The organism is Nitrospira sp., from assembly GCA_016788885.1.
GTDB lineage: Bacteria > Nitrospirota > Nitrospiria > Nitrospirales > Nitrospiraceae > Nitrospira_A.
The window spans coordinates 1-57,671 of the sequence record JAEURX010000017.1 but is presented as its reverse complement, the minus strand read 5'-3'; the positions used below and the strand labels follow the sequence as shown (position 1 = coordinate 57,671).

The following is a 57,671-nucleotide window of genomic DNA, read 5'->3' as shown; positions in this document are numbered from 1 at the left end:
ATGGCGGGATTCACGCAGCAAACCGGGCTAAGCTGGGATCAGGCCATTGCCCAGCGCCCACAAGACGTGCAGCAAATTCTTGCCGCAAACTGGCATTGAGATCGGACTGTGTCGCCCCGCCGTCAGGTGGGGCGACCTCCGGTTGCCTCACAGGAGCTCCTTCCCAGCATCGTTGCCTGTCCAGATCCTCGCATTTCCTGCTAATTGCGAATAAAGCCTTGATGTTTCCGCTGTTTCGCTGAGCGTTGCTCCCCCATACCGAAGAGGTACGGCCTCCGTGGAATGGCTGAATCCAGTCTCGATGGTACAGTCAAAACATTCCGTGCGAGCAAGAGATCAGCATCGACGCACACCACCATCGTCGCACTTGTGAGGAGGCTGAAGATGTCGCAACGAACCATGCTGTACGCCGCATTTTGGATCTTGATGGTTGGGGGGATTGAAGGCTGCACGACGATGCAACCCGGCTCGTCGACGACGCTTCCGAGTAGTGCCTTTTTTCAGGCCGACCCCGTGGAGTTGAAGCCTCTTCAGGCGATCGCACATGCCCAGGATGCACGGATGAAGAACTGCCACAAGGGACCTGCTTGTGAGGAAGCGTACTATACCCGTGCGTTGGTGGCGCTGTTCGAAAATCGGGCCGATGCCATTACGGTGTTTCAGGAACTGCGCACAGCCATGCCGAATAGTCGGTATGAGGGCGCCACGACGGGCTGGCTGAACTTGCTCCAGGACACTGCGGTCTCCACTTCTCAGAACAAGGCTTTGATGGTGCAGTTAAAGCACGAGGTGTTACACCATCTGTTGGATCGAGGGGATCTGACGGCGTCGAGAGCCGTTAAGGATCACGAGCGTCGCGTGGCTGAGCTTGCCCGGTAACCCACCGCCACTGTACCCACCCGCTGACCGGCCGGCAGGGCTCCCCTGCCGGCCGGTGTATGTTCAGGGGCATTCACCCCTCATCACTGCGCCGCATTGACGAGACTTGCGATTGGGCGAACCTTGTTGTGCGTCGCTTCAGCGGTGCTTCGCTCGGTTGCTGTGCTGTTGAGTTTGCTGATAGGCGCGGTTACACTTTGGACAAGCTTGGCGTCTGATTGCTCGCGCGCGTCTCTCGGGTGGGAGGTCTGTATGCGTTTATTCGGCATGACCGTCGTGATGTCCATAACCCTGCTTGCCGGTGCCTGGGTGCGTGCTGCAGAGGAATTGCAGCCTGCCGCCGGTGGCCAACAAGGTGTTCCCGATGCTGTTCAAGGCAAAGATGGCGCACCCATGGTGTTGATTCCGGCCGGGGCGTTTACGATGGGAAGCAATGAGGGGCTTCCTGCTGAGCGGCCGGAGCATGTCGTCACCCTTGATGCCTATGCGATCGATCGATACGAAGTGTCACTTCGGCTCTATCGACGGTTTCTTCAGGAGGTGCAGCGTGATGCCCCGCCGACCTGGGACGATGAAGCGGCGGAAACAGTGGGGGATCGCCCGGCGATCGGAGTCAGTTGGGCTGATGCGTCGGCCTACTGCACCTGGGCGGGGAAAAGGCTTCCGACGGAAGCCGAGTGGGAGAAGGGGGCGCGGGGAACGGATGGGCGAAGATATCCTTGGGGGCCTATGCAGCCGTTTGTGGACATTGCGAATTACAATCGCGGCGTGTGGGTGAGCGAAGCCGTCACTCTGGTGAATGTGACTGGCGGGGTCGAGGGGATGAGCGTTCGCCATGGACTCAAGGAGGGGGGACGAAGCCCCTATGGCCTCCACCACATGGCCGGCAACGCCGCGGAATGGGTGGGGGATTGGTACGATCGTGAATATTATGCGAAGAGCCCAGACAAGAACCCCACTGGTCCAGCAAAAGGGGAGAAGAAAGTGATTCGTGGCGGTTCCTGGTCTGATCTCCCAGTGGCACTGCGATCATCAGCTCGAGTTTCGGCGGAGCCGGATTTTCAGGATCGCGCGATTGGGTTTCGTTGCGCAATGGATGCCGCAAAGTAGGGGCGATTCACCGTTTGACCTGAGATGCCTCTCCTCTGCTTGCTCGGGTAAAATGTCTCGTAGTATGGTGGGGGCTACATCCTCGTAAGGCTCGATGTTTGTGTCTATGCTCGGTCCAGCCTCGTCCTCATCGGTTCCGCCTTCGAATCACAAGAACAAGGCCGTTGCTGCGTTAGTGGCGGGATTTGTCCTGCTGGTGGCCTTGGCCGGGCTTCAAAATTCGCCCACGTCATCGCCGGTCCCCGCTACAGTTCCTCAGATTGACCCGACCATGATGCCGTTGGTGACCGGCGAGGAACCGATTCAGGAACTCTTTGTTCGTGCGGGCTGTACGGTCTGTCATCAGATCCCGGGAATTGCCGGTGCAAACGGGAAGGTGGGGCCACCACTCTGGTTGGGCAAGACGGGGCTTAGCCGACTGGCCGATCCGCAATACCGGGGGCAGGCACAGACGGTGCGGGAGTACATCGTGGAGTCGATCGTGTCGCCGGGAACCTATGTGGTTCCGGGTTTTCCTCCGGATACGATGCCGGTATGGTATGGAAGAAAATTGAGTGCGGGAGCGTTGAACAAGATCGCCGTGTACCTTGAACAGGCCACGGGGGAATAGCCGTCAGAGACCTGTTCGTCGTGGTCCCCTGCACGGTGTGTGGCGACGCGGGAAGGCCTCGCGTCTGGGATCCTGTGCTTCTCAGATCGTAAGGCTCAACGCTTCTTGCCTGCCGCCTGGCCCATCTGTCCCTGGATCTGGAACCCTTTTTCCTCACGATCATTCTTGTCTAGGAGTGCCGCGACCGCATCGTCGCCTTTCAATCCTGCCAGCTTGATCTTCAAACGAAGGTTATTTGCACTGTCGGCGTTGATCAGCGCCTGTTCAATACTGATCTTGCCGGCTTTGTAGAGTTGCAGCAGTACATGGTCGAACGTCTGGCAGCCTTCGTCAATGCCCTGCTCCATCGCTTCTTTCAGCGTGTCGATCTCCGACCGCTTGATTAGGTCTTTGATGCGCGGCGTATCGAGCATGATTTCCAGTGCGGGGACTCGACGGCTGTCAAGCGAAGGGATAAGTCGTTGGGAAATGATGGCCCTGAGGTTCAGCGAGAGTTGCAGATAGATTTGCGCATGTCGCTCCACCGGGAAAAAGTTCATGATGCGTTCGATGGATTGGTTGGCATTATTCGAGTGCAAGGTCCCGAGGCAGAGGTGACCTGTTTCCGCGAACGTAATGGCGGCTTCCATGGTTTCCGTATCCCGGATTTCGCCGATGAGGATCACGTCCGGGGCTTGCCGCAGGGTGTTTTTGAGCGCGTTGCCGAACGAATGGGTGTCGAAACCGACTTCACGCTGAGTCACGATCGACTTTTTGTGATGATGGACGAACTCGATCGGGTCTTCCACACTGATGATGTGCCCCGCGTGCACCGTATTCCGGTGATCGATCATGGCGGCCAAGGTCGTCGACTTTCCTGATCCCGTGGCGCCGACGACGAGGACTAGCCCTCGTTTTGTCATGGCGATATCTTTAACGATGGGCGGCAGATCCAACTGCTCGACCGTCATGATTTCCGCCTTGATGTGCCGGAACACCAGCCCGACATTTCCCTTTTGCCGGAAAATATTGACGCGGAAACGCCCCAGGTCCTTGTAGTACAGGGCCAGGTTCATCTCCATCTTCTCCTCGAACTCACCTCGTTGCTGCCCTCGCATGAGGGCGAGCGCCAACGACTCTAATTGCTCGTTGGTGAAGGGCGGCGCATCGGTTCGATGCGTGGAGCCATGGATGCGATAGATGGGGGGCGCATCGACGGTCAGATAGAGGTCGGAGGACTCTTGCTTGACCATGACTTCGAGGAGTGTGCGAACTTCCATGGAATGCCCCTTCTCGTGTCGGCTGAAGCCGGTGACCGGGCAGGCGCCTGGTTAGGCCGCGCCTGCCGTGTTGAACAGATTGGGATTCATACTGCGCGATTGCGCTTCGGCTTTGGTGACGAGGCCTCGCGTGGCCAAATCGATCAAGGCCATGTCCATGGTCTGCATGCCGTCCTTCTGGCTGGCTTGCATGATGCCGGGAATCTGATGGAGTTTGCCTTCGCGAATGAGATTCCGCACGGCCGTGGTGCCCACCATGATTTCCACGGCAGCAACCCGGCCGCCGCTTTTCTTTTTGAGCAAGGTTTGGGTCAACACCGCTTCCAGGGTTTCCGACAGCTGTGCGCGGACCTGCGCCTGCTGGTTGGGTGGGAACGCATCGATGATGCGGTCGATTGTTTTCGGAGCACTGGAGGTGTGGAGGGTCGCAAACACCAGGTGCCCGGTTTCGGCTGCGGTTAAGGCCAACTGAATCGTATCCAGATCCCGCATTTCTCCGACGAGAATGATATCGGGGTCTTCGCGGAGTGCGGCGCGGAGCGCATTGGCGAACGACAAGGTGTGCACGCCTAATTCCCGCTGATTGACGAGACACTTCTTAGATTTGTGCACAAACTCCACCGGGTCTTCGATCGTGAGAATATGGCCCTCAAAGGTATTGTTCAGATAGTCGATCATGCCGGCGAGGGTAGTGGATTTACCGGAGCCGGTTGGGCCGGTGACTAGGATCAGTCCCTTTTCCCGGTCGCAGAGTTGCCGAAGAATCGGCGGCATTCCCAGCTTTTCAAGCGGCAGAATTTCTGTGGGAATGGTCCGGAAGACGGCGCCGAGCCCCCGGCCTTGGACGAACACATTCACCCGGAAGCGGGCAATGTCGCCGAGGTCGAAAGAGAAGTCACACTCCCGATGCTCTTCGAAATTCTTGCGTTGGGCGTCGCTCATCATGTCGTAGATGAGTGCATGGGTTTCATCCTGCGTGAGGGGCGGGTGGTCGAGTTTCTTCAGGTCGCCATGCAGGCGAATCATCGGCGGCTCGCCGGCGCTGATGTGACAGTCCGAGGCTCCCTGCTGGACGCCAAAGGTCAACAGTTTGGAGATATCAATCATCGGGACGCTCCATATGAGTTAGGAAACGGTGTGGATAAACGAGCGTAGGGATGAATCAATACACATGGCTCGTCGAACTGATTCGATCATGCCATAGGGGGGGGGGAAATCAAGAAAATATCCAGAAGAGACGGGGCTGGATCAGGCGTGGTCCGGCCCATCAACACTGCCTGAAATCCGGTTAGAGCAGGTTGATGGCGTGCCCTGCCTGTTCCAAGATCCGCAGCGCGCGATCGATTTGTTCGTCGGTGTGGTCGGCGGTGATCGTGAGGCGAATTCGACTGGTCGCGGGGGGGACTGTGGGAGGACGGATGGCCGGGGCATAGACACCGTGATCGAGAAGAGATTGAGCCATAGTCATGGCGCGATCGGGATCGCCGACGATGATCGGCAGGATCGGGCTTTCCGATGCGGCCAGGTGGAAGCCTAGCCGAGAGAGTCCTTGTGCGAGGCGTGCGCGGTTGCTCCACAGCCTGGCCCGCCGCTCCGGTTCCCGTTGGATGACCTGGAGTGCTGCCGTGGCGGCCGCGGCGCTCCCAGGAGTGGGCGCAGTGGTGTAAGTGAAACTGCGGCAGGAATTGACCAGATAGGCAATGAACGATGCGGAGCCGGTCAGGTAGCCACCCGCACTCCCGAGGGCTTTGCTCAAGGTCCCCATGTGGTACGGGACGCGCGACTCGACGTTGCAATGCTCCAAGGTGCCTCGTCCCGTGGGGCCCAGGATGCCAGTGCCGTGAGCGTCATCGACATAGATCATGGCGTCGTACCGTTCGGCCAACTGCACGATGTCCTTCATCGGTGCGATGTCTCCGTCCATACTGAAGAGTCCGTCTGTGACAATGAGGGTGGATTTGCCTGCCGGGCGACGGGCAAGCAATCGCTCAAGATGATGCATGTCACGATGGTGGTAGACGCGAAACATGGCTCCGCTGAGGCGGCAGCCGTCTAGTAGGCTGGCGTGACATAGACGGTCGGCCAGGATGAGTCCGTCTTTCCCGATCAGCGAGGGGATGACACCGATGTTGGCTAGATAACCGGCTGCGAAGGTGAGTGCCGACTCGGTGCCTTTAAAACGGGCGAGGGCTGTTTCCAGGTCTTGATGCGGAGGCAGGCTTCCGCAGACGAGGCGTGCCGCACCGGATCCAGCTCCGTATTGCCTTGTGGCTGCGACGGCTGCCTCCACAACGGTCGGGTGTGTGGCCAGGCCGAGGTAGTTATTCGATGACAGCAGGATGACTTCCCGTCCGTCAAGCGTTGCCGTCGGTCCCGTCCCCGATTCCATGGTTCGGAGCCGGCGTAGGAGGTGACGGTCCTGAAGTTGCTGCAACTGGTGTTCGAACATCAACTGATGCGCCTCTGGAAGGGGCTGAATATTTGACAAGCCTGAGTGCTCCCTAGTATAAGGCGGTCGGTTCTCAGAAACGACCGCTTCTTGTGCCTAACCGAGACGACCGATTAGCCATGAGTTATCGCATCAGGGTTCCTGCCAAAGACGATCCGCTCGACGAAGCCCATCTTATCAGTGGCGTCGATCGGTTTTTCCACGTGTTGCAGGAGCAGCGGCGTGCGTTACTGGTCGGGCTGGGGGTTGTCCTGGTTGCAGGAGCAGTGGTCGCTGGTGTGGTTTGGTATGACTATCAATCGACCTTGAAGGCCAGGGAACTCGACCAGGAAGCCACGCTTCACTATCTCAATCGGCCTGCCGACGATCCAAAGAAAAGCCAAGAGCAGCTCGCCCAGGCGATCAATCTCTACACGCAGGTCATTGATCAATATCCGCGGAGTCCTGTGGCTCCGATCGCGCTGTTTCATCTCGGGAATGCGCAGGTCCTGGCGAACCAGGTCGATGCCGGCATCGAAACCTACAAGCGATTCATGTTGCTCTACAGTTCCAACACCTCGCTGATGGGGCTCGTCCAGCAGCGATTGGCCTATGCCTTCTTGGCAAAGGGGGATCGAGACCAGGCCGTGAAGGCCTTCACCGGTATTCTTGACATCCCGGGCGCACTGAACAAGGACCATGTCCTGTTCGAGTTGGCGAAGATTGAAGAGTCCCAGTCGAGGCCGGAAGGTGCCATTGCCCATTACCAGGATTTGATGAAGAATTACCCTAACTCGCCCTTCACCAGTGAAGCGGCGGTTCGGGTCAAGGTGTTGGAGGTGAAGAAAGCCCCCGAGAGTCCGGCGGCCGCGACGCCATCAGCCCCTGCCGCCAGCGCGCCTGCTCCTCAGGCTGAAGCACCTGCCAAGGCAAAGGCCGCGTCGGGCAAGTCTGCCAAGCCAGCTCCGAAGAAGAGCCAGTAGCCTTTCCTTCCGCGGCCCCCTATTCAGTCAGCGACGATCAACCTGAGGCGTTCAGTTAGCAATGACCAGGCGGCTCCCTGCCTTGATGGTGGGGCCAGTCAGGTTGTTGTTGGACTTAAGGGTCTTGACGGAGATGTTGAAGCGTTTGGCGATCTTCTCCAGAGAGTCGCCGACGCGGACACGGTACCAATGTCCGGAATCAGGCTCGTTCTTGAAATGTCGGTTTTTGACCTGAACCGGCATCGGCAGCGGCGGGAACTTATGGGTCGGCGCCCGCTCCAATAACTGTTCCACCTTTTCCCTGGTGCCGACCGGCACCTTCAAGTGATATTCGGGATCATCCGGTGGCGTGGCATCACGTCGTAATTCCGGGTTCAGCACCTTTAATTCCTGGTACGAAATCCCCGTGACATTGGCAATCGCCTTGAAGTGAATCGGGCGACGGACGACCACCTCTTCGAATTGATGGGGGCGGACGTCGTTCTGGGGAAACCCGTACCGATCGGGATTCTTGGCGATGATCGTGGCGGCCATGAAGCGCGGGACGTATTCCTTCGTTTCGCGGCGGATGAGACGCGTCTTGGCGATGTCCGAGAAACTCTCGGCCTGGGCCGTATGCAGGGCTCGCATGACCTTGCCTTCTCCGGCATTGTACGCGGCCATGGCCAGCGGCCACGTACCAAAGAGATCGTACAGGTCTCGCAGGTAGCGTGCGGCTGCCACGGTCGACTTCACGGGATCTCGCCGTTCGTCCACATAGCTATCGACGCGCAAACCGTAGACTTTGGCCGTGCCCTTCATGAATTGCCACGGTCCGGCTGCGCGGGCACGGGAATATGCGTGGGGGTTGAACCCGCTTTCGACCAGCGACAAGTAAATCAGATCACTCGGCAATTGGAATTCCGTGAAAATGCTGTCGACCAACGGACGATAGTGGCTGAGGCGGATGAGCCATTGCTCGAACCGGTTTCGGATCGCCACGTTAAAAAAGCGAATGTGGCCCTGCACCGAGGGGTCCAGGACGATCGGCACGTTGTATTCCGGGGTGGTGTCTGATTCCTGTCCTTGTTCGGCAGCCGCTTCCTGGATGACCTCGGCCGGTGGCGTCAGCAAGTCCGCAAATCGAGCAGTGTTGCCGGTCAGCGGTTTTAGTTGCAGCAGGGCTTCGGCTGGCGGGACTTCAGTGGAAGGCTCGCTGGCGACGGCCGTCGACGATTCGGTTGCTTCGACCTCCGCGGCGGTCGCGCGATCCTCTTCGTCCAGCATGTATTCCGGTTCCTGAATGAGGGGCTGGGGGTCGGCTGCGGGAGTCTCAGTAGTTTCCACCGTGGCGGGAGCATCGCCTTGAGGTGTGCCGGGGAACTCTGCGCCCGCGAGAGGTGTCCAGGATAAGGACAGAAGGCAAAAGGAAAGGAGCGGCAACGAGCGAACGCCAGCGGCAAACGGACGTGCATGCATTGGAATACCCACCAGACTGTTCAGGAAATGTGCGGTCTCTGACTCTCGAAGGGTAGCCTATCGAGGAGGTCTTGGGTTGTCAAGAAATTGAAAGAGTTCGAATATGGGTCGCCCCGCCGCTGCGCTGACAGCGTCCTCCCGCTACCATCTCCCGGCCATCAAGAAACATCACAGGTCCGTGCTCCATTGAGGCCGTGAACATGCTGAAAAGATAAGCTTCTTCGTGGTTCGTTACCTTGACACCCAGGGGGGGCTATGGTAGCGTACGCCCCTTCTAAATCCCTGACATTGTTCGTTCCGTACAGCGAGGAGGATCGTCCCATGCTCAAACGGTATTTGCTGGCTCCCGGACCCACCCCCGTTCCTCCGGAGGTGTTGCTGGCCATGGCCAGGCCGATGATTCATCACCGGGCTCCCGAGTTCGATAAATTGTTCGCGGAGGTTCGCGAGGACCTCAAGTGGCTGTTCCAAACCCGGAACGATGTGTTGATTCTCGCGGCGTCCGGCACCGGCGGCATGGAAGGGTCGGTTTCAAATTTCTTGTCCCCTGGTGACAAGGCCCTCACGATCAACGGAGGGAAATTCGGCGAACGGTGGACGAAACTCTGTAAGACGTTCGGCGCTCAGGTGACTGAGTTGAAGGTTGAATGGGGGCGGGCGATCGATCCGCAGGCTGTTGCCGATGCCTTGAAGAAGGATCCGGCCATCAAGGCCGTCTACGTACAGGCAAGCGAAACGTCCACGGCTGTGGCTCACGATGTCAAAGCTCTGGCCGAAATCGTGAAACAGTACGAGGACACCATTCTCGTCGTAGATGCCATCACAGCTCTTGGCGTGCTCGATTTGAAGACGGATGCCTGGGGCCTCGATGTGGTGATCACAGGATCCCAGAAGGCGTTGATGCTGCCTCCGGGATTGGCCTTTGCCAGCGTCAGCGACAAGGCCTGGCGTCTTGCCGATAAGGCCAAGAATGCCGCGTTTTATTTCAATTTTAAACGGGAGCGAGAGAACCAACAAAAGAGCACGACGGCCTACACGCCGGCGGTGTCGCTCATTCTTGGCCTCAAGGAAGTGATGAACATCCTGAAAGCCGAGGGGTTGGAGGCGGTGTTTGCCCGCCATGCCATGTTGGCCACGGCGATGCGCGAAGGTGTCAAAGCCGCCGGACTGTCCATTTTCCCGCAAGAGCGGCCAAGCGATGCGTTAACGGCTATTTCGGCGCCGGAAGGCGTAGATGGCCAGGCGGTCTATAAGAATTTACGGACTCAATACGGGATGACGGCGGCAGGTGGTCAGGATCACCTGAAGGGCAAGATCTTCCGTATTTCACATATGGGCTATATCGACAGCTTCGACGTCATCACGGCGTTGGCGGCCGTGGAGATGGTCATCAAAGGGTTGGGGTATCCCGTGAAATTGGGCAGCGGAGTCGCCAAAGCCCAAGAGATTATTATGGGGAAGTCGTAAGTCACATAGTCACCTTCAGGTAAGGCGCCACGACAATGAAAATCTTGGTCAGCGACAGTCTGTCGAAGCAGGGTGTAGAGGTATTGGAAAAGGCCGGCTTTACGGTAGTGGTGAAAACCAAGTTGCCGAAAGAAGAGCTGTTCAAGGAAATCAAAGACGCAGACGGCTTGATCGTTCGATCGGGGACGAAAGTCACGGCGGAAGTTATCGCCGCTGCTGAGCGTCTGAAGGTTGTTGGACGAGCTGGTTCCGGACTGGACAATGTCGATACGCCTGCCGCAACCCGTCGCGGGATTGTGGTCATGAATACGCCGGGCGGGAATACTGTGACCACCGCCGAGCATACGATGGCCATGATTTTTTCGATGTCGCGCCGCATCCCGCAAGCCACTGCCTCGACCAAGGGCGGCAAGTGGGAAAAAGAAAAGTTCATGGGCGTGGAGTTATATAACAAGGTGTTGGGTATTGTCGGGGTCGGCCAGATCGGCGGTTACCTCACCAAGCTCGCCCAGGGAGTCGGGATGCAGGTGATGGCCTATGACCCGTATCTGGCCCCCGAGCGGGCCGAGAAGATGGGCGTCAGCATCGTTGAACTGGATGAACTCTTCCGCCGGGCTGATGTGATCTCGGTCCATACCCCGCTGACACCGGAAACCAAGTCGCTGATCAATGCACAGGCGATCGCCAAAATGAAAACGGGTGTGATGATTGCCAATTGCGCGCGTGGCGGCATCGTGCACGAGGGCGATCTGTGCGAGGCATTGAAGTCTAAGAAAGTTGCCGCGGCTGCATTCGACGTGTTTGAGGATGAGCCGGTGAAGGCGGACAATCCACTCTTGGCGTTGGACAATTTTATTTGCTCGCCGCATATCGGTGCATCCACGACCGAAGCGCAGGAGAATGTGGCGGTCGGCATTGCCGAGCAAATCGTCGAGTACTTTACCAAAGGGATTGCCCGTGGCGCGGTCAACATCCCGTCAGTGTCTCCCGAACTGTTGCCGCAGCTGCAGCCGTACCTTTCGCTCGGCGAGCGGGTGGGGTTACTGCAGGCGCAACTGCTTGAGGGCGGATTAGAGCGGCTGACCGTCGAGTATAGCGGCGAGGTGGCCGGATTGAATGTCGCCCCGTTGACGATTGCCGTGTTGAAAGGACTTCTCACGCCCATCCTTGAAGATCCGATCAACTACGTGAACGCGCCCGTGGTCGCCAAGGAACGCGGTATCGAAGTCAAAGAAGTGAAGATCAGCGATGCCGGCGATTTCACCAGCGTGATTCGGGTTCGCGTCGAAGGCGGAAAGACGTCCCATCAAGTCGCGGGGACGCTCTATCACCGCAAGGATCCACGCATCATAGAAATCGATCAGTTTAAAGTTGAAGTGGTGCCCGATAACCATCTTCTCCTGATCCTGAACGAAGATCGCCCTGGTGTGATCGGTACGGTCGGTCATATTCTTGGCGATCACAACATCAATATCGCGCGCATGCAGTGTTCGCGGGAAGAGCGGGGCGGCAAGGCCTTGTTGATTTTCGGCCTCGACGCGCCGCTTCCCAAATCCGTTCTGGATCAGATTACCAACAGCAAGCACATCCTTTCCGTGAAGGTCGCCGACCTGTCGAAAGGATTGTAACGTGCCCAGCAGTCGATCATGGGCTCCCGTTCGTTGAAGGCCTCTTCTTCCTCCACCCCGCTGGTGGCTGGCCGGGAACGGTCGCTCATTCCTGTCGGGATGAGCACCATTCTGCCGGCCGCGGCGCGGCGCATTCGTCGTCTTGAGCAGACCTTGCTTGCTGTGCTGGCCCGCGCTGGCTACGACGAAATCATCCTGCCGATGTTCGAGTATTTCGATGTGCTCGCACCGGGACTCGAGCCGGAACTCATCGAAAAATGCTACCAACTAGTCGATCGGACCACGGGCCGCCTGATGTTGTTGCGGCCGGACGCGACTGCGCAGATCGCAAGAACCGTGGCGATGGGCATGATGGGTGCCCAGCTTCCGTTACGGCTGTGTTATCGCACGTCGGTGTTCCGCTATGAGCGTGAGCATGCGGGGCGTGACCGTGAAATTTTCCAGGTCGGAGCTGAACTCATCGGGGTCGACGGGGTAGCTGGTGATGCTGAAGTGTTGACGCTGTTGCTCGAATGCTTATCCCAGGTGGGGCTGTCATCGTTCAAGGTTGCGGTTGGGCATGTCGGCTTTTTTACCGCGTTGCTGGTCCGGTCTGGCCTTTCGCCGGAGGGCCAGAAGCGTGTGGAACTGGCCGCCGCGCGGAAAGACATGCCGCTGCTTGAGGGATTGTTGGCACGCGACCGCGTCCCGAGACCGACCGCGCAGGTGATTCTCGAGGTGTTGGAGTTGTGTGGTGGTTCCGAGGTCTTGGCGCGCGGGCGCAAACTGGTGGGGCGTGACCGTGCACTGCTCGCGCCGCTTGATCGATTGGCTCAGGTCTATGAACGCCTCAATCCATCGAAGCAGTCGTCGGTGCTGATCGACCTGGGGGAGTTCCGTGGATTTGAATACTACGACGGGATTGTGTTCGATGTGTTTGCCCCGGGCATCGGCGCGGAGCTCGGGGGCGGTGGTCGCTACGATCATTTGATGGGGCGGTTCGGTCGTACCGCTGCCTCTACCGGGTTTGCCCTTGATGTGGATCGAGTCTTTCGAGCCATTGATCAGTCTGGTGAATTGGTGCCGCCCGCGAACACTCAATCCAACGCCGGACGTCCGAAGCGAGCGGCTGCGGCTCGACGGCAGAGGCCGCCAGCATGAAATCCCTTTCCGCCGTGGATCTCACTGCTCCAAGATTACCGCCGCAAAACATCGAGGCCGAACAATCGGTGCTCGGCGCGATCCTGTTGGACAACACGGCGATGGCCAAGGCCATGGAAGTGCTGACGGATCAGGAGTTTTACCGGACCGCGCATCGCAAGATCTACCAGGCCATGTTGGAGTTGTCCGATCGTGGCGAAGTCATCGACCAGATCACGCTGACGGAGTGTCTGAAAGGACGTTCGGAACTCGATGTGGTGGGAGGATCGGCGTATCTGGCGGAACTGGTGCAAGTCGTTCCGACGGCTGCGAATATTCGCTACCACAGCAAAATTGTGCGCGATAAGGCGTTGTTGCGGGGGTTGATCGAAACATCGACGGAAGTCATCACCCGAGGCTATGATGGCACTGCTGCTGTCGATGAGCTGCTCGATTTCGCCGAGCGCTCGGTCTTTGGTCTCGCCCAAGGCAAGCTAGACCGCTCGTTTACGCAGGTGAATCAGATCATCAAGGAAAGCCTTGATGTCGTGGATAAGCTCTCTAAGCGGAAGGAGCGCGTCACCGGGGTTCCGACCGGCTACATCGACTTGGATGATCTGACCGCGGGACTGCAACCATCGGATTTGATCATTGTGGCTGGACGACCGAGTATGGGAAAGACCAGCCTGGCGCTCGGGATGGCGCAACATGCGGCGCTCCATGCCGGAACGGTGGTCGGAATCTTCAGCCTCGAAATGTCGAAGCCACAGCTCGTGCTTCGTATGTTGAGCTCAGAGGCTCGCGTCGATTCGCACTCGCTCCGGACCGGCAGACTCCAGAAGGAAGACTGGTGGCGGTTGGCTGAAGCCGCCGGCAAACTCGAACAGGCGCCGATCTTCATCGATGATTCCGGGGCCGTGACAGTGCAGCAGATGCGAGGAAAAGCCAGACGGCTGAAGGCTGAACGGGGCCTGGATTTGCTGATCGTGGACTATCTCCAACTGATGCAGGGCAAAAGCGATTCCGAGTCGCGACAGCAGGAAATTTCGGACATCTCCCGCTCGTTGAAGAGTCTCGCCAAGGAACTCAATGTGCCCGTCATCGCCTTGTCTCAGTTGAGTCGTGCGGTCGAGGCCAGAAAGCCGCCGGTGCCGATGTTGGCCGACTTGCGCGAGTCCGGCGCGATCGAGCAGGACGCCGACGTGGTGATGTTTATTTACCGCGAAGAGGTCTATGAGCCGGCCACGGAGCGGAAAGGTATTGCCGATATTCTGGTCAGTAAACATCGCAACGGTCCGATCGGTAAACGCGAGTTGTTCTTCCACGATCGATTCGCCAAGTTTGAGAACCTCGAGACTCGCGAGGTCGTTTGACGCCTTCTTTTTAGGGCCGGTATAATCCCCCGTCGTGTGTGGTTCGTCGAACCGTTTCCCTGCAACTCGAGCGGATCTATTGTGCAACCATCGTGTGAAGAACGCCGGCCGTCGCGCATTCAGAGGAGGGCGTTGAGCGTGAGAACGACGGTCGTGTTGTTGGCCTCGCTTGCCTGCGTGACCGCTGCGTGCCAAAGCGCTCCACAGGCACGCCCTGCTCCTCCCGTTACCCCTGTTGCAGCACCAACGATTCCCCGCGTCGCACCTTCCTCATCGGACTCTCGCGCGTCGTATCATTTCCTGCTCGGCTATCAAGCTGAGTTGGAGCAGGAGACGGAGCAGGCGATCAAGGAGTATCAGCTCGCGCTGCAGACAGACCCTACGTCCAGCTATCTCAAGGCCAGGCTGGCCGTCCTAAATTTTACGGCCGGAGATGTGCCGGCTGCGGTGCGCTTTGCCGATGACGTGGCCGAGGCTCCCGGGTTGGATGCGCAGATGCTTGGGCAGTTAGGCGGGATGTACGCCGCGGCAGGGAAGCCCGATAAGGCGTTGCGACTGTTTAATCGTGCCATTGAGCAGGAACCGCAGCGCAGCGAACATTTTTTTGCCAAAGGGTTATTGCTGGCTAATCAAAAGCAATATGTCGAAGCCGAGGACACGATTCGCTCGGGGATCAAGATCAGTCCGGACTCGGCCGTCGGCTACTATTACCTCGGGCGCATCGGCGTCGAAGCGAGAGATTTCGACAAGGCCACGACGCATTTCGAGCAGGCGGTGACGCTGAATCCCGCGTTTGAGCCGGCGTACGTCGCGCTAGGGTCTGTCTACGAAGCCAAGCAGGATCGTGATAAGGCCATTGATATCTATCGTCGCTATCTGCAGGGCGTAAATCCGAAGAATCGCGAAATCCGGCACCATCTCATTCGCCTCCAAGTGTCTGCCAAGCAGTACGACCAGGCGTTGCGAGAGTTGCAGGAGATCCTCGAGGAAGATCCGTCGGACCTTGATGCGCAGCTTAGAATGGGACTGGTCTATGGAGAGCAGAAGAATTATCCCAAGGCGATTCAACAACTGACCCAGATTTTGACCGTGCGTCCGAGTGAGCTCAAAGTTCGTGACTACTTGGGATACCTCTACGAAGAAACCAAAGACTATCCCAATGCGATTGCGGCCTATCGTCACAATCTCACGCTGGAGCCGTCGTATTTCGAAGGACACTTGCACCTGGGGGTGTTGCTGTATCGGACGAAGCAATATTCCGAGGCCATCCAACATTTGCGGGAAGCCAGTCGGTTGAATCCCAAACAGCCGGAAGCTCATATTGTGCTTGGACTGTCGCATTTCCAAGTGGAGGAATATGAGCCGTCCCTTCAAGCCTTCCTGGAAGGGATACGCCATAACCCCGACAACGCGGACCTCCACTTCAATGCCGGCACTGCCTACGACAAATTGAACCGCTTTGACGACGTGGTGAAGTCAATGGAAACCACGCTGGCGTTGGATCCCCACCATGCCGATGCATTGAACTACCTCGGGTACAGTTACGCGGAACGGGGCGTCAAAATCGAAGAAGCCATTGCGTTGACCAAGCAGGCCGTCGCACTCAGGCCCACCAATGGTTATTATGTGGATAGCCTGGCCTGGGCCTTTTTCAAAAAGGGGCTCTTGACCGAAGCCTTGACTGAGATGAAGCGAGCCGTGGCGTTGGTCGGCGATGACCCCGTGATCTACGAGCACTTGGGCGAAATTCATCTCAAACAACAGCATCTCTCCGATGGTCGGGAAGCCCTGCTCCATTCGCTTGAACTGGATCCCTCTAATGACAAGTTGATGCAGCGATTTCGCGATCTTGGTTTGGGCGACCCCGCCAAGGAAGAACGGATTCGCCAGGCCATTCGGCGCGTCACCGAGCGAAAAGCCGTCTCTCCGGCCCCGTAGTTTCTGCCTGTTCCATCCTCAATTCAGACCTGTCTCGCCGTATCGCAGTGAGGCTGTGTCGCGTTTACCCACCAGACCGTCATCTATCCCCTTGATGTGTCACTGATAATGTCTCGATCCTTCGTGTACGGCAGTCGATGGGCGAATCCCGCACCGTGACTGTTCGATTCAGTCAATTTTTGGCACTTTCTCGGATTCCTTCATCGCTTCTCGACACCTCCCGTCTAGACCCGAGCCGCACAGGGTGCAAAAAGGTCAATGATCACAGTGAGTTGGACGCGTACGTTTTGCTGTCATGTTGTGTGGCATGAGGCCTGCTCATGGAAGCCCTAACTTTCAGGCACCATGCCAACAGTGGAGCATGGTGCGGGAGTCAAGATATCGGTGATCAACTACCATGGCGCTGCCGTCACAGGAAAAAGGCTTCACGCTGATCGAACTCATGGTCGTGGTGGTGATTGTGGGCATATTAGCCGCATTTGCCATTCCGAACTTTCTTCGGTACCGGGCCCAGGCCATGCAAGCTGAGGCACGAACCAATCTGGCGGGAATTTTCGTCGCGGAAATGTCTTTCTTCACCGAGCGGAAGGAATTCGGCAACTTCACCGATATCGGCTTCGCAGTGACCGGCCCTGGAACGAATCGCTATACGTATCGAACCGGTTTGAGTCTTGGGGCCGGGCTGGGGCCGAACGGAAGCAATCTGTGCGGGTCTGTCGGCAGCTGCGACACGATTCGGACTGAAAGTCCAGCGGCAACGATGGTGACGTATACCGGTGCTGTGGGGATCGCCACGACTTCCTCGTCAGGATTTACGGCGACTGCTGCGGCCGATCTGGATGCAGACCCGACGCATGATGGCTGGTATGTGAATGATGTCAAGCAAGGTTTGAGCGCCGCGGACTCGAATGACGTGACGAGCTAATGGTGGCAGCAAAACTTGTCACCTGGTGACGGAAAAGGGAACCGGCTAGTGGTAGGCGAGACAGAGCGTCACGCGGTGAACAGCGTAAGTATCAGGAATATTAAACGAAAAGCAAGAATTCAGAGGAAGGAGGTGTTGGGCATAGAACCTGCTCTCCCCAAGATCTGTCAGGCGTGAACACGTGGTTCCGAATGAAGAGACAGGAATGAAGCATGTGTCGAGTGAAGTGGCAACAATAGGAAAGGGAGGCGTTATGTTGAAGCAAGTGAAGGGTCAGAAAGGTTTTACGTTGATTGAGTTGATGATCGTCGTGGCGATTATCGGAATCTTGGCGGCCATCGCCATTCCGAACTTCTTGCGCTATCAAGCCAAGTCGCGTCAGTCGGAAGCCAAGACGAACCTGGGCGCGATCTTCGTGGCTGAGACGGCCTATCTCAGCGAAAACTCGCGCTATGGAAGTTTCGCCGAGATCGGCTATGCGCTTGCCGGCACGACCAACCGGTATACGTACCGGAGCCCAGCCAGTCTTGGAAACGCCGCATCGTCCAATACGGTGAATGTCGACCAGATCCCCTGCGGCGCCCCGGCAGGGTGCACGGTTCAACCTGATGCGGCTCCCTCTCAGCCCTCCCTCGCCAGCTCCGCGGCTGGTTCGGTTGGCTTCACGGCTTCAGCCGTGGCCAGCATCGACAATGACCCCACCATTGATAGCTGGTTTGTTAATGACATTAAAGGTGGGCTGACTGCTGCTTTTGTTGACGACGTGATCAGCTAACGATCACTCGCAGGAGTGTTCCGATGCGGGGGAGGAACGATGTTCCTCCCCCGTGTTCTTTTGGCTGGTCGGATCTTTTCCGTTCTCTGAACAGCCTGTTTTTTCCTGCCCTGTCTCTCTCGCCCAGTATCCAATTTCACTTTCACTTTGCCAAATTGCCGGTCTCTGATAAAGCAGGAGGTATCGGTCGCATCAAGTCTGCGAACACACCTATGCAATTCCTGTCTTCGATGCCAGTCATCGTAATGTGCGCGCTGGTGATCTTTTCGCCGCTTCAGGAGGGCGGAACGACGCATCCGGCGCAAATGATCATACGGCTTCTGATTGTGGCCTGGCTTGGTGGAACGTTCATTCATGCAATCCGGGCGGGTCGTTTAATTGTTCCACGGCTTGGAACCAGATATGTCGTCCTGGCGTTCCTGGGCTTTGCTGTCGCAGCCACGATTTTTTCCCCCTATGTCCATCAGAGCCGGCAGTGGCTGGTGATGATCACGGGATACGCAATCTTGTTTTATCTGTTGGTCTCTGTTGTCGACCGGTGGGAGCGTCTGCATACGTTGACGATGATCATTATCGTGATGGGATTAGGGGAAGCTGCCTGGGCAATCGTGCAGGGCGTTGTTTGGAATATTGTCAGACCCAGCGGAACATTTTTTAACCCGAATTTCCTCGCCAGCTATCTCACCGTCAGCTGGGCAGTTCTTTTGAGCATCGCCGTGTACGGATACCGGAAAGGCGCGATATTGTATCGGTCCTCGCTGTCGCCTGTATTGTGGTGGGCCGGCATGGGATCAGCTTTGGGCATTCTCCTGATCGCAATGACCTTTACTCAGTCACGCGGAGGCCTGGTGGCCTGGCTCGCGGCCACAGTGTGGATCTTGGCGGCCCGATATGGGTGGAAGTTGGCCGGTATGGGCTTTGTCGCGCTCCTGTTCGCGGCGCTTATCATTCCTACTCCGCTCAAAGAACGGGTGCTTGCGGAGCATGAACAGAACCCCGTTTCGTATGCCCGTTGGCAGATGTGGCAGGGCGCAATGGCCCAGATGGCTGATCATCCGTTTGGAATTGGCCTAGGGCTCTACCAATATACGTATCCTTCGTATGCGTTTCCGGTCGAAGGGGAAATTGTCCGATACGGAAAAGTCGCTCACACTCCCCACAACGACTATCTGCAAATAGGTGTGGAGATGGGCGTGGGAGCGCTGCTTGTCTTTCTGGCCGGCATAGGCCTGGTCGTGCGTGACATTCTGCAGGTGCTTCAATCAAGATTATTTCGGTGGCAGAGAAGTCTCATCCTCGGGATAGGAGGCGGAGGGATCGCCCTTCTGGTCCATGCCGCGTTGGACTCCAGTTTGCGTGAGTCGGCTCTCGCGATCCTGCTTGTGCTCTGCGCAGGACTGATAGTGTCGGCTGCTCGGATGACCCATCGCAGCACCGATGCCATACAGATCATCCCGATTCGGGGGCGTCTTGCGTGGGGAATGGGTGCTGCCTGTTTGTTGTTGCTATGTGGGGCGGAAGTCAGTCGGTTGGGGATGGCCTGGCTGACTTTCGATAAGGCATCTCGGCAGGCCGTGGCAGGAGAAACAGAAATCGCAATTCAAGGATTCAAGCGCGCGATTACGTTGGATCCAGGCAAATCGCTCTATCACCATGGTCTCGGGTCTGTCTACGCGAACGCATTTGATGTGTCCCGAGACAAAGAGATGTTTCGATTGGCTCATGCGGAGTTCAAGGAGGCGATAGAGTTAAATCCGTTGGACAGTCGATTGTTGGGACTGTTGGCCCAGTTGTATGTGTCGGCGTCGCAGACGTCATCCGCGTCAGGTCTTCTCGATGAACAGCAGAAATCCTGGTTGCGGGCCGCATTGCGGGTGTACGAACGGGCTGTCCGGCTCGCGCCATTTTCTGCTCCCTACCGGTATGAACAGGCTCGACTTCATTGGATGCTCGGCGAGCGACCGTTAGCCGAGCAGCAGGCGAAAGAGGCTGAGCAACTGGAGCCGAATTTTCTTCCTGCTCGTGCGTTGTTAGCCCGTTTGTGGGTCGATGCGGGCCACATCGATGACGCGAAGCGAGAGCTTCAAGAAATTCAGGTGCGGCAGGCGCGATACGATCAGTGGAGCAAAAACAATATCGAGCGGGCTTTTTTAAATGTCGATGTGGCGCCGTTGCGTGCCGCCGTCGAAGCAAAAGGCCTCGCCGGGTGAAGCCTATGCGATTTAGGACGCCCGCAAAATCGCGCGTAAGTCAGGTGTTGTGTGGCCTGGTGTTATGGGCCGGTGCGTCTAGTCTACTCCTCATTCTCGATCACGAACGGACCGCTGTCGCCCGGGCTGAACAATTGGCCTATCTCCCGAAGGGAGACTATTTAAAATTGGCCGTGCTTGGCTATCGGCAAGTCGTCGCAGATCTGATCTGGCTGCAGGCGGTTCAGCATATCGGCGCAAAGCGTGATACGCAGCTGGGCTATACCTGGACGTATCATGCCGTCGACGTGTTGACGGACCTGGATCCCACCTTCGTTCCCCCATATCAGGCTACTGGTCTCTTTCTCGGTGTGTTAGTCGGTCGACACGATGAAGGCCTAGCCATCCTGAAAAAAGGAAGCCGCCACAATCCGTCGAATTGGCAACTGCCGTTCCTGGCCGGATACATCTCGTACTATGAGCGTTGTGATGCGGCTGGAGCAGGAGAGTTTTTTCGCATGGCCGCGCGGGTGCCTGGCTCTCCTGCCTATCTTCCTCAATTAGCCGCGCGCATGACGGTAGAGAGCGGGGATTCAAGTGCGGCACTGGAGTTTTTGGATCGCTTTTCCCGTAGCGTAACCGATGCGCGGGTTCGCGAAGCCCTGTTTCGACGAATGAAAGAGATCGTTCAAGAGCAGGATCTGCGTTTCTTGGAAGAAGGCACCAGGCGGTATTGGCTCAAGTATGGCCAGTGGCCGGCAAAGCTGGATGATTTGATGTTACGGGGAATCATTCCGCAACTCCCGGTGGATCCTCTAGGCGAGCAATATGAAATCGATGCATTAACCGGGGCTGTCAGTGCGTCTTCAAAACGAGATCGGCTCCGCATCCATGAAAAGGTTGCGTGCCACTTGGGGGTCGGGGCGACGGCTTCGACGCAAGCCGGTGCAATCGAGACGCTGCCGCCGGCTGGGCAGTAAGGACGGAGGAGTGCCGTGGACGATATCGTCACAGACAATCTGACCAAAACCTACGCGTCCGGATGGCCGGGCCGCCCGCCGTTCGTGGCGCTGGATGGACTATCCCTCACTGTGAGAAGGGGAGAAATTTTCGGATTCCTTGGCCCGAACGGGGCGGGAAAAACCACCACGTTGAAGATTCTGATGGGACTGGTGCGTGCGACGAGCGGAACGGCCTTGCTGTTGGGACAACCGGCCGGCGATGTGGAAACGCGCCGTCGAATCGGCTTTCTGCCGGAGTCGCCATACTTTTACGACTATCTCACAGCCGAGGAGTTTCTTGGGTTTTACGGACGGTTGGCCGGTTTGAGTCGCGCGGCAATCACTCAGCGGGTGACGGATCTCCTGGAACTGGTGGGGCTCGTGGATGCACGCACGAGGCAGTTGCGGAAATTTTCCAAGGGGATGCTGCAACGCGTCGGGCTGGCTCAAGCCCTCATTCACGATCCCGAATTGATTATTCTCGATGAGCCCATGACCGGGCTGGATCCGGTCGGCCGTAAACAGGTTCGCGATCTGATCTTGAGTCTACGCGATTGTGGCAAAACGGTCTGTTTCAGCACGCACATTCTGCACGACGTCGAGATGATCTGCGACCGCGTCGGCATTGTGATGAAAGGACGGTTGGTGGCGAGCGGTCGGGTCGATGAATTGGTCCGCCAGGATCACACGCGATCGGTCGAGGTGGTCTGTCAACAACTCAAGGTCGAAGGCAATGTGTTCATCCATTCGCTGGCCACCCGCGTGCTGCAACAGGGACAACAATGTCTGATCGTCTTGCCGAGTCCCGATGCGGTCGATGCACTCGTGGGAGAGATCCGCCGCCAGGGGGGACGGCTATTATCCGTCACGCCGCACAAAGCCTCGCTGGAAGACTTGTTCTTTCAAGAGGCCTCGCATGAAGGCACGAAGGTGTTGCCGCATATGACCAGTGGGAGGGCGTCCTGACATGGGTGCGATCGGTGTCATTGCTGTCAATGCGTTCCGTGAAAGTTTGCGGGACAAGATTTTATACAACCTCGTGCTGTTCGCAGGGTTACTCATCGGATTGTCCGTGCTGCTGGCAGACCTGTCCATCACCGAGCACCACAAGGTGATCGCGGATATGGGGTTGGCGGCGATCAATCTGATCGGGGTCATCATCGCTATTTTTGTCGGCATCAGTCTGGTGAACAAGGAAATCGAACGGCGAACGATTTACACGATCATGGCCAGGCCCATCAGCCGAACGTTTTTCATCCTGGGCAAGTATCTCGGACTGGCACTGACGCTTTTCGTGAATCTGGCCATTATGATGGCGGTGTTTCTGCTCACCCTCTGGCTCTATCATGTGCCGGTCGAACGCTCTCTGTTCCAAGCCGTCGAACTCATCTTTGTAGAGATTTTGGTGGTAACGGCGATCGCGCTCTTCTTCTCGACCTTCACCTCCACGACATTGAGCGCCATTTTCACGCTTGGCCTCTATGTCATCGGCCATCTGACTGAGGATTTGCGCTCGATGGTGGTCAACAGTGAAAACGGAACCGTAAAGACGGTGGTCGATCTGTTCTACTACCTCTGCCCGAATCTGGAAATGCTCAATATCAAAGGGCAGGCGGCGGTAGGAATTGTTGTGGCTCCGGAGTATCTCGTTTTGGCCTCGCTGTATGGCTTGCTGTACGCGGGAGTATTACTGACCGGGGCCTGTTTGGTGTTTCAGCAGCGGGATTTTTGAGTTCGTCTCGTGGCGGCGTGGGTTCTCACAGCCACGAAGCCTGCCGGTAACCAGCTACGAATCACTCCTGCACCGTACCGGGATGTGTTGCAGGCCTTTTAGTCAAAGGCTAGAGAATGATTTCCCAGCGAGACGACCTCTCTCCCTTCATGGTGCTGACCAGTATGTCCGCCCATTGGAATCTGATTTGTCAATTGACCAAACGTGAGATCGCAAGCCGGTATCGAGGATCCCTCCTAGGAATGTTGTGGGCATTTCTGCATCCCATGGTCATGCTGACGGTATATACGCTGGTCTTTCGGGGTGCCTTCGGAATGCGGTGGGGACAGGAAGGGGAAAGCGCGCTCGATTTCGGCCTGCTGCTGTTCTCCGGACTGATCGTCCATTCGTTGTTTGCAGAAAGTATCCACCGCGCGCCCTACTTGATAGTAAATCACAGCAACTACGTCAAAAAAATTGTCTTTCCATTGGAAATCCTGGCGTGGACATCGCTCGGTTCGGCGCTGTTCCATGCGGCGGTCAGCGCGCTGGTGTTGATAGCGTTTTATGGACTTCTCCATCATGCCTTGCACTGGACGATGTTGCTGGCGCCCCTTCTGCTCTTGCCGCTGTCCCTGGTGACCATCGGCATGTCATGGTTCTTAGCATCAGCTGGAGTGTTTGTGCGTGACATCGGGCAAGCGAGCGGGCCCTTGACGACTATCATGCTGTTTCTTTCGCCGGTGTTTTATCCAGCTGAGGCATTTCCGGAGGCCTACCGAGTCTTGCTTTACGCCAATCCGCTGACGTTTCTCATCACACAAGCGCAAGACCTGCTTATTTGGGGCAAGGCTCCGTCCTGGATCGGTATCGGTCTCTATTGCGCAGGCAGTTACCTGATCGCATGGGGCGGGCTCCTCTGGTTTCAGAAGACACGGAAGGTATTTGCCGATGTCCTCTGAGTGGGCGATTCGCGTCCGCCATCTCTCCAAGACCTATCGGTTATACGATCGCCCGCGCGACAGAGGAAAGCAGTGGATATTACCTGTGGTGCAGAAGTGTCTCGGACGCGAACCGGCACAGTATTACCGGGAGGTCCATGCAATAGAGAATGTTTCCTTCGAAGTGAGGAAAGGGGAGACGCTGGGCATCATCGGCCGGAACGGATCGGGGAAGTCCACGCTGTTGCAGTTGATCGTGGGCACCTTGAGTCCGACCAGCGGAACCGTTGAGGTCAATGGCCGTGTTGCCGCGCTGCTTGAACTGGGAGCAGGTTTTCATCCTGATTTTACGGGCCTGGAAAATGTGTTTCTGAACGCGTCGTTGCTTGGTCTGTCGAAAGCAGACATCGACGGACAGTTGGACGATATCCTGGCATTTGCCGATATCGGGGCCTCGATCGACCAACCCGTAAGAACCTACTCGAGTGGTATGTTTGTCCGTCTGGCAGTTGCTGTGGCTGTTCATGCTGCCCCTGATGTGCTGATTGTCGATGAAGCGCTCAGTGTCGGTGATTTTGAATTTCGAAATAAATGCATGGAGCGTATTTTGGCTCTTCGTGCTCAGGGCGTGACTATCTTGTTTGTCTCGCACGACTTGAGCACTCTCCAGATATTCTGTGATCGAGCGATATGGCTGGATAGTGGACGACTTATTTCGATTGGCAACCCGGTTGCCATATGCCAGGAGTATTGTGTCTCAGCCACGAAGGTTAATGGATCTCCTCCGCTTTCTCAGGACATTCAGGGCAACATTGTGGCACAGCAGGAAAGCAGGGCGGCCAAATTTGTCGAAGTTGGTCTGGATGGTTATTGTGTGAACGAGAAGCCGATCTATTATCCAAATCAAGACATTGGGTTTAAATTCACCTTGTTCGCCGTTCAATCGCTTGAGGCAGTTGTATTCGCGGTTAGTATTTATCGCGCGGACGGAGATCTTGTCATTGGGCAGACGAGCTATGAGGAGAACGTTTGGTGGCCGACTATGCCTTCGGGTGGGATTCATACTGGTCGCTTCATCTTGACTCCCAACTGTCTTGCCCCTGGCGATTATCGAGTTGCCTTTGGCGCATATTCTAAGGATCTCTGCGTATGCTATGCACTCACAGAACTGACGGTGTCATTTTCAGTTCGCTCGAAATTCCCGACGTGGGGGAAGGTGGTGCTCCCCTGCAGGTGGTTCCATGGTGAGCTGAGCACCAATAACAATGAGATCTGATCGTCAAGATGCTTTTGGTGGAATTGTGCGGACGAGAGATATGCGTCTTGCCAGCGACAGTCATCATTACATTGTTCTTAGTTATTTACACGCATGGCTAGAGGAGCAAGCATTGTCACAGGCCAAAGGGATTCTGCTTGACTACGGCTGTGGCGGACAACCCTACCGGGCATTGTTTGAGCCAAAAATAACAAAGTACATCGGTGCGGATGTCGCCGCTGCTGCTGGGACAAAAATTGATATTCGAGTTGAGCCAGATCAACCATTGCCCCTATCAAGCGAGAGTGTGGACACGATTCTCTCGACGCAAACTCTTGAGCATGTGCCTGATTTTAATTTCTATCTAGCTGAGTGCCAACGTCTTGCGAGGCCCGGCGGTGTGCTGATTCTCACCGCCCCTATGCAGTGGCGGCATCATGAGGCTCCTCATGACTATTGGCGATTTACTCGGTATGGGATTCGGGAATGTCTTTCTCGCCATGGTTTTGAAGCTGGAAGCATCATGGCCTGCGGAGGGGTATATGCGTTGATCGGGCAAATATTCCTGAATCATCTAGTAGAGCATGGCATCCGACGGAAATTCCTTATTAGGACTGTGAATCGCGTGGCGCTACGGTTGGACCGAATGTGTCAGGACCAGGAAGATACGTTGTTGTGGATGTGTGTGGCGACAAGAAAGAGCGGCCAGCGAGTACAGTCGCAATGGTCGGGGGACAGCAGGAGGTTGCCGTAAATGGGTGTAAGCCGATCCGCTCTGCCTGAAGGTGGTAGTCCTGTTTGTCCAATTTCTAGCTCAACCCAAACTAAGTTTCTCTGTTCCATTGAAGGCTACACGATTTGGCGTTGCCCGTCCTCTGCGACGGATTTTGTATGGCCGATGCCTTCGCAGCATACGCTGAAATCGCTGTATGACCGTGAAGACTGGTTTGAAGGGGGGGAACGAGGGGGATATTGTGACTATGACGCTCAGACAGAGCCCATGTTGGGGATGTTCGCAGAACTGTTGGATGAATTTGAGGGAAGTGCAGTTGGGCGATCTGTATTGGACATCGGCTGCGGGTATGGAAATCACTTGGCAGTGGCGGCTCAGCGGGGGTGGAAATGCTTTGGGGTAGAGGTGTCAGATCATGCGCGCCGAGTCACCAATTTGAGGCATGGGAATGCATTTTTTGTCGTAGATTGCCTGGAAAATCTCATCGCCCATGAGTTCGATCTCATTGTCTTGTTCGACGTAATTGAACATCTTGCCGATCCCTATGGGTTGTTCTATACGCTCTTCAGCAAGGGCGCAATCGGTCCTCAGACAAGAATCATAATTACTACCCCTAATGCTAGATCCTATGATGCCATAGCGGATCCTGCGGGGTGGGCTTACCGTCATCCACCGTCTCATCTTGTCTACTATTCTGCTGAATCGTTGCACGCACTCTTGACGAGTCTGCACTTTGCAAAGGTGGAGATAGCCGGGCTCTTTCCTCTGGAGAGTTTGGGGAAAATTAAGTATGAAGACGAGTATTCGACCTTGAATAGCGGTCTTGCTGGGTCGGCAGGGCTGTTATGTAAGGCAGAGGGTAGTAATTTTAAATCGTTTATGCACGAGCGGTATGTGCCGGGGACGTGGTCTAAAGTGGCAGAATATGAGCACCTTCCCAGATATCAGTTTGCGAAGCATCGAGTTGCAGGGGCAAAAGTTTTAGATTTTGGCTGTGGTACGGGATATGGGGCGGCACTTCTCGCAGAAGTAGCCGATAGTGTTGTTGGTTTGGATATTGACGATACAGCGCTTGACTGGGCCAGGCGTCACCACCATAACCCTAGGCTCTTGTTCGAGAAGCGGTCAGACTTGGGGAGGAGCTTCCCCGATCACTCATTTGATGTCATCACGTGCTTTGAAATGATCGAGCACGTCAACGAGGAGGCCCAAGTTGAGGTGGTCCGCCAGTGCCACAAGTTGCTCGTGCCTGGCGGCCAGCTCATTATTTCTACGCCAAACCCTGACGTTACTCAGAATTACGGTGCGAACCCGTTTCATCTTCGCGAAATGACGGAACGGCAATTCCTCCATTTGCTCAAACTGTCTTTTGGACACGTTCTCCTGTTGAAACAGTGGATACGTCCCAGTGTGAGTATCGGGTCCGATCAAACTCCACACATGCCGCTTACATTCTGTGGCCCAGCCGTGCCTTCAGTGACCGTAAGGGATGCATGCTTCCCTCTGGCATATGTGGCCATTTGCTCGGATCAACCGATCCGTGAAGTCCTCGAGATGTGCTATCTCGATTCATCCGTCGATCATGTTGCCGCTTCGATCATGAATGAGAAACGATTTAGTGCTCTGCAATTTGAGTATTACAAGGCGCATGAGCGAATTTTTTCACTACAGGAGCAGCTCGCGGCCAAAGAACGAGAATTTCTAGCATTGGTCGGGCCGCGACTCTTTCGTCTACAACGAGCACTACGCACGAAGACTGGTTCTCCTCGCACAGTGACAGCTATCGTTGGTCTGGTAATGGAGGTATTTGCATCTGCTCTTGTACGGCGGCTTGCCGGAGCAACTGCGAGAGTTAGGCGGTGGTTCGACCATCGGCACCTTCCTGCTCCTCAATGCAATTCATATGAAGCACGGATCATGCGTCCGATAGAGAGTAGCCGCCCCAAGGTGGTTCATGCCATTGCGAACTTTAATATTGGAGGATCTTCTCGATTGGTCGTTGATCTAATTGAGCGACTGGGCCACCAATATGAACAGGAGATCATTACTAGGTTTCAGCCTGATCCGCCGAGTTACACAGGGGTGGTCATTCATGAGCACGAATTGTCTTGCGTTGACGATTTGGAGAAAGGGATTTTCAGCTACCTGTGCACTTTTAGGCCGAACCTTTTTCACGTCCATTATTGGGGCGAGACAGATAAGGCCTGGTACGAGGCGGCCTTGAATGCAGCGAACAAGTTTGGATGTCGAATTGTTGAGAATGTCAACACGCCGGTGACCCCTTACTGGGGCGAGGCAATTTCCCGCTATGTTTATGTCAGTGACTATGTGTTGGAAACCTTTGGGCGGCGAGATAGGAAGAGCCTCGTCATTTATCCTGGGAGCAATTTTAGTGTTTTTCGAAGGAAGCACAGTGTGGATGCACCACGGGATTGCATCGGGATGGTCTATCGGCTTGAAGAGGATAAGCTATCGCCCCAAGCAATCGATGTGTTTATTAAAGTTGTCATGCGCCGGCCGAGCACGAAGGCGCTAATTGTTGGAGGTGGTGCCTTGCTGCAGACGTACCAAAAAACTGTGCAGCTCCATGGGGTCTCCAACGCGTTTCGATTTACTGGCTATGTATCATATGAAGAGCTTCCTGCACTGTATGAAGAAATGGGTGTCTTTGTGGCGCCTGTCTGGAAGGAGAGCTTCGGCCATGTGAGCGTTCTGGCTATGAACTATGGGATTCCAGTTGTTGGTTATGACGTAGGGGGGCTCGCAGAAATTCTTGGGACGCGTGAGTGGCTAGCTCCACCAGGAAATGGTGACCGCTTGGCCGACATGATCTTAGACTTGTTGCAAGATCACGCCAAATGTTCCTCAATCGGCCTCATAAACAAAAAGCGTGCACAGGAGAAATTTTCGGTTGAAACCATGATTGAATGTTATCGGGAGTTGTATGCGAAGCTCTTGAGGCCGGTGCGATGAAAGTTGCGCTATTCGTTCATTGTTTTTTTCCTAATCATTTCTATGGCACAGAAACCTACACATTGGAGCTCGCAAGAAATTTGTTGGCACTTGGGCATCAGCCGATCGTGGTCACGGCAATCTTTCCTGGTGAACCGACGACCGGGCGCATTCTATCCACCTACAAATATGATGATATTCCAGTGTATTGTATTGATAAAAACTTTTTTGTTCACCGCCGAGTTAAGGATACCTACTATCAGGTTGCCTTGCATAATCTGATCCGGGACGTCCTTTGTGAGATCAGACCCGACATAGTCCACGTCACGCATCTGATCAATCACACCGCAGTATTGTTGGATGTCGTTGCCGAGCTGAATTTGGTAGCGGTAGCAACGCTCACAGACTTTTTTGGGTTTTGTTTCAACAACAAACTCGTGGCTGCTGACGGGTCTCTCTGCGAAGGACCGAACCAGAAACGGTCTAACTGCAGCGCCTGTTATTTGCGGGCTCGGAGTGGGAGTGGGGACGTTTCTCTTCTCGGGCGGTGGGCCGGTTCAGTTCAGTGGGCTAGGCTTGCCGGATCGCTGCTTGTGTCCTTGGCGAATGTGAATGGAGTGTGTTCGAAAGAAATTGCGGAGGCTGTACATGATATTAGGGAACGTCCTGACATCTTAACTGCTCGATATTCGAAATATCGGGCGGTGATAGCTCCTACACAATTTCTCAAGAATGCCTATGTTGCGAACGGGCTACGCGCGCCGATTCATCTGAGTCGATTCGGTGTAGATCTTCCCCGAAGACCAAAATTGCGAAGGGAGGTGGATGGACCCGTTCGGTTTGGATTTATTGGGCAGATTGCCAGTCATAAAGGTGTAGACATTCTAGTCGAAGCATTTTGCCGACTACCGAGGGGAATTGCCGAGTTGCATGTGTTTGGGCCAACAGACCAAGACCCCGGTTATATGAATAGCATGAAAAGGGTCGCGGAGAAGCGTGAGGTGCACTTTCGAGGTGTTTTCCCAAAAGATGCCATGGCGGACGTGCTATCCCAAATGGATTTCATTGTTATCCCATCGCAATGGCATGAGAATAGCCCGCTGATTCTGCTATGCGCCTTGGCAAGTCATACACCGGTTATTGTATCTGACGTAGCAGGCCTAACGGAGTTCGTAGAGGAAGGGGAAAATGGATATTGGTTTCAACGAGGCAATGTTGATGACCTTGAGCGAGTGCTTCGGAGAATCCTCGATGAGCCAAGTCTGTTGCCGAAGATGATAGTGAAGACAGATTATCCAAGGACGACTCGGATGATGACCCAAGATGTTCTGGAAATTTATAAGGGACTAGGTGTGATTTGAGCTGCACTGATTTTAAGCTGGGCTGTCAACTTTCCATTAACGACTGGACGTGGCTCAATAGAACTGGCGTTTTCGAGAATGATGCCTTACGGGAGTATGTCGCCCCTTTCCCACCACGTGATTTGATGTACAACGTGTCGGGGCTTAACAGCGAGCAGGATTTTGCAAGCCATGGGGCCGATTTCTATTGCGCCCTCTCAGAGGCATCCACGAAAGCACTCTCTGAATACAGAAGGATTCTTGACTTCGGCTGTGGCTGTGGGAGATTAGCCCGTATGCTCAAGGGGCATCCGCATAAGGTGTCGGCCTGCGATGTTGATGCGCGCCACGTGAAGTGGGTAAGTCAGAATCTGTCCTATGTTGATGTGATAAGAACATCAGTCAGCCCGCCATTGCCCTACAGAGATAAGGAGTTTGATGCGATTACGTCGATCTCAGTCTTTACTCATCTCACCGAGAAGAGTCAGGACGAGTTCCTTGCCGAGCTTCGACGTATTTGTGCCTCGGAGGGTGTTCTGTTTCTTACGGTCCACGGTGCTCGCGCGTTGGAGCGAGCTATCAATGAAGTTTCTATTCAGGAAATGATTGCGGTGGATAGAGTGCTGTTTGAGAAAGCGAGGCGGTTATTTGCGCGAGGCGAGCATGCATTCATTTTGCAGCATGGACACCTCACAGCTTCCGCCAATACACTTCGGCGATGGTTATCGAGAGCAATGGGGTGGTGTGTAACCAACCTGCCTTTTCAATATGGCATTACATTCATTCCGGAAACATACATTTTCGAGCATTGGACTCAATGGTTTGAGGTGCTGGATTACCGGAGAGGGGCCATACATGACTTTCAGGATATCGTTGTGCTTAGGCCGAGAAGGTGAGACGATTGCTCATTCGGGTTGAGGGAAAAGTCCTGCAACTGCGTGGGGCGTGGCTGTTCTGGACCAGCCAGAAACGTAGGCCAGGTTTCAGGCACCACTAGCGTGTTGAGAGATGTGCTCTAGGCGGGACCATTCGCCAAGGACAGATTGAGCCATGAAGCTTCTGCTCACGGTCCATCAGTTCTACCCTGATTCTACGGGCGGGACTGAGACCCTCACGCTTGATACTGCCAAAGAGCTACGGCGGCAAGGGCATGAGGTGACAATCTTTGCCGGGTTTCACACAAAGAGACCATTGCAGGACGAGGAGAGATTCGATTCCTATGAGTACTGCGGTTTCCGGGTTGAGCGGTTCTATCACCACCGTGTACCCATGGGGCAGCAAGAGAATATCGCGGAAGCAGAGCACAACAATACTTTCTTTGGAGAGCATTTCACAAGCTATCTGAAGCGTGTGCGTCCTGATGTTGTGCACTTCTTTCATATGCTTCGCATGTCCGCCTCAATGGTTGAAGCCTGCTACAGGCTCGATGTTCCCACGGTCATGACCCCAACCGATTTCTGGCTTGTGTGCCCGACGATTCAGTTGCTCCTGCCGAACAATTCCCTATGTGCCGGGCCCGACGTGAACAGTGTGAATTGTCTTCGGCACATCGTGTCGCTTAGTCAGCCCCGGTCGATCGACTCTGTTTTTTCAATTGCCCCGGATTGGCTTGTTGCGCGCGCAGTTCAGGCCGTAAGGCGAATGCCTCGTGTTGCGAAAGGCCCTATCTCCCATATCCAGGCCTTGGTTCACCGGCCTGATTTCCTAAGGAGTTGCTTCAGGAAGATCGATAGAGTCCTCGTTCCTTCTCGGATCTTGGAGCGTACACTCAAACAGAATGGATATGTGTCTGACAACATGGTAGTTAGCCCATATGGAATTGATCTTTCGCACTCGTATTCGGAGAGGGTATTCGGAAGTAATGACAGGCGTCTGCGGCTCGGTTTTATCGGAACTCTTTACAAACACAAAGGGGCACACGTCCTGATTCGAGCCATTCGGTCGTTGCCTCAAAGCGAGGCGGTAGAGTTGAAGGTGTATGGTGATACAGGACAATTTCCAGCTTATGTGCAAGAACTGAAACAGGTTGCCGGTAGTGATAGTCGAATCGAATTTTGCGGCACGTTTCCCAATAGCCAAATCGGAGCGATATTGGCATCACTCGATGTTTTGGTCGTTCCATCAATTTGGTACGAGAATACCCCGCTGGTTATCTATTCAGCTCAGGCCGCAGGGTGCCCGGTAATCGCCTCAAATCTTGGAGGTATGTCAGAGGTAGTACGACATAATGACAATGGATTATTATTTGCTCCAGGAGACGCCTCAGAACTGGCATCGATGATCGCGCAGCTTGCACGCAATAGGGAACGCGTTCGGCAGCTATCCAAGACAAACAAACCAAAGTCGATTTCTGACTACGCAAAGGAACTAACGCAGGTTTATGCGGACATTGTGCGGCAGAAGCGTGAGGTTCGATGCGCTGTCTAATTATCGGAGGTGGCGGTTTCTTAGGGTCTCATCTTGCGATTGGACTCTTGGCTCAAGGCTATGTGGTAAGAGTTTTGGATCGGCCTAATCTGCAACGGTTTGAAGGTATGCAATGTCCTGACTCTGTTGAATGGTACGAAGGAGATTTTGTCAACCACGATGACTTATCGGCCGCGATATCAGGCTGTGACATCCTCTTCCATCTTGCATGGACCACATTGCCAAAATCGTCAAATGGTAATCCCATTTATGACGTGGAAACTAACGTGCTGGGGACGCTGCGCCTTCTTGAGGTGGCATCCCAACAAAAGGTCAGGAAGGTGATATTCGCATCTTCCGGCGGGACCGTATACGGTATTCCAGAGAGGATCCCGATTTCAGAAAGCCATCCTACTCAACCCCTTTGTGCCTATGGTATCAGCAAGCTGATGGCCGAAAAATATTTATATCTTCATCACGCCATGACTGGGCTGGACTATTGTATTCTGCGTTTGGCTAATCCGTTTGGGGAACGTCAGAAGCCGACCGGTTCTCAAGGCGTGGTCAGTGTATTTTTGGATAAAGCTCTGAGGAACGAAAAAATAGAGATTTGGGGCGACGGCTCAGTGGTCCGAGACTATATCTATGTCGGGGATGTTATTGATGCATTCATAAAAATCGCAACCTATACCGGGGAACATCGAGTGTTCAATGTAGGAAGTGGCGAGGGGAAAAGTCTTAGAGATGTGGTTATCGCAATAGAGACTATGCTTGGTCGTAAAATTGCGTGTGCATTTTCTCCTGGACGGAGCTTTGACGTTCCCAGCAATGTATTGGATATTTCGAAGATTCGAACTGAGCTTAGATGGGAACCCCGAACATCTTTCAATAGCGGGCTGTTCCGAATGCTGAGCTGGCTTTCGCTCAAATGCGAGAGAGGGAATAAAGCAATTGCTTAATTCTTGATGTCCTAGGCCCCTGATGTCTCGAGATCACCAGCAAGTTCCATAACGTTTCCCTGTATCATTGCCTCAGAGCGCAGTGACCGTAATATTTCCTCGCTCGTTCCCCCCGTCGAAACATCGAAAAATCTATCCTTGCCGGAGAACTCCGGTACTATTTGACTAGTCGGATTCGCCTGCACAACCGGTGGATATTTCGAGACAACGGGGCGATAGACGCGCCATGACGGTCACGTATTTTTCCAAGAGCTCGCCCATGGGCCCGAGTAGTCGCTATCGCGTCTATCAATTCTTGCCTCATCTCCAACAGGCGGGGATCGACTGCCATGTGGCTCCGCTGTTCGGTGCCACATACTTTTCCATTCTTCGATTGCGCTCTTCCCTGCTGCAAGGCTGTTTGAAAGTTCCTTATGTGCTGGCCCGCTTTCTCAAACGTCTGGGAACACTTCTTACCCTGGGCCGGCAGGACCTGATCGTGATCGAAGGGCAACTCTTTCCCTATGCGCCTCCGCTGATAGAACGGCTGTTGTGCTGGCTGCAGTACCGCTTGGTGTTCGAACTGGACGATGCGATTTATCTGACCCACGGCCATGAACGGAAAATGCCTGTGCTGTTGGCCATGGCGGCGGGAGTCATTGTCGGAAACGATCGGCTGGCCGCCTATGCTACCCGATTCTCATCCTATGTCACGGTGGTCCCCACAGTGGTGGATACAGCGCGGTTTGTACCGAAGCCGATTCCCACGACGGTCGCACGCGATCGAGCGGATGAGACCATTACGATTGTCTGGATCGGCCTCGCGTACAATCTCAAATATCTGGACGTGGTGGCGCCCGCGCTCCGCCGGCTCCAAGAACGGTATCCGGTGAAGCTTCGCGTGGTCTGTTCTCAGCCCCCGGCGCTCCCAGGCGTGGACATCGAGTTTCGCCCATGGACCTGGCAGCGCGAGGTGGACGATCTCCAGGATGCCACAATCGGCGTGATGCCGCTGGAGGATACGGAATGGGCGAGAGGCAAATGTGCGCTCAAGCTGTTGCAATATCTCGCAGTGGGATTGCCGGCGGTGGCCTCGCCTGTGGGCGTCAATAGCGACATCATCGTGGACGGGGAGAACGGATTTCTCGCAACGACCGAAGACGAGTGGTATGAACGCTTGCACGCGCTCTGCCGTCAGCCGGAGCTTCGAGCGCGCATGGGACAAGCCGGCCGCCGAACGGTGGAATCACACTACTCCTTGGCCTTGTGGGGGCCTCGGCTTGCCGACGTGTATCGGTCCTTTGCTGAATGTGCGCCGAATCAAGCGGCGCCGCGGCCTCTGCATCGCTCGGTTTCGAGCCATGGGCACTCGACTGGGGGCCGATGATTCTACTCACCCTCACATTCGTGGTTGCCGTGTTATTGGCGATGTACGGGGTGCCCATGGCACGCCGGGCTGCACTGAAGTTCGGGATTGTCGACAACCCCGATGGCCGGCTCAAGCACCAGCGAGAGCCGGTTCCATATCTGGGTGGGTTGGCGATTTACCTCGCGTTTCTCGTGAGTCTGGCTTTTACCTTCGAGTTTCGGCAGGACGTCCTCGGCATCGTGCTCTCGGGAACCCTGATCGTCATGTTGGGGTTGATCGACGATTTCGGCGTGCTCTCGCCGGGCACGAAACTGGCAGGACAGTGTCTGGCCGTCTTCGTGCTGATCAAGAGCGGGATCCGTATCGAGATCGCCTCCCTTCCCGATTGGGTCGATATCGTGCTGACGGTGTTCTGGATGATCGGCATCATTAACGCGTTCAATCTGTTGGATATCATGGACGGGTTGTCGGCCGGTGTCGGAATCATCAGTGCGGCATTTCTGTGCGTCGTGGCGGTGCTCAATGGTGACCAAACCATTGCGTTCATGCTGGCAGCGCTCATGGGAAGCCTCCTGGGGTTTCTGCGCTACAATTGGCGCCCCGCCTCCATCTATATGGGCGATTCCGGCGCGATGTTCATCGGCCTGATGCTCGGCGCCTTGTCCATGATCGGCAAGTATACGGAAGGCCATTCCGTCTCACTGCTGACTCCGGTGCTGATTCTCGGCATGCCGATTTTCGATACGCTGTTCGTCATGTACATCCGGTTCTTGCGCGGTCTGCCGGTCTTCCTCGGCAGCCCCGATCACATGGCGATTCGGCTGCGGCATTGGGGACTCTCGGTCACGCAGGTCGTGCTGCTCAGTTATCTCGGCGCGGCCGTCCTGGGCGGAATCGGCATGCTCGTCATGGCTGTGCCTCAGGATCTTGCCCTGGGGTTGAGCGGGCTCACGGTCATCGGTCTCGCTGCTGCTGCCGTGGCCTTGACGCGTGTGAATGTCTCCAACGGAGTGGTTGCCGTGAGCCATGAGGCTGCTCCGGCACGTTCGACAGAAAGGACCGGCGCCGTATGATTCTGATTGTCGGGGCTGGCTTGGCGGGGTTGAGTGCGGCCTATCACCTGCGTGGCCTGCGGTACAAGCTTTTGGAGCGGGAACGCGAGGTCGGCGGCCTGTGCCGTTCCTATGTGAAAGACGGCTTCACGTTCGACTACACCGGCCATTTGCTCCATTTTCGCCAGACGGCGATCAAGGCATTGGTGGAAAGCCTGCTCCCCGGCCAACTGCAGCGACATGCCCGCAAGTCGTACGTGTTCTCACATGACACGTATACGGAATATCCGTTCCAGGTGAATACCCATGGTCTGCCGCCAGAAGTCGTGCGCGAGTGTCTCCTGGGCTTCATCGCCACATTGTCGGATCCTGTCTCCAAGCCGCCGGCGGAGGGTCGTTCCTTTAAACAGTGGATTGTCGAGAGCCTAGGTGAGGGAATCGCCAAGCATTTCATGGTGCCGTTCAATGAAAAGCTGTGGCAGGTGCCGCTCGATGAGCTGACCTCCGACTGGGTGTCGTGGCTTGTCCCGAAGCCGGACGTGAAGGATGTCGTCAGCGGTGCGTTGGGCATAAAGGACAAGGCCTTCGGCTATAACCCGTCGTTTCAGTACCCGGTGAGCGGCGGTATCAAGGTATTGCCGGAGGCGTTCCTGCCCTCGGTGGAGAATCTGGCGTTCGATTCCCAATTGGTGGAGATCGAGACGGGCAGGCATCGGGCTGTCTTCCGGAGTGCTCAGGGGGAACGCACCGAGGAGTACGACCGTCTCATCTCGACGATTCCATTGCCGGAACTCGTTCGCCGGTGCGTCGATCTCCCGGCATCGATGCGGGAACTGGCTGAGTCGCTGCGTTGGGTGTCCGTGTACAACGTGAATCTCGCCGTCGCTCGGGAACGCATTTCAGACAAACACTGGATCTATTTCCCGGAGCACCGGTACCCGTTCTATCGGGCTGGGTTCCCCATGAATTTCTCTGCCTCGATGGGCCAGCCAGGATGCAGCTCGCTCTATGTGGAAATTTCGCATCAGCCGACGGAGCGGGAGTCGGACGCATCGCTCATCGAACGGGTTCGCCGGGGATTGGCGCAGGCCGGTGTGTTGCTCCCGTCGGATGACGTCGTGATGTCGGATGTGAAGGATCTGCATTATGCCTACGTGCTGTTCGATCGGTATCGAGGACGGGCAGTGAAGGAGCTGTTGGGAGAACTGGACCGGCGAGGCATTTCGTCGATCGGAAGGTATGGGCTGTGGGAGCATACGTCGATGGAGGACGCGATTGCCCAGGGGCAGCGGGTTGCCGCGCACTTACGGATGAAGGCCGCCGCCTGAGCGTGGGATCATCATGGATGTAGTCTGTCACGTCATCACCAAGCTGGAATTGGGGGGAGCACAGGAAGTGGCGATGCAGGTGGTGTCGAGCCTGGATCGCCGGCGATTCCGTCCGGTGCTGATTGCAGGGCCCGACGGACTGTTGACCGCGGAGGCGCATGCGCTTCAGGGCGTGGAACTGCAGCTGATTCCTTCCCTGGGGCGGGAGATTCAATTGCTGCACGATTTGCGTGCCCTCTGGGAACTCGTCGCGACCTTCCGACGGCTCCGGCCAAAGATTGTCCACACCCACAGTTCAAAAGCTGGTATCCTAGGGCGCGTCGCTGCCTGGTTGGCCGGTGTTCCCTGTATTCTGCACACGATACACGGGTATGGTGTGACGCCCGCGCAGCCGTTTTGGCTTCAGCGACTGCTGATCGGGCTTGAATGGATGGTCGGGCGCGTGACCACCCATTGGATCGCGGTTTCGCAGGCTGATCGCCGTCAGGGGCTTGAATGGGGATTGTTTACGGCCTCCCAGGTGTCGGTGGTCAGGCCCGGCATTGATCCGCGCGCGTTCTCTGTTCGGATCGAGTCGGCGGAGCGCGACCGTCTCAGGGCCACACTGGGAGTGGGTCCTGAGGATCTGCTCGTGGGGACGGTCTCGTGCCTGAAACCGCAAAAATCGCCCGAAGATTTTATCCGTGTGGCCGCGCTGGTGTGCCAGCGGATGTCCGCGGCACACTGTATTCTGGTCGGGGACGGCGAGCTACGACCGCGCATCGAGGCGATGATTCAGGCAGAGGGACTTCAGGGGCGGGTCACCCTGCTTGGTTGGCGCCGTGATGTCCCGGCGCTGCTGAAAGCGCTTGACGTCTTCGTGTTGACCTCTCAATGGGAAGGCCTGCCCTGCGCGATTCTGGAAGCGAGGGCGAGCCGGGTTCCGATCGTGGCGACCCGAGTGGGTGGCGCTGCCGAAGCGATTGTGGAAGGCATTCAGGGAACGCTCTGCCCGGCCGGCGATGTCCGGGCCATCGCAGGGCGAGTGTGCCAGATGTTGGGCGATGAACGGCTCCGCGCGGACCTTCGGAACGGGAACGACCAATTGCCGGAAGAGTTTACCATCCAGGAAACCGTCAAACAGTATCAGTCGCTGTATACGTACCTCCTGCATAGCAGGCGGCCTGTCGGCGATGTGATGAAGTTGCAGCCCAATCGATTGTCATGAGTGGACCGAGGGAGACGATGAACATTCCGCTGCTTGATTTGAAGGCCCAGTACCAATCCCTGCGCAGTGAAATCCTGGCCGCGATCGAAGCGACCTGTGATGAGCAGGGCTTTATCCTCGGGCCCCGTGTGGTGGCATTGGAAGAAGCCGTGGCCGCGTATGTCGGCAGCACGCATGCCGTGGGGGTGGCATCCGGAAGCGATGCCTTGTTGCTGGCGTTGATGGCCTTGGGGGTAAAGGCAGGCGATGAGGTGATCACGGTGCCGTTCACCTTCTTCGCCACGGCCGGGGCGATTTCTCGGCTGGGTGCCAAGCCGGTCTTCATCGATATCCGTTCTGATGACTTCAATATGGACCCGCAGTTGTTGGAACGGGCCATCACCAAACGGACCAAGGCAATCATTCCGGTGCATCTGTTTGGCCAATGCGCAGACATGGGCGCGATCAACGAGATTGCGCGACGACACAAGATCGGTGTGATCGAAGATGCCTGCCAAGCGATCGGCGCCGCGCAAAACGGACGGCGAGCCGGCGTGTTGGGCGATCTGGCCTGTTTCAGCTTCTTCCCCTCGAAGAATCTGGGCGGGTTCGGCGATGCTGGAATGGTGACCACAAACGACAAGGCACTCGCGGAGTCGATTGCCATGTTGCGGGTTCACGGGAGTCGTGTGCGATACGTGCATGAAGCGATCGGCATCAATAGCCGGTTGGATGCCCTGCAAGCGGCCGTCTTGCTGGTGAAATTGAAACGGCTCGATCAATGGGCCGAAGGGCGCCGCCGAAATGCCGCGCACTATGTGCAGTTGTTGACCGAGGCGCACTTGACCGATCACGTCACCTTGTCTGTCGTGGGCCGGGAAAACTTTCATGTCTTCAATCAATTCACCCTTCGCGTGCAGAAGCGCGACGAATTACGCAGTTATTTGAAAGAGCAGGGCGTGGGTACGGAAGTGTATTATCCGCTGCCGTTGCACCTGCAAAACTGCTACCGCGACCTGGGGTACCCGAAGGGTGCCTTCCCGCAATCGGAGCGAGCGGCTGAGGAAGTCCTGTCCCTTCCGATCTTTGCGGAATTGCGCGATGAGCAACTCCAGTATGTCGTGCAGACGATCGCCGCGTTTTATCGTAAACGCTAGCCTCACCTCGATCTCCGCGCGGGGGATGGTTCCGCGCTCCATTCCTGCTCCTATTTCTTAGGGCTCTCTCTGTGCGCATCCATGCCTGTCGGCGAAGGCTGCGACGCCCTCGTGGACTTCGCATGGTGCATCTGCCTGTCCTCCCGCATGAAGCACTAGGTCTCCATGGGCACGTCCTTGTCCACGCTTCAAGGCTGGTCGTTGGACCAACGACAGGACAGCCGTTTGCGCCTCGTTCAAGTCTGAACAGTCAGAAGGTGTCGGTGTACACCGACACGCACGCGGACGAGGGTTCCCTAATGAGACCGGCTGGATGAGCGATCGACATGGTGGGCGGGCGCGGTAGCGTCTTCCCCTTGGTCACTCCCTGCACGGCGGCGAAGGGCACGGTGTGGCGCCTGGTTAGTGGGGCCCAGCCTATCAGGTCTTCCACATGCGGAGGGAGATTGCGGCACGCCCGCGAGACCCAAGGCATAGGGATTGCTCGTACGTATCTGGCGACCGGAGACGGCGTCGTTATGATTATGACAATTCCTTCATCCTTCTTTTTGGGCATGATCCGCAACAGCTACTCGATTTTGGGTGTGGCGTTGGCGCTCATTGCCGTGATCGGGGCGGTCGATTGGTGGCTGCCCTTGGGCTTGACCATCACTTCGTTGTACGTCGTGCCTGTACTTATCGCGTCGCGCATTCCCTATCCGCGCATTACCTTCTGGGTGGCCGCCACGGCGTCGTGTGTCACCATTCTCGATCTGTTTCACAGCCCGCTTTACGCATTGACCTGGGTGAGTGCCGTGAACCGGGCGTTTGCCTTGATGGTGATTTGGGTCACCGCGCTGCTTTGCTTGCGGCGCCAGCGTGACGAGGCGGAGTTGTTGCGGATCAATGAAGACATCGAGCAGCAGGTGCACGAACGCACTTCCGCGCTTGCTGCCGTCAATCAAGAACTCGAAGTCCTGCGGGCCGAAGCGGTGTCTGAACTGGTGGCCATCGTGAAGTCGTCCGACGACGCCATCATCGGGATGACCCTGACCGGAATGATTCAGAGTTGGAACGGCGGCGCTGAACGAGTCTATGGATACAGCGCAGAGGAGGTGTTGGGGCGGCCGATCTCCGTGCTCTGTCCGCCGAATCGACTGGATGAAGTGCCGATGATGTTGGACCGTATCGCGCGCGGTGAACATGTGCGTAATGTCGAAATGGTACAGCGACGAAAGAAGGGCGACCGCATCGACGTGTCTCTGACGATTTCGCCGGTGAAGGATTCCGACGGCTGTGTGATGGGGGCATCGGCGATTGCGCGGGACGTGACGGTGAAGAAACGCATCGAGGCGGCGTTGCGGGAGAGCGAAGCGCGATTCCGGATGATGGCCGACACGGCGCCGGTCATGGTGTGGATGGCCGGCCCGGACACCCACATCACCTTCATCAATCGGCGGTGGTTGGAGTTTACCGGGCGCACGATGCAGGAAGAAATTGGGGACAATTGGTTCACCGGCATTCACGTCGATGATTTAGACCGCTGCCGAAAGTCGTACCTGGATGCCTTCAGGTCCGAACGGCCGTTTTCGTTGGAGTATCGGTTACGCCGTCACGACGGTGAGTATCGCTGGATCATGGACGCCGGCGTGCCCTTGTTCGACGAGGACGGCCGATTCGGCGGGTACATCGGCACGTGCATGGATTTGACGGAGCGGAAAGACATGGAAGATCAGCTCCGCCGCATGTTGAAGGAAAAGGAAAGTCTGTTGCGGGAAGTCCATCATCGGGTGAAGAACAACCTGCAAGTCATTTCCAGTCTGCTCAACCTTCAGTCGGCGTCCATCAAGGATCCGGTGGTGAACCAGTTGTTTCGTGAGTGCCAGGTGCGTATTACGTCGATCGCGCTGCTGCATGAAACTCTCCATCGCTCACACGATCTCTCTCATATCAAAATGGGCGATTACATTCGCACCTTGACCGGACACCTGTTTCGCTCGTACGGCGTCGATCCCACGCTGATTACGTTGGACTTGACTGTGGATGATGTCGAATTCGATATCGACACCGGATTGACCTGCGGATTGATCATCGACGAGTTGGTGTCGAATTGCCTCAAGCACGCGTTCGTCGATCACGGGAGCGGGACGGTGCGCATCGCCTTGCTGGACCATGTCGACGGCACGTTTACGCTCCGCGTCAGCGATGATGGAATCGGGATTCCCAAAGACGGCGTGCTCAACAATCCCGATTCATTGGGGCTCGAACTCGTCAGCTTGCTTGCGGAGAAGCTGGATGGGCATACGGAACTGACCAGTGGTTTCGGGACGGAATGGCGAATTCGTTTCCAGCAACTGCACTACTCAGAAAGGGTGTGAACGCCATGGAACCAGCGAGTATCTTGATCGTGGAAGACGAACCGGTCGTGGCGAAAGACATTCAGCTCAGCCTACAGAGGCTGGGGTACCGAGTTCCGGCCACTGCGACGTCGGGGGAGGACGCGATCCGCAAGGCGGGTGACACGCATCCCGATTTGATTCTGATGGATATCGTGCTGAAAGGGAAAATGGATGGGGTCGAAACCGCTCTCCAGATTCAGCGTCGGCAGGATGTGCCGGTCATCTATCTGACGGCCTATGCCGACAACCATACGCTGGAGCGGGCTAAGGTGACGTCACCTGCCGGCTACATGCTCAAACCCTATCAGGCCAATGAACTGCGTACGACGATTGAGTTGGCCCTGCACCGGGCTCAACATGACCGCCACATGCGTGAACGGTTGCGATGGATTGCCACGACGGTGCGTTGTATCGGTGACGGGATCGTGACAACGGATCGAGGCGGCCGGGTCACGTATATGAATCCCGCGGCTGAAGAATTTACCAGGGTGACTCAGGAGGAGGCCGTGGGCATGAGTGTGACGGCGCTCATGGGCTTTCCCGATGATGAGGGGACTCAGCAGGGGAACAATCCTGCCAATCAGGCAATGGCAGAGATGCGTCTCGTGACTATCGATCAGGCGACAGTGATTTCTAGGCAAGGGGAGCTGCGGTCCATTCGCGGGAGTGTCGCGCCGGTTGTCGATGACGGCGGCGCGGTGCTGGGGGCGGTGTTCGTCTTTCATCAGCGCGTCCCAGGCGATCGACACCTTGCCCTACCGAACTCACAGACGGAAGCCATCTGGAGAACGGAGGAGCGGCTGGGAAGGCCTCAGGGCATCATCAATCTATGCTCCTGGTGCAAACGCGTTCCGGACCAATCGGGCGAGTGGTATGATCTGGCCACCTTCATTGCAGAACGTTCGGCGATTCAGTTCAATGGGGGACTCTGTCCGGATTGTATGGACCAGTGTTTTCCCTGCGACGGCAGACATAAGTAGCGCGACACATTTCCCTTCACGATTCGTACGTCGTCAAGCCGCGCCCCGTAAGTTGGTCAATGGCTATTCTTTGCTCGGGACGGCCACCCCACCCCCTTGCACTAATTTCGAAGAAGGCTTCAAGAACGCGCGAGAATAGACTATAGTAGCTCTGCACACTTGCAGACGACTTGTGACGAACTCTAACCCGAACACTCCAGTGTCAGGACCCTTGCGGATCGCGCTCATCGGCGCGGGCCGCCATGCGCAGCATCACGCCCGCGCCATCTTGCGATGCCCCGGCGTGCAGTTGGTTGCGGTGGCCGATCCCTCCGATGCGGCTCAGGCTGCCATGCGCGACATTGTACCGGGAATCGGCTGCTTCAAGACGCCGGAAGAGCTGTTCGCCTCGGAAAAACTTCATGTCGTCCATATCATCACTCCGCCGGCGACCCATGCCCCGCTCGCACGCATGGCGCTCAAGGCCGGATGCCATATTTACGTCGAGAAGCCGTTCACCGAATCCGTCGAAGACGCGCAGCAGATCCTGGATGAAGCCAGCGCCAAAGGCCTTCGCGTCTGTGCCGGCCACCAGCTGCTGTACGAACCGCCCACCCGGGTGTTGACGCAATACTTGCCTTCGATCGGCCGGGTGGTGCATGTCGAGAGTTATTTTTCCTTCCGGACGGTCCGGCATGCGCCCGGCGGCAGGAAGGTACTTCGCGCCGACCATCAATTGCTTGATATCCTGCCGCATCCCGTCTATCTGCTGCTTCAGGTGTTGGAGCAAGCCGGGGAGGGGCGCACGGAACTCTTGTCGCTGGAAGTCAGTCAGGCCGGGACGGTCCATGCGCTGGTGCGTCGAGGCGGCGTCACCGGGGCGTTGATCGTGACGCTGGAGGGACGCCCCGTCGAAAGTTACTTGCGGGTGATCGGCAAGAACGGATCTCTCTTTGCCGATTACGTCCGTAGTACCACGCAACGAGCCATCGGGCCAGGATCGTCCGGTATTGATAAATTATTCGCTCCCTACCGACAAGCTTGGCAGCTGTTGACCGGTACGACCTCGGCGATGGCGAGCCGCTTCCTCAAGAGCCAGCGGAGTTATCCGGGACTAGCCGAACTCTTTTCGGCGTTCTATGACTCGGCCCGCAACGGGACTCCGTCGCCCTTGTCGCCCGAGAGCTTGTTGGAGACCGTCCGTATCTGTGAACGGGTGGCGAAGGCATTGAAGGCGGGCGAAGCCAAAGCTCTGGCGGCGGCTGCGCCGAAACCAGTAGAAAGCCGCGGTGTGCTGGTGACTGGTGGAACGGGATTTTTGGGAAAGGAAATCGTCCGTGCCTTGTTGTCGCGTGGACGCCCTGTCCGGGTGGTGGCCCGGCGGGAACCCTCGCCCTGGGAGCGGATTGCGGGCACGGAATATGTGGTGGCCGATGTGGCGACCGGAGCTTCCGTTCATCTCTTCAAGGGTGTGGATACGGTCATTCATGCCGCCGCAGAAACGGCCGGCGGCTGGCCGGAGCATCAGCGGAATTCGCTCGATGCGACGGAACACATGATTCGTGGCGCGGCTGCGGCGGGCATCAAGCATTTCGTCCATGTCAGTAGTCTTGCCGTGTTGGCTCAGGGCACGGGGCAGCCGATTCCCGATAACCATCCCTTGGAACCGGACAGCAAAGGGTCGGGGCCTTATGTCTGGGGTAAGCTGGAATCGGAACGTCTAGCCGTGCAACTCGGGAAGGAGTTGGGCCTGTCGGTGAAGGTTATTCGCCCGGGCGCATTGGTCGATTATCGCGATTTCGATCCGCCCGGCCGCCTCGGCAAGCGCCTGGGCAATATCTTTGTGGCGGTCGGGTCGGCGGGTGACCGTCTGGGCGTCGTGGATGTCGGATTTGCCGGTCGTTTCCTCGGTTGGATGACAGACGCCTGGGACCAGGTACCAAGCCCTTTGAATTTGCTTGACCCCGTGTCTCCGACCAAACGCGAGCTGCTGGATCGTCTTCGCCAGGCTAACCCGGATCTGTCGGTATGGTGGCTGCCCAGATTCGTGCTCCTTCCGCTGTCGTGGGTGGCAACACTGGCGCAAAAAGCCTTGCGCCCGGGGAAGCCGGCCATCGATGTGGCGAAGGTCTTCAGCGTCCTCCCCTATGACACCTCCGGTATTGCGAGGCTTGCTCCCCTCGTCGACTCCACCCAGCAACAACGCTAGTCGGGTGTGCTCTCATCAGACCTGCCAGTGATCCGGTACAGTCCGTCGTGAACAGGGCTCGGTCGTATTGAGTGGGTGCGTGTTAACTAATTGAAAATATGTACGAAATGTTGGTTGCTGAAAAAGAACCGCTTCCGGGGTTGATTTGAGGCCTTGGAGGGGGTAAGTCTTAGTGGTATCCTGCAGATCAAACAGCATTTCCGAACAGTAACCTCCTCACCATCCACGAGTGAACCACCATGAGCATGCGATTGAATGCCCGAGCACTTACCCTTGGTCTGGCCGTCCTGGGCTTCGTCTCAGGTTGCGCGGAGGATCACCGTTGGCGGTCGGCGATGACGGAGGGCACCAACGCGATGCGCTCCGGAGATTACACGCATGCGGAAGAATCATTTGTCGCGGCTCGAAAAGAGGCCGAAGTGTTGGATCCGCAGGGAAAACGCTTGGCTGAAACCTTGAGCCAATTGGGTGAGGTGAATCGGGAGTTGGCTCGCTATCCCCGTGCCGAAGCGTTGTTTCAGGAAGCTCTGGCGATCCGCGAACGGGTCTATGGTCCGGCTCATGCGGAGACGGCTGCGAGCCTGACGGATCTAGGCGAACTCTACCGTCGTCAGGGGCTCTACACCCAGGCGGAGGCGCTTCATCAACGTGCCCGGGAAATTCGAGAGAAGGTGTTCGGCGCGGATCACAGTAAGACGGCAGAAAGTCTGAACAACATTGCCGTGGTGTATCAGGACCAGCATCGGTTCTCCGATGCGGAACCGGTGTTGCAGCGGGCGCTGGACATTCTCGAAAAGCAGCTGGGCCCGGAGCACAGTTTAACCGCCATCACCCGCGACAATCTGGCCCAGCTCTATCAGGCGCAGGGGCAACATGCCCGAGCCATGCCGCTGTATCAGCGGACGTTGACGATTCACGAAAAAGCCTTCGGGCCGTATCATCCGATCGTTGCCAGAAATCTTGAAAACCTGGCCGACACCTACCGGGCGCAAAATCAGTATCCCCAGGCCGAGGTGTTGTATCAGCGTGCCGTGAGCATCTTCCGAAAATCAATCGGGAATGAGCATGTCGATACGGCGGAGGCCATGAGCCGCTTGGGGCAGCTGTATGAGCTGCAAGGACTCTACTCCCAAGCTGAGCCGTTGTTTCAGCAAGCCATCGCCATCCGCGAGAAACAGCAAGGGGCCGACAATCCTCACGTGGCCGGAGAGTTGAAAAATCTCGCCTCTCTGTATCAATCGCAGAACAAGCTCGACCAATCCGAAGACCTGTATAAGCAGGCGCTGGGTATCTACGAGCAGGCGGTGGGGTATGATCGTGATGCCTACGTGAAGACCTTAAAGAATTATGCCTCGCTCCTGAGGCGGAGGCAGCGATCCGGCGAGGCCGAGCGTTTGGAAGAGCGCGCGAAAAGTGTGTTAAAGCGTCTGTCGCTGGAGAGCCAAAGCCAGGGGAAAACAGCTGCAGAGGCTCCCCTTGCCCCGGTCGTGCCGGTTCCGTAGTCCGCTCCTGTGTGGCCGTTCCGGTCCCTGAGACGATCCACCGCAGTAGACTTCCTCACTGCCATGAGCCTGTGCCACACCCACCGATTGAGTCCGGTGTGCCCTTGAGCTCCCGACACCCTGCATAAGTAGCTATTGTGACGCCGCCTCGGATCTCCTACACTGGGGCCGCCAATCAGGTTGCGTCAATCCAGAGGGACATGCATGAAGAGAGCACTGATCGCGATCGTTGCCATGGCCTTGTTGTCCGGTGCGGCCTGTGCCAGCAAGCCTCCGAAGAAGCAGTTTCAGATACTCGCCGGGGAGTTTGTCTCTCCGGTTCGGATTACGAAGCCGGTTGATCAACAGAGCGCTGTGATTGGTCTCACCATGAAGAGCCCTGCTTGGGTGCCCAATACGGAAGATCGACTCTATCTCGTCAAGATCGAGAAGGACCGTGACCTGTTTGACGGGACGAAGTTGATTCCCACGAGCATCGTGGTTCCACCGTCCGGCAGCAGTGGCGGCGGGACGGTATACGTACAAAATGTCCCGCCCGGTCGCTACGCGGCGGTGGCATTCAGCACGTCGGAGAAGGGGTTCGGCAAGGTGCGCGAAGTCACGCTGTTTCTCCTGCCGAAATCGGTCGTCGCACAAAGCGACACGACCGTGGCTCCAGGGGCCATTGCGTTCATGGGAGAGTATGAGGTGGGGGCCTCGACGATGGTGCTGCAAGAGAAGGCCGCCGACGAGGTGCAGGAGCACTATTTCGAGGCCTTCTGGGGCAAGCCCTTGGCCAATGTGATTGCCGATCTTCAAGTGCTGGGGACGCCGGCCTATTTCGCCGTGCACACGGTTGGCCTCAAGCGTGGGAGTCGGGATGCCGAAGCTGAATCCCGCTTCCTGGCGACCGCCAAACGCGATCTCGAGCCGGCCTGGTCGCCTGTGATCGATCGGTATCGTCCCTCCTCGCGGTAACGGGGCCTGCGCATGTGCTTTGAGCCCGCTGATGTCATGCGGGAGGTTGTTTCCCTTCTGCCTGACATTGCGTTCCGCTCCCGATACAAGCAGACGCCGGCTCCGAGTCCTCTCTCACATCCCCATCCATCGTCCGCCTCTGTTAACACACTGTTTACCTGTTCCGCACCTGTGTGTGATGTCCGCCCTGTATGCTCCTCTTGAAACGGTTACTGCTAGCAGAGGAGGAATATGATGCGACTCGTACACGGAGGTTTCCAGGTCTATCGGTCCCGTCCCCGCCGGAAAGACGTCCTGTCGCTTCGTCCCGCGCCCATGCATGTCCACGGCACCTGCCGGGAGTGTTGGAAAGAGATTCCGTTTACTCAATCGAGTCGACGATCTCAAGCCACTCTCTGTCGCACGTGCATTGAGGCACGTATTGAGAGTCTTGCCGCCGATGCATTGTAGCCGGTATTGAGTCGCATGGCCGGTGTATGCCGGTGGCCGGTACGCCGCCGCCTCTCGCATCGGCCCGCTCCTGGGTGCTTTTCCGCCGAGCCTATCGTCCGTCGTGTGTGCGGTGGCCCAGAGTAGTCGATGGATTTCATGCATGATCCGTTCGACGACCATGAGCCTTCTTCGTTTGCATGCCCATCACTGCTTGGTCTGTTGCATCTGCCCAACATGAATTGATCATAGCAGTGCATGCTCACGCGTCTTCCTGGTCACGTATGAGCATGCGCGGCCTCGATGAAATGGGTGGCTGTCCCGCTCCGGCTTAGAAGAGGGGAAACAGCCAGGGAGAGAGGCGCGGAGAGGTGGACGCAACTCAAGTCCCAATGCCCATGAAGGTCTTTATCGGTGAGCCATTGTCAGAGAAGGCCGACGACGTTCCGCTCTGATACCTGGCCGATCAGAGCGTCTGGAGACTGCCTGGAGCCGGTAGCCCTGTCGAGATTGAGCAATCGCCGACACATGACACAGCAGAATTGGCGGCAGGAGCGTCCGATTTCTGGGCTATCCATGACATGGCGCTCCGCATTCCCGCACGGACTGTTGCGTCACAGGTTACACAGGGAAAACGACAGGGGGATATGGGGGAGGGTAAGACGATGTGAACACGACACGTCTGTGAAGGGGACGGTCCATCGAACGCTAAGCGCTACGATGTCACCAGCTTGTTCATCAGCCAGTGTTGGGCTGAGCGTGGAGACCGGCGTCCCGGTGTCAGGCGCCGATAGGTGCCATCTCGATGGAGCGTCCAGGCGTGGGTGTTGTCTTCGAGGTAGGGGCGGAGGCCCTCGTCGATCACACGCTGCCGCAAGGTGTTCTCCAACACCGGAAACGCGACTTCGATGCGCCGGAAGAAGTTGCGGTCCATCCAATCGGCACTGGAGAGGAAGACTCGATCATCGCCGTCGTTCAAGAAGTAAAAGATTCGACTATGTTCGAGAAACCGGCCGATGATCGACCGCACTCGGATATGTTCCGACAGTCCCGCGATACCGGGCCGTAGCGCGCAAGGCCCTCGGACGATGAGGTCGATTTTGACACCGGCTTGGGAGGCTTTGTACAACGCGCGAATAATCTGCGGCTCCAACAGCGCGTTCATCTTGGCAATGATGTGGGCGGGTTTGCCCTTCTTGGCGCGGTCGGTTTCACGGCCGATCCATTTCAGCAGCGTGGCATGCAGCGTGAACGGCGACTGCAGCAGGTGTTTGAGGCGACCCGGTTGTCCTAGGGACGTGAGCTGCTGAAAGACCGTCCGGACATCCCGCCCGATCGCCGCATCGCAGGTAAGCAGACCGAAGTCGGTGTACAGTTTCGCGTTGCGGGCGTGGTAGTTGCCGGTGCCGAGGTGGGTGTAGCTGCGCAGGAGGCGGCCTTCACGCCGAAGAACGAGGCTCATCTTGGCATGTGTCTTGAGTCCCACAACCCCATACACCACATGAGCGCCGGCTTCTTCCAAGTCGTGCGCCAGTTCGATGTTGGCTTCCTCGTCAAAACGTGCCCGCAATTCGATGACCACGGTGACTTCTTTTCCGCCACGCGCGGCATCCACCAGCGATTGCACGATGGCTGAATCAGCTCCCGTCCGATACAAGGTTTGCTTGATGGTGAGTACGTGCGGATCGGTAGCTGCCTGGCGGAGAAACTCTGTCACCGGGGCAAATGACTGATAGGGATGGTGCAGCAGGATGTCACCCTGGCGAATGGCGTCGAACCAATCCTCACTCGGGATGGGGGGCGTGGGAACGCTGGGCGTGAAGGGGGCGAATTTCAAATCCGGTCGATCGACGAGATCCGGCACGGCCATCAGCCGATGCAAGTTCACCGGCCCGTGGCATTGATACACGTCGCGGGCTTCCAGATGGAATTGTTCACGAAGGAAATAAACCAGATCCGCAGGGCAGTTGTCGGCCACCTCAAGTCGCACTTCGTCGCCGAATCGCCGTTCCGGTAGTTGGCCCTCGAGTGCCCGCCGAAGGTCGTCGACATCTTCCTCGTCGACGAACAGGTTACTGTTTCTCGTCACGCGAAACTGGTAACAGCCGGTGACTTGCATGCCGGGAAACAGCTGATGGACAAAGGCGTGGATGACCGACGACAGGAATGCGAAATCATGCGGCCAGGCGGTGTTGCGTACAGGTAGGTGGATCACGCGCGGAAGCGAGCGCGGGACCTGAACGATCGCGGTGCCGTTTGGGCGGCCAAAGGCATCCGTTCCTTCGAGCGTGACCAGAAAATTCAGACTCTTGTTGAGGAGCTTGGGAAACGGGTGCGCGGGATCAAGACCGACCGGACTCAGCAGCGGCAACAATTCTCGCGAAAAGAAGCGGCGCATCCAGCGAATGTGCGACGGCATCCAGTCGACCCGCTTGAGAAACCGGATGCGTTCGTCGGCAAGCTTCGGGATCAGCGCGTGATTCAGCACATGATACTGTTCGTGAACGAGCTGATGAGTCAGCACGGCGATGCGGCTCAGTAGTTCGGATGGCGTCAGGCCATCGGCGCCTCGCTGTTCGGCTCCATGCGTGACCTGCTCTTTGAGTCCGGCCACACGCACTTCGAAAAACTCATCCAGATTGGAACTGACGATACAGAGATATTTCAGTCGCTCCAGCAGGGGAACTTTCTGGTCCTTCGCGAGATCCAGAACACGGCGATTGAATTCCAGGAGGCTCAATTCACGGTTAATAAACCATTCGGGACGGGACAGATCACTGGTCACGGGCCGTCCGCCGGCAAGTGAAGGCGCGGGGGATGGGAGCTGTGGGTCTAAGGCGTTGCGTCGGGGCGGCGTCATGAGCGGATGCGCAGTCTACACCAGTCTGGCGGGTTGGTTGATCAAGAAATAGTTAACTTTTTCGGTCCCCGCCGCCGCCCTCGTCGGGCTTCTCCCTCATCGGGTACATCCAATGCGGGCGGTAGAAACCACGAAGTTGTCCCAGTAGCGCTGCTGGACCCGGCTGAATGGGACAGAGGTCCAATACTGTTCCAGGTACACGGCATTGATACCGTAGTCCTGATAGGTGCTGATCCAGTTTAGGCCGGTTCGCCGTGCCTCCAGCTGATCGTCAATCCAATATTCAAAGATGCCGTCGCCCGCATCGCCTTGGTTGAGCTTCATGTGCACTTCAATACAGAACCACGTGCCGATCTTTGCCGGACTGAACAACGGCGTCTCGCCGCCGGCCGCTCCCAGCCATCGCAATCGCGGGAAATCGTTGTAGGTAGTGGTCCGCAACGCGCCTGACTCATCCGTGCCGGATGCAGGGTCGAGATACAGGCGTTCCGGATCAGAGCCGGGCAGGCCGCCGCTCCATAGATGGCCGATGGCCGCCTGGGCATACCGGTCGGTGGAGAGAATGGTCGCTCGAGTGAGTTTATCCGCCCCGCCGCCTGTCCAGCCCGGTTGCAGCCGCAGGTCGAACCGCCAGTAGATGTCACGATACTTGGCGGTTCCGGCATCGACTGGTTTCATGTACGCGCTGGGCGTCTTGCCGAATGCCAGGTGGAGCGAGCCGCCGTGCGGATCGCCGGGAAGGTATTCCGCACGCATGCCGATGGAAGCGCCGACTCCAGCTCCTTCCTCACGGACGAACCGGCCGTGCCGGATGTCGTATTCGAAATAGTTGCTGAGCCGGTCGACTTCGAAATCATCGCACCAGATCCATTGGGGCTGGCGGCGTTGCCAATCGCTGCACAGGGGCTGAGGCGGCTCGACTGCCTCACTGGGAGAAGTTGCCCCGAGGAGGCAAGCGGCGGCGATCATCGCCGCCGCAAGACTCCGCCGAGACAGGGTCAACATGGTTAGTTGGTCACCGCCCCTTCGGAGGCCGAAGAGACGTGGCGGGCATATTTCCCCATCACGCCGGAAACGTAGCGAGGCGCCGGGTGTTTGACCTTCTTCAGGCGGGAGGCCAGTTCCTTCTGCGTCACGTTGACGTCCAGCCGCCGTTTCGCGATGTCGAACGTGATGACATCACCGGTCTTGACAGCGGCGATCGGACCGCCTCGGACGGCCTCCGGGGAGACATGTCCGGCCATCAGACCGTGCGTGGCACCAGAGAAGCGTCCGTCCGTCAGCAATGCGACGGAATCGCCGAGTCCGGCTCCGACGATCGCAGCGGTGACGCCGAGCATTTCCCGCATGCCGGGCCCGCCTGACGGTCCTTCATAACGAATTACGACGACATCGCCGGCTTTGATCTTTCCGGCCTGCACGGCCTTGAAGGCATCTTCTTCGCGTTCGTACACCTTTGCCGGACCGCTGAAATGCATGATCGAGTGACCGGCGACTTTCACGACACAGCCCTCCGGTGCGAGGTTGCCCTTCAGAATGACCAGGCCGCCTGTCGGCTTGATCGGTGTGGACAGTGGCCGGAGCACCTGTTGGTCCGGTTTTTCGACGGCGGCTTTGGCCTCTTCGCCGATCGTCCGTCCGGTGACCGTGATCTGGTCCGGGTGCAGGATCTTCGCATCGATCAAGCGTTTCGCCACCAGGGTTGTGCCGCCGGCCGCATAGAGATCCGCTGCCGTAAAGTGACCTCCGGGCTTCAAATCCGCCAGCAACGGCACCTTGCGGTTGATCTTATCGAAATCATCAATGGTGAGCCGCACACCCATTTCGCGCGCCACAGCCAGCAGATGCAAGACGGCATTCGTTGAGCCGCCGGTCGTCGCGACGGCAGCGATGGCATTTTCGATGGAGCGCCGCGTGATGATCTGCTTGGGGCGAATGTCTTTCTTGAGGAGGTCCATGACCAATTTGCCGCATTCGAAGGCCACATCGTCCTTTCGCGCATCCATGGCCGGAACCCCGTTGCGTCCCATCGGCGAAATGCCGAGGAATTCGAACGCGATGGCCATGGTGTTGGCGGTGAACTGACCGCCGCAGGCGCCGGGCCCTGGACAGGCATGGTCTTCCAGGTCTTTCAATTCGGCATTGGTCATCTTGCCGGACGCGTGTTTGCCGACCGCCTCGAACACATCTTGAATGGTGACGTCATGTCCTTGAAAGTGTCCCGGCATGATGGAGCCGCCGTAAATCATGAGCGACGGGACGTTGAGCCGGCAGAGCGCCATGACGGTGCCGGGAATGGTCTTATCGCATCCCGACAAGGCGACGACGCCGTCGAACAGATGCCCTCGTGCGACGAGTTCGATGGAATCGGCGATGACCTCGCGACTGATGAGCGATGCCTTCATGCCCTCGGTGCCCATGGAGATGCCGTCCGAAACCGCGATGGTGTTGTATTCGATCGGGGTGCCGCCTGCCGCGCGGATGCCGGCCTTGACCCTCTCCGATAGCCGGCGCAGGTGAAAGTTGCAGGGCATGACTTCAATCCAGGTGTTGGCGACGCCGATCAGGGGGCGTTCAAGGTCGGCATCGGTGAATCCGACAGCTTTCAGCATGGCGCGGGCCGGTGCACGGCCCGGTCCGTCGAGCAGATTGTGGCTTTTGTGTCGCGGGTCGATGGTCATGGAAACTCCTTCAGTTACGGAAACGGGAAGCTGTCGTTCAGCATCGAGCGAGTGCAGATGGATCGCGAAACTTTCGCATAGATGGGCGTGAAGGGTCAATCTGCGGAGCTGAGGGGCCGGGATGGACTGAGGAGACGCGGCTTCCGCCGGACTGCTGAAGGAGCGTGATGGAAGGAAGTCGGCAGGGTGGCACCGGAAGATGCCACCCTGCCGCAAACGGCTCGTTAGTGTTTGTCCTTCTTATCGTGCTTCTCTTTCTTGTCGTGTTTCTCGTGCTTGGCTTCCTTGTCGATCACGGCGCCGGTCGCGGCGTCGATATGCACTTCCATCATTGCGCCGTCGGCTCCGAGCACTTCAACTTCCCAGACGGTCTTGTCATGCTTCTTTTCGAGTTCAGCTTCAACCGCCGTGCCGGGTGCCGCCTCCAACGCGGTTTTGATCGCCTGGTCGATAGTGACCTTCGCGTCCTTTACCAGGTCGGCGACGTCGCACTTTTCGTCCTTGCCCTTGTGGCCCTTGTCGCTCCAGGCCGGAGTCGTCGCCAGGCAGAGCGCCGCAACCATGAGGGCGGGAATTGCCAGATGCTTGATCATCGATGACCTCCGATTCAGTGCCGGTAAAGGGGGTTACTGCGGTTTTGCCTCGCCATGCGGATTCGCACCATGCGGGTTGCCGCCATGAGGATTCTTGCCGTGCGGCGCGCCCATACCCTTGTGCTGCTGCATCATTTTCTCATGTTCGGCCTGCTCCTTCGCGCGCTGTTCCGGGGTCAGGAGGGCGAGGGCGTCACGCCGAGTCTTGACCGAGAGCACGCGGAGCCCGATTTGCACATCCGCGCTCTGCTTCAACTTGGCTTCAATGGCTCCGATGTCGGACTTTTCGTCGTCGGTCAGTGCCTTCACTTCGCGTTCGGCGACTTGAATATCGGCCTCCATCTTGATGCGGTTCTTGTCGAGGTTGAGCTGGAGTTCTTTGAGTTTTGTGATCTGGTCGGCACTCAGCCCGATCTCTTTTTCATGCTTCAGCAGATGCCGGATAAGGTGGCCTGCGCCTCCGTGCATCATCATTTCCATCATCGCGGCACCCATGCCGTGGCGGTCTTTTTCATAGCCGCCGCCGTGCCCGCCGTATCCGCCTTCGGGATTGGCCCAGGCAGGGGAGAGCGTCAACGCGCAGGCGATGGCCGACGCGGTGGCCAGAGTGAAGAGTTTCGTCGTCATTCGAGTCCTCCTTCGGTTAAGTGCGATTAATGTCCCGTCAGCCCCCGCAACAAACCCCGTTCGCCGGTGAGGGCATTGACCATAAATTGAACGGCTAGCGCGGCCAGCAAGAGCCCCATCAAGCGAGCGATGATCTTCTCGGCAATGGGGTTCAGCCACTTCGCGCTCCGTGCGCCGATCGCTAATATACTGTAACTCGCCAATCCGATCAGTACAAGGCATCCTAGTAATACTGCGCGCAAGGCCCAGGTCGTGGCCTGGGTCTCCAAGAGAATCACGGTGGAGATTGCCGCCGGTCCCGCGAGCATGGGAATGGCGAGCGGGGTGACGGCGATGTCGTCCTTGCTGGTGCCGGCGGCGGTTTCGGCCGCCGTTTCCTGGACTGTGGACCGTTGCGCGCGCAGCATGTCGAGGGAGACCAATAGCAGAATAAGGCCGCCTGCGATTTGCACGGCGGGGAGGGAAATGCCCAATAGGCTGAGCAGGGTTTGCCCGAATAGGGCGAACCCGGTCAACAACCCGACCGTTACGAGGCAGGCGACACGTGCGGTTCGCAGTCGCTGGGCCACGGAATCCCGCGGGGTCATGGCGAGAAAGGCCGGGACCACGGCAATGGGATCGACGATCACAAAGAGCGAACTGAACGCGAGGAGCGCGTATTCGACCCACGTCATGGACGGCCGGCCTCCGTGAGGGATGCTCAGGATGAACTGCGTCTGGATGCGGCGAGGATCTCGGCGCGCGGATCGCTGTGGCGACCGCGGCTCAATTGTTCGTAGAGCGCGCGTTCCTCGTCGGAGATGGCGGTGGGCATGACGACTTTTAACTTGAGAAAGAGATCGCCCTGCTCGCCGGTGGCGGTGGGCAATCCTTTGCCTTTCAGGCGCAGCTTGCTGTCGGCTTTGCTGCCGGGAGGAATCTTCACCTTCACCGGCTCGGTCAGCGTCGGGGCCATCACTTCGGCGCCGAGTGCTGCTTCCCAGGGCCAGACCGGCAGCGTGACCTGAATGTCGGATCCTTTTTGCCGGAACACTCCGTTGGTCTGCAGATGGACACGCAGGTACAGATCGCCGGGCTTGCCTCCATTGACCCCTGGTTGTCCCTTGCCCGCAATGCGCACGCGGGTATCGTTCTCCACGCCGGCCGGGATCCGGACTTCGATGGTGCGTTTTTCCGCCTGAGTGCCGGCCCCCCCGCACACCACGCAGGGGCGCCCTCGGACGATGGCGCTGCCGCCACAGGCCTTGCAGACGACGCGTTCGGTCAGATCGATGCGTCGGGTGACGCCGGTCAGCACATCGCGGATGCTGAGGTGAACGTCGGTTTCCAGGTCTTCCCCATCGACCGCGAACCCCGCGGTTCCTCCTGCCGCACCTCCACGCCCACGGCCGCTGAAAAATGTTTCGAAGATGTCTCCGAAATCGCCGCTGAATCCACCGGCTTGGCCGCCGCGTCCGGTTTGGGCACCTGCCTGCTGTCGGGCCTTCTCGTACGCCTCGGCTTGTTCCCAGTTCTGGCCGTACTGATCGTATTTTTTTCGCTTGTCCGGGTCCGACAACACCTCATGCGCTTCGTTCAATTCTTTGAACTTCTTCTCCATTTCCGTTTTTTTTGCGCCGGTATGGAGGTCGGGATGGATTTCACGGGCCCGCTTGCGAAAGGCTTTCTTGATGTCGTCGGCAGAGGCGTCCCGTTGGATGCCGAGAATTTCATAGTAGCCGCGTTGTGCTGTCGCCATCAGGGTCGGTCCCTATCCAAATGCTGTGTGAAGTTGAGGCAAAGAACGCAATCCTTTCCGGAGCTTACGGGGTCTCCGGATGCAATGCAAGCGAACGGGCGGTTTTTCTCCGTCGTTCAGCGTGCCCGCTATCACAGAGATAAGAAAGTCGCGGCCACAGTCAAGTGGGCGTGGTGATCGGGTCGAGCCGACGGTTGTCGGCGAAGAGATGGAGCTTGTCGAGAGGGAAATAGAAGGGCAGCGCCTGTCCCTGGACGCTGTCCGTGCGGCGAGTCGTTCTGACCACGAGGCGCAGTGCACCGATCTGGCAATGCAACAGGAGGTCTGCGCCAAGATCCTCCACCAGGTCTACCGTGCCTGTGACTGGTACGGCTTCCGGGGATTCCCGGAGCACGATATCTTCCGGACGGATGCCGAGCGTGACGGCGGATGTGGGCGTTGGCTGAGGTGGGATCAGTCCTGCCGGGAGTGGGATGGTCAGATCGTGGCTGCGGAAGAAGGACCTGCCTTGCTCCGTCGTCAGGCGACCTTGCCAGAGGTTCATCGGGGGCGTGCCGATGAAGGAGGCGACGAAGGGATCGGCCGGAGCGTTGTAGGTCTGCTGAGGATCATCTGCCTGATGGATGCGTCCCCCTTCGATCACCACGATGCGGTCGCCTAGTGTCATCGCTTCAACCTGGTCGTGGGTGACATAGATCATGGTCGCCTGCAGGCGTTGCTGCAGTTTTTTCAACTCGATCCGCATCGAGGTGCGCAGTTGCGCATCCAGGTTGGAAAGCGGTTCATCGAAGAGGAACAATTTGGGTTTCCGCACGATGGCGCGACCCATGGCGACGCGCTGTCGTTGACCACCGGAGAGCGCTTTGGGTTTGCGGTCTAGTAACGGCTGGATGTCGAGCAACTGAGCCGCTTCGGCGATACGGGTTTCGATCGTGTCGCGCGGGACTCGGCGTATCTTCAGCGCAAAGGCGAGGTTCTCACGAACCGAGAGATGCGGATACAGCGCATACTGCTGAAATACCATCGCGATGTCACGTTCTGCCGGCGGCAGGTGATCCACCGCCTTGCCGTCGATAGACACCTCGCCGGCGGTCTGGCTGTCGAGTCCGGCAATGATGCGGAGGAGTGTTGATTTACCGCAGCCGGATGGGCCGAGCAGAATCGTGAAGCTGCCATCAGGCACTTTCAGCGACACGTCGCGTAAGACTGGTTGATCGCCAAAAGATTT

General features: G+C 57.1%; 44 protein-coding genes and 2 pseudogenes (1 of these 46 running past the window's edge). 34 read left to right on the top strand and 12 right to left on the bottom strand.

The genetic code is table 11. From position 1 onward, the window contains the following. From JNL86_05075 to JNL86_05060, 4 genes are all read left to right on the top strand, one after another. Nucleotides 1-99, top strand: the final stretch of a protein-coding gene (locus JNL86_05075; GenBank protein MBL8042273.1) for a hypothetical protein. The gene continues 7,236 nt to the left of window position 1, outside the view; 99 of the gene's 7,335 nt are visible here — the last part of the coding sequence; its start codon lies beyond the left edge, outside the window; it ends in the stop codon at nt 97-99. 285 nt (nt 100-384) lie between these two features. Then, nucleotides 385-879 carry a hypothetical protein gene (locus JNL86_05070; GenBank protein MBL8042272.1) on the top strand — a complete coding sequence of 165 codons (495 nt, stop codon included), beginning with the start codon at nt 385-387 and terminating at the stop codon, nt 877-879. A gap of 252 nt (nt 880-1,131) precedes the next feature. Next, nucleotides 1,132-1,989, top strand: a complete 858-nt coding sequence (locus JNL86_05065) for an SUMF1/EgtB/PvdO family nonheme iron enzyme (protein ID MBL8042271.1) — start codon at nt 1,132-1,134, stop codon at nt 1,987-1,989. A 106-nt stretch (nt 1,990-2,095) separates the two neighbouring features. Next, nucleotides 2,096-2,599 (top strand): hypothetical protein, encoded by a 504-nt coding sequence (locus JNL86_05060; protein ID MBL8042270.1) that lies wholly within the window; start codon nt 2,096-2,098, stop codon nt 2,597-2,599. Nucleotides 2,600-2,694: 95 nt separating this feature from the next. On the opposite strand, the gene JNL86_05055 is transcribed toward JNL86_05060, so the two are convergent. The 3 genes from JNL86_05055 to bioF form a co-directional block, all read right to left on the bottom strand. Next, on the bottom strand, nt 2,695-3,858 hold the full coding sequence (locus JNL86_05055) for a PilT/PilU family type 4a pilus ATPase (protein ID MBL8042269.1): 1,164 nt from the start codon (nt 3,856-3,858) through the stop codon (nt 2,695-2,697). 51 nt (nt 3,859-3,909) lie between these two features. Next, nucleotides 3,910-4,962, bottom strand: coding sequence for a type IV pilus twitching motility protein PilT (locus JNL86_05050; protein MBL8042268.1), 1,053 nt, complete (start codon nt 4,960-4,962; stop codon nt 3,910-3,912). 184 nt (nt 4,963-5,146) lie between these two features. Next, nucleotides 5,147-6,346, bottom strand: coding sequence for an 8-amino-7-oxononanoate synthase (bioF, locus tag JNL86_05045; protein MBL8042267.1), 1,200 nt, complete (start codon nt 6,344-6,346; stop codon nt 5,147-5,149). 53 nt (nt 6,347-6,399) lie between these two features. Here bioF and JNL86_05040 point away from each other — a divergent pair, with 53 nt between their 5' ends. After that, entirely contained in the window at nt 6,400-7,269 is an 870-nt protein-coding gene (locus JNL86_05040) for a tetratricopeptide repeat protein (protein ID MBL8042266.1), read from the top strand. A gap of 51 nt (nt 7,270-7,320) precedes the next feature. Here JNL86_05040 and JNL86_05035 read toward each other — a convergent pair whose 3' ends face one another. Next, nucleotides 7,321-8,535 (bottom strand): transglycosylase SLT domain-containing protein, encoded by a 1,215-nt coding sequence (locus tag JNL86_05035; GenBank protein ID MBL8042265.1) that lies wholly within the window; start codon nt 8,533-8,535, stop codon nt 7,321-7,323. Nucleotides 8,536-9,048: 513 nt separating this feature from the next. On the opposite strand from JNL86_05035, the gene JNL86_05030 reads away from it, so the two are divergent. The 29 genes and pseudogenes from JNL86_05030 (at nt 9,049) to JNL86_04890 (ending at nt 47,515) form a co-directional block, all read left to right on the top strand. Further along, a complete protein-coding gene (locus JNL86_05030) occupies nt 9,049-10,194 on the top strand; it encodes an alanine--glyoxylate aminotransferase family protein (GenBank protein MBL8042264.1) in 1,146 nt (381 codons plus the stop codon). Between the two features lie 35 nt (nt 10,195-10,229). Next, on the top strand, nt 10,230-11,822 hold the full coding sequence (locus tag JNL86_05025) for a phosphoglycerate dehydrogenase (GenBank protein MBL8042263.1): 1,593 nt from the start codon (nt 10,230-10,232) through the stop codon (nt 11,820-11,822). Nucleotides 11,823-11,840: 18 nt separating this feature from the next. Further along, nucleotides 11,841-12,962, top strand: coding sequence for an ATP phosphoribosyltransferase regulatory subunit (hisZ, locus tag JNL86_05020; GenBank protein MBL8042262.1), 1,122 nt, complete (start codon nt 11,841-11,843; stop codon nt 12,960-12,962). Further along, complete coding sequence (gene dnaB / locus JNL86_05015) at nt 12,959-14,314, top strand: replicative DNA helicase (GenBank protein MBL8042261.1); 1,356 nt, start codon at nt 12,959-12,961, stop codon at nt 14,312-14,314. The genes hisZ and dnaB overlap by 4 nt, the downstream gene beginning before the upstream one ends. A gap of 138 nt (nt 14,315-14,452) precedes the next feature. Continuing rightward, complete coding sequence (locus JNL86_05010) at nt 14,453-16,252, top strand: tetratricopeptide repeat protein (GenBank protein ID MBL8042260.1); 1,800 nt, start codon at nt 14,453-14,455, stop codon at nt 16,250-16,252. A gap of 397 nt (nt 16,253-16,649) precedes the next feature. Continuing rightward, nucleotides 16,650-17,177 (top strand): type II secretion system protein, encoded by a 528-nt coding sequence (locus JNL86_05005; GenBank protein MBL8042259.1) that lies wholly within the window; start codon nt 16,650-16,652, stop codon nt 17,175-17,177. 265 nt (nt 17,178-17,442) lie between these two features. Then, nucleotides 17,443-17,553, top strand: a pseudogene (locus JNL86_05000) (prepilin-type N-terminal cleavage/methylation domain-containing protein). Nucleotides 17,554-18,182: 629 nt separating this feature from the next. Beyond that, the gene (locus JNL86_04995) at nt 18,183-20,162 is read left to right on the top strand and encodes an O-antigen ligase family protein (protein ID MBL8042258.1); all 1,980 of its coding nucleotides are present in this window, start codon (nt 18,183-18,185) and stop codon (nt 20,160-20,162) included. A gap of 5 nt (nt 20,163-20,167) precedes the next feature. Then, entirely contained in the window at nt 20,168-21,121 is a 954-nt protein-coding gene (locus JNL86_04990; protein MBL8042257.1) for a hypothetical protein, read from the top strand. A 15-nt stretch (nt 21,122-21,136) separates the two neighbouring features. Then, complete coding sequence (locus JNL86_04985; GenBank protein ID MBL8042256.1) at nt 21,137-22,108, top strand: ABC transporter ATP-binding protein; 972 nt, start codon at nt 21,137-21,139, stop codon at nt 22,106-22,108. A 1-nt stretch (nt 22,109) separates the two neighbouring features. Next, a complete protein-coding gene (locus JNL86_04980) occupies nt 22,110-22,874 on the top strand; it encodes an ABC transporter permease subunit (protein ID MBL8042255.1) in 765 nt (254 codons plus the stop codon). Between the two features lie 116 nt (nt 22,875-22,990). Further along, nucleotides 22,991-23,815, top strand: a complete 825-nt coding sequence (locus JNL86_04975) for an ABC transporter permease (GenBank protein MBL8042254.1) — start codon at nt 22,991-22,993, stop codon at nt 23,813-23,815. After that, entirely contained in the window at nt 23,805-25,070 is a 1,266-nt protein-coding gene (locus tag JNL86_04970; protein ID MBL8042253.1) for an ABC transporter ATP-binding protein, read from the top strand. The genes JNL86_04975 and JNL86_04970 overlap by 11 nt, the downstream gene beginning before the upstream one ends. 40 nt (nt 25,071-25,110) lie before the next feature. Continuing rightward, nucleotides 25,111-25,803 carry a class I SAM-dependent methyltransferase gene (locus JNL86_04965; protein MBL8042252.1) on the top strand — a complete coding sequence of 231 codons (693 nt, stop codon included), beginning with the start codon at nt 25,111-25,113 and terminating at the stop codon, nt 25,801-25,803. Further along, nucleotides 25,804-28,755, top strand: coding sequence for a methyltransferase domain-containing protein (locus JNL86_04960; protein ID MBL8042251.1), 2,952 nt, complete (start codon nt 25,804-25,806; stop codon nt 28,753-28,755). Further along, nucleotides 28,752-30,095: a glycosyltransferase family 4 protein gene (locus tag JNL86_04955; protein MBL8042250.1), complete on the top strand. Its 1,344-nt coding sequence runs from the start codon at nt 28,752-28,754 to the stop codon at nt 30,093-30,095. Before JNL86_04960 ends, JNL86_04955 begins: the two co-directional genes overlap by 4 nt. Beyond that, complete coding sequence (locus tag JNL86_04950) at nt 30,092-30,970, top strand: methyltransferase domain-containing protein (protein MBL8042249.1); 879 nt, start codon at nt 30,092-30,094, stop codon at nt 30,968-30,970. Before JNL86_04955 ends, JNL86_04950 begins: the two co-directional genes overlap by 4 nt. A 154-nt stretch (nt 30,971-31,124) precedes the next feature. Continuing rightward, nucleotides 31,125-32,501: a glycosyltransferase family 4 protein gene (locus tag JNL86_04945; protein ID MBL8042248.1), complete on the top strand. Its 1,377-nt coding sequence runs from the start codon at nt 31,125-31,127 to the stop codon at nt 32,499-32,501. Continuing rightward, on the top strand, nt 32,489-33,439 hold the full coding sequence (locus JNL86_04940) for an NAD-dependent epimerase/dehydratase family protein (protein MBL8042247.1): 951 nt from the start codon (nt 32,489-32,491) through the stop codon (nt 33,437-33,439). The genes JNL86_04945 and JNL86_04940 overlap by 13 nt, the downstream gene beginning before the upstream one ends. A gap of 259 nt (nt 33,440-33,698) precedes the next feature. Beyond that, a complete protein-coding gene (locus JNL86_04935; protein MBL8042246.1) occupies nt 33,699-34,805 on the top strand; it encodes a glycosyltransferase family 4 protein in 1,107 nt (368 codons plus the stop codon). Continuing rightward, a complete protein-coding gene (locus JNL86_04930; GenBank protein ID MBL8042245.1) occupies nt 34,802-35,860 on the top strand; it encodes an undecaprenyl/decaprenyl-phosphate alpha-N-acetylglucosaminyl 1-phosphate transferase in 1,059 nt (352 codons plus the stop codon). Before JNL86_04935 ends, JNL86_04930 begins: the two co-directional genes overlap by 4 nt. Next, the gene (locus JNL86_04925; protein ID MBL8042244.1) at nt 35,857-37,167 is read left to right on the top strand and encodes an FAD-dependent oxidoreductase; all 1,311 of its coding nucleotides are present in this window, start codon (nt 35,857-35,859) and stop codon (nt 37,165-37,167) included. Before JNL86_04930 ends, JNL86_04925 begins: the two co-directional genes overlap by 4 nt. A 13-nt stretch (nt 37,168-37,180) precedes the next feature. After that, nucleotides 37,181-38,374, top strand: a complete 1,194-nt coding sequence (locus tag JNL86_04920; protein ID MBL8042243.1) for a glycosyltransferase family 4 protein — start codon at nt 37,181-37,183, stop codon at nt 38,372-38,374. 17 nt (nt 38,375-38,391) lie between these two features. Continuing rightward, complete coding sequence (locus JNL86_04915; protein MBL8042242.1) at nt 38,392-39,510, top strand: DegT/DnrJ/EryC1/StrS family aminotransferase; 1,119 nt, start codon at nt 38,392-38,394, stop codon at nt 39,508-39,510. A 518-nt stretch (nt 39,511-40,028) separates the two neighbouring features. Next, complete coding sequence (locus tag JNL86_04910) at nt 40,029-41,867, top strand: PAS domain S-box protein (GenBank protein ID MBL8042241.1); 1,839 nt, start codon at nt 40,029-40,031, stop codon at nt 41,865-41,867. A 5-nt stretch (nt 41,868-41,872) separates the two neighbouring features. Next, entirely contained in the window at nt 41,873-42,868 is a 996-nt protein-coding gene (locus tag JNL86_04905; GenBank protein MBL8042240.1) for a response regulator, read from the top strand. Between the two features lie 172 nt (nt 42,869-43,040). Continuing rightward, nucleotides 43,041-45,056 (top strand): Gfo/Idh/MocA family oxidoreductase, encoded by a 2,016-nt coding sequence (locus JNL86_04900; protein ID MBL8042239.1) that lies wholly within the window; start codon nt 43,041-43,043, stop codon nt 45,054-45,056. Between the two features lie 239 nt (nt 45,057-45,295). Continuing rightward, complete coding sequence (locus JNL86_04895) at nt 45,296-46,558, top strand: tetratricopeptide repeat protein (GenBank protein MBL8042238.1); 1,263 nt, start codon at nt 45,296-45,298, stop codon at nt 46,556-46,558. A gap of 204 nt (nt 46,559-46,762) precedes the next feature. Beyond that, a complete protein-coding gene (locus JNL86_04890) occupies nt 46,763-47,515 on the top strand; it encodes a hypothetical protein (protein ID MBL8042237.1) in 753 nt (250 codons plus the stop codon). A gap of 1,144 nt (nt 47,516-48,659) precedes the next feature. On the opposite strand, the pseudogene ppk1 reads toward JNL86_04890, so the two are convergent. The 8 genes and pseudogenes from ppk1 to ugpC form a co-directional block, all read right to left on the bottom strand. After that, a pseudogene (gene ppk1 / locus JNL86_04885) lies at nt 48,660-50,720 on the bottom strand (polyphosphate kinase 1). Nucleotides 50,721-50,900: 180 nt separating this feature from the next. Beyond that, nucleotides 50,901-51,809: a hypothetical protein gene (locus JNL86_04880; protein MBL8042236.1), complete on the bottom strand. Its 909-nt coding sequence runs from the start codon at nt 51,807-51,809 to the stop codon at nt 50,901-50,903. A 2-nt stretch (nt 51,810-51,811) separates the two neighbouring features. Next, entirely contained in the window at nt 51,812-53,485 is a 1,674-nt protein-coding gene (gene ilvD, locus JNL86_04875) for a dihydroxy-acid dehydratase (GenBank protein MBL8042235.1), read from the bottom strand. A 224-nt stretch (nt 53,486-53,709) separates the two neighbouring features. Further along, a complete protein-coding gene (locus JNL86_04870) occupies nt 53,710-54,078 on the bottom strand; it encodes a PepSY domain-containing protein (protein MBL8042234.1) in 369 nt (122 codons plus the stop codon). 33 nt (nt 54,079-54,111) lie between these two features. Further along, nucleotides 54,112-54,705 carry a hypothetical protein gene (locus JNL86_04865; protein ID MBL8042233.1) on the bottom strand — a complete coding sequence of 198 codons (594 nt, stop codon included), beginning with the start codon at nt 54,703-54,705 and terminating at the stop codon, nt 54,112-54,114. 26 nt (nt 54,706-54,731) lie between these two features. After that, nucleotides 54,732-55,379 carry an NAAT family transporter gene (locus JNL86_04860; GenBank protein ID MBL8042232.1) on the bottom strand — a complete coding sequence of 216 codons (648 nt, stop codon included), beginning with the start codon at nt 55,377-55,379 and terminating at the stop codon, nt 54,732-54,734. A 26-nt stretch (nt 55,380-55,405) separates the two neighbouring features. Then, nucleotides 55,406-56,443: a DnaJ domain-containing protein gene (locus JNL86_04855; protein MBL8042231.1), complete on the bottom strand. Its 1,038-nt coding sequence runs from the start codon at nt 56,441-56,443 to the stop codon at nt 55,406-55,408. Between the two features lie 160 nt (nt 56,444-56,603). Further along, the coding region (gene ugpC, locus JNL86_04850) for a sn-glycerol-3-phosphate ABC transporter ATP-binding protein UgpC (GenBank protein MBL8042230.1) at nt 56,604-57,671 on the bottom strand (1,068 nt) is incomplete at its 5' end.

Bases quoted from the DNA above. Each gene is read 5' to 3' on its own strand.
- JNL86_05070 (MBL8042272.1), top strand. From the start codon at position 385: ATGTCGCAACGAACCATGCTGTACGCCGCATTTTGGATCTTGATGGTT.
- JNL86_05065 (MBL8042271.1), top strand. From the start codon at position 1,132: ATGCGTTTATTCGGCATGACCGTCGTGATGTCCATAACCCTGCTTGCC.
- JNL86_05060 (MBL8042270.1), top strand. From the start codon at position 2,096: ATGCTCGGTCCAGCCTCGTCCTCATCGGTTCCGCCTTCGAATCACAAG.
- JNL86_05055 (MBL8042269.1), bottom strand. From the start codon at position 3,858: ATGGAAGTTCGCACACTCCTCGAAGTCATGGTCAAGCAAGAGTCCTCC.
- JNL86_05035 (MBL8042265.1), bottom strand. From the start codon at position 8,535: ATGCTGGACGAAGAGGATCGCGCGACCGCCGCGGAGGTCGAAGCAACC.
- JNL86_05030 (MBL8042264.1), top strand. From the start codon at position 9,049: ATGCTCAAACGGTATTTGCTGGCTCCCGGACCCACCCCCGTTCCTCCG.
- JNL86_05025 (MBL8042263.1), top strand. From the start codon at position 10,230: ATGAAAATCTTGGTCAGCGACAGTCTGTCGAAGCAGGGTGTAGAGGTA.
- hisZ (MBL8042262.1), top strand. From the start codon at position 11,841: ATGGGCTCCCGTTCGTTGAAGGCCTCTTCTTCCTCCACCCCGCTGGTG.
- dnaB (MBL8042261.1), top strand. From the start codon at position 12,959: ATGAAATCCCTTTCCGCCGTGGATCTCACTGCTCCAAGATTACCGCCG.
- JNL86_05005 (MBL8042259.1), top strand. From the start codon at position 16,650: ATGGCGCTGCCGTCACAGGAAAAAGGCTTCACGCTGATCGAACTCATG.
- JNL86_04995 (MBL8042258.1), top strand. From the start codon at position 18,183: ATGCCAGTCATCGTAATGTGCGCGCTGGTGATCTTTTCGCCGCTTCAG.
- JNL86_04990 (MBL8042257.1), top strand. From the start codon at position 20,168: ATGCGATTTAGGACGCCCGCAAAATCGCGCGTAAGTCAGGTGTTGTGT.
- JNL86_04980 (MBL8042255.1), top strand. From the start codon at position 22,110: ATGGGTGCGATCGGTGTCATTGCTGTCAATGCGTTCCGTGAAAGTTTG.
- JNL86_04975 (MBL8042254.1), top strand. From the start codon at position 22,991: ATGATTTCCCAGCGAGACGACCTCTCTCCCTTCATGGTGCTGACCAGT.
- JNL86_04970 (MBL8042253.1), top strand. From the start codon at position 23,805: ATGTCCTCTGAGTGGGCGATTCGCGTCCGCCATCTCTCCAAGACCTAT.
- JNL86_04965 (MBL8042252.1), top strand. From the start codon at position 25,111: ATGCGTCTTGCCAGCGACAGTCATCATTACATTGTTCTTAGTTATTTA.
- JNL86_04960 (MBL8042251.1), top strand. From the start codon at position 25,804: ATGGGTGTAAGCCGATCCGCTCTGCCTGAAGGTGGTAGTCCTGTTTGT.
- JNL86_04955 (MBL8042250.1), top strand. From the start codon at position 28,752: ATGAAAGTTGCGCTATTCGTTCATTGTTTTTTTCCTAATCATTTCTAT.
- JNL86_04945 (MBL8042248.1), top strand. From the start codon at position 31,125: ATGAAGCTTCTGCTCACGGTCCATCAGTTCTACCCTGATTCTACGGGC.
- JNL86_04940 (MBL8042247.1), top strand. From the start codon at position 32,489: ATGCGCTGTCTAATTATCGGAGGTGGCGGTTTCTTAGGGTCTCATCTT.
- JNL86_04935 (MBL8042246.1), top strand. From the start codon at position 33,699: ATGGGCCCGAGTAGTCGCTATCGCGTCTATCAATTCTTGCCTCATCTC.
- JNL86_04930 (MBL8042245.1), top strand. From the start codon at position 34,802: ATGATTCTACTCACCCTCACATTCGTGGTTGCCGTGTTATTGGCGATG.
- JNL86_04925 (MBL8042244.1), top strand. From the start codon at position 35,857: ATGATTCTGATTGTCGGGGCTGGCTTGGCGGGGTTGAGTGCGGCCTAT.
- JNL86_04920 (MBL8042243.1), top strand. From the start codon at position 37,181: ATGGATGTAGTCTGTCACGTCATCACCAAGCTGGAATTGGGGGGAGCA.
- JNL86_04915 (MBL8042242.1), top strand. From the start codon at position 38,392: ATGAACATTCCGCTGCTTGATTTGAAGGCCCAGTACCAATCCCTGCGC.
- JNL86_04910 (MBL8042241.1), top strand. From the start codon at position 40,029: ATGATTATGACAATTCCTTCATCCTTCTTTTTGGGCATGATCCGCAAC.
- JNL86_04905 (MBL8042240.1), top strand. From the start codon at position 41,873: ATGGAACCAGCGAGTATCTTGATCGTGGAAGACGAACCGGTCGTGGCG.
- JNL86_04895 (MBL8042238.1), top strand. From the start codon at position 45,296: ATGAGCATGCGATTGAATGCCCGAGCACTTACCCTTGGTCTGGCCGTC.
- JNL86_04890 (MBL8042237.1), top strand. From the start codon at position 46,763: ATGAAGAGAGCACTGATCGCGATCGTTGCCATGGCCTTGTTGTCCGGT.
- JNL86_04880 (MBL8042236.1), bottom strand. From the start codon at position 51,809: ATGTTGACCCTGTCTCGGCGGAGTCTTGCGGCGGCGATGATCGCCGCC.
- ilvD (MBL8042235.1), bottom strand. From the start codon at position 53,485: ATGACCATCGACCCGCGACACAAAAGCCACAATCTGCTCGACGGACCG.
- JNL86_04870 (MBL8042234.1), bottom strand. From the start codon at position 54,078: ATGATCAAGCATCTGGCAATTCCCGCCCTCATGGTTGCGGCGCTCTGC.
- JNL86_04865 (MBL8042233.1), bottom strand. From the start codon at position 54,705: ATGACGACGAAACTCTTCACTCTGGCCACCGCGTCGGCCATCGCCTGC.
- JNL86_04860 (MBL8042232.1), bottom strand. From the start codon at position 55,379: ATGACGTGGGTCGAATACGCGCTCCTCGCGTTCAGTTCGCTCTTTGTG.
- JNL86_04855 (MBL8042231.1), bottom strand. From the start codon at position 56,443: ATGGCGACAGCACAACGCGGCTACTATGAAATTCTCGGCATCCAACGG.